Below are 55,352 nucleotides of genomic sequence, written 5' to 3'. Positions count from 1 at the left end.
AGTAAAGCTCCACGGGGTCTTTCCGTCCTGTCGCGGGTAATGTGCATCTTCACACATAGTATAATTTCACCGGGTCTCTCGTTGAGACAGTGCCCAAGTCGTTGCACCTTTCGTGCGGGTCGGAACTTACCCGACAAGGAATTTCGCTACCTTAGGACCGTTATAGTTACGGCCGCCGTTTACTGGGGCTTCGGTTCAACGCTTCGCATAAGCTAACGCATCCCCTTAACCTTCCAGCACCGGGCAGGTGTCAGCCCCTATACTTCGCCTTACGGCTTCGCAGAGACCTGTGTTTTTGGTAAACAGTCGCTTGGGCCTTTTCACTGCGGCTCCTCGGCAGAGGAGCACCCCTTCTCCCGAAGTTACGGGGTCATTTTGCCGAGTTCCTTAACGAGAGTTCTCCCGCTCACCTTAGGATCCTCTCCTCGCCTACCTGTGTCGGTTTGCGGTACGGGCACCTCTTTCCTCACTAGAGGATTTTCTTGGCAGTGTGAACTCAGGAGCTTCGGTACTCTATTTCCCTCCCCATCACAGCTTGACGTTGCCGGACGGATTTGCCTATCCGACCGTCTCACTGCTTGGACGCGCACATCCAGTGGCGCGCTCTCCTTATCCTCCTGCGTCCCCCCGTCGTTCAAACGGAAAGGAGGTGGTACAGGAATATCAACCTGTTGTCCATCGCCTACGCCTTTCGGCCTCGGCTTAGGTCCCGACTAACCCTGAGAGGACGAGCCTTCCTCAGGAAACCTTAGGCATTCGGTGAAAGAGATTCTCACTCTTTTTTCGCTACTCATACCGGCATTCTCACTTCTAAGCGCTCCACCAGTCCTTACGGTCTGACTTCACGGCCCTTAGAACGCTCTCCTACCACTGATCATAAGATCAATCCGCAGCTTCGGTGGTGTGTTTAGCCCCGGTACATTTTCGGCGCAGAGTCACTCGACCAGTGAGCTATTACGCACTCTTTGAATGATGGCTGCTTCTAAGCCAACATCCTGGTTGTCTAAGCAACTCCACATCCTTTTCCACTTAACACACACTTTGGGACCTTAGCTGGCGGTCTGGGCTGTTTCCCTCTCGACCATGAACCTTATCACCCACGGTCTGACTCCCAGAACAAAGTCTATGGCATTCGGAGTTTGACTGAATTCGGTAACCCGATAGGGGCCCCTCGTCCAATCAGTGCTCTACCTCCATGACTTTCTATTCTGAGGCTAGCCCTAAAGCTATTTCGGAGAGAACCAGCTATCTCCGTGTTCGATTGGCATTTCACCCCTACCCACACCTCATCCCCGTAATTTTCAACTTACGTGGGTTCGGGCCTCCAGTCAGTGTTACCTGACCTTCACCCTGGACATGGGTAGATCACACGGTTTCGGGTCTACGACCGCATACTCACTCGCCCTATTCAGACTCGCTTTCGCTGCGGCTCCGCTTCTGCTGCTTAACCTCGCATACGGTCGTAACTCGCCGGTTCATTCTACAAAAGGCACGCCGTCACCCATTAACGGGCTCCGACTACTTGTAGGCACACGGTTTCAGGTTCTCTTTCACTCCCCTTCCGGGGTGCTTTTCACCTTTCCCTCACGGTACTGGTTCACTATCGGTCACTAGGGAGTATTTAGCCTTGGGAGATGGTCCTCCCGGATTCCGACGGAATTCCTCGTGTTCCGCCGTACTCAGGATCCACTCCGGAGAGAGAAAGATTTCGACTACAGGGCTGTTACCTGCTCTGGCTGACCTTTCCAGATCGATTCGCCTATCTTCCTCTTTGATAACTCCAATGGAGTGTCCTACAACCCCAGAAAGCAAGCTTTCTGGTTTGGGCTGATTCCGTTTCGCTCGCCGCTACTTGGGAAATCGCATTTGCTTTCTCTTCCTCCGGGTACTTAGATGTTTCAGTTCCCCGGGTGTGCCTGCCTATACCTATGTATTCAGTATAGGATACTGTTCCATTACGAACAGTGGGTTTCCCCATTCGGAAATCTCCGGGTCAAAGCCTACTTACGGCTCGCCGGAGCATATCGGTGTTAGTCCCGTCCTTCATCGGCTCCTAGTACCAAGGCATCCACCGTGCGCCCTTATTCACTTAACTATCTTCGTGAAAAGACGTTTACAATTTCAATTAGATGTCTTGTCATCAATTGTCTCATCGTTAGATGAAAACAATGATTCCTTATCCAGTTTTCAAGGTTCACGCCCTTATTCAGGGTTGAATATAAAACACAAAATAGATTCTTGTGTTTGATGTAACATTTAAATGGTGGAGCCTAGCGGGATCGAACCGCTGACCTCCTGCGTGCAAAGCAGGCGCTCTCCCAGCTGAGCTAAGGCCCCTTTTTGAATGGTGGGCCTGAGTGGACTTGAACCACCGACCTCACGCTTATCAGGCGTGCGCTCTAACCAACTGAGCTACAGGCCCATCCAATTGAAGGAAGATCATATTTTCATAGTTTGATCTTTCAAAACTGAACAACCAACACAGTACGTTTCCGTTATATCCTTAGAAAGGAGGTGATCCAGCCGCACCTTCCGATACGGCTACCTTGTTACGACTTCACCCCAATCATTGGCCCCACCTTCGGCGGCTGGCTCCAAAAAGGTTACCTCACCGACTTCGGGTGTTGCCAACTCTCGTGGTGTGACGGGCGGTGTGTACAAGGCCCGGGAACGTATTCACCGCGGCATGCTGATCCGCGATTACTAGCGATTCCGGCTTCATGCAGGCGAGTTGCAGCCTGCAATCCGAACTGAGAATGGTTTTATGGGATTTGCTACACCTCGCGGCTTCGCTGCCCTTTGTACCATCCATTGTAGCACGTGTGTAGCCCAGGTCATAAGGGGCATGATGATTTGACGTCATCCCCGCCTTCCTCCGGTTTGTCACCGGCAGTCACCTTAGAGTGCCCAACTGAATGCTGGCAACTAAGATTAGGGGTTGCGCTCGTTGCGGGACTTAACCCAACATCTCACGACACGAGCTGACGACAACCATGCACCACCTGTCACTTGGTCCCCGAAGGGAAAGCCCTATCTCTAGGGATGTCCAAGGATGTCAAGACCTGGTAAGGTTCTTCGCGTTGCTTCGAATTAAACCACATGCTCCACCGCTTGTGCGGGCCCCCGTCAATTCCTTTGAGTTTCAGCCTTGCGGCCGTACTCCCCAGGCGGAGTGCTTAATGCGTTAACTTCAGCACTAAGGGGTGGAAGCCCCCTAACACCTAGCACTCATCGTTTACGGCGTGGACTACCAGGGTATCTAATCCTGTTTGCTACCCACGCTTTCGCACCTCAGCGTCAGAAACAGACCAGAGAGTCGCCTTCGCCACTGGTGTTCCTCCACATATCTACGCATTTCACCGCTACACGTGGAATTCCACTCTCCTCTTCTGTCCTCAAGTTCCCCAGTTTCCAATGACCCTCCACGGTTGAGCCGTGGGCTTTCACATCAGACTTAAGGAACCGCCTGCGCGCGCTTTACGCCCAATAATTCCGGACAACGCTTGCCCCCTACGTATTACCGCGGCTGCTGGCACGTAGTTAGCCGGGGCTTCCTCGTTAGGTACCGTCAAGGTACCGCTCTATTCGCACGGTACTTGTTCTTCCCTAACAACAGAACTTTACGATCCGAAGACCTTCATCGTTCACGCGGCGTTGCTCCGTCAGACTTTCGTCCATTGCGGAAGATTCCCTACTGCTGCCTCCCGTAGGAGTCTGGGCCGTGTCTCAGTCCCAGTGTGGCCGATCACCCTCTCAGGTCGGCTACGCATCGTCGCCTTGGTGAGCCGTTACCTCACCAACTAGCTAATGCGCCGCGGGCCCATCTGTAAGTGATAGCAAGAAGCCATCTTTCAACTTTCCTTCATGCGAAAGAAAGTATTACCCGGCATTAGCCCCGGTTTCCCGGGGTTATTCCGATCTTACAGGCAGGTTGCCCACGTGTTACTCACCCGTCCGCCGCTCGTTCCACGAGCTTCACCCCGAAGGGATCCACTCGCTTCCCGCGCTCGACTTGCATGTATTAGGCACGCCGCCAGCGTTCGTCCTGAGCCAGGATCAAACTCTCCATAAAAGTTAAGTTTGACTTGCTCATTTGCACACCGAATGTGCTTGTTTCAAATTTCTTCTATAAAGAAGAAATGTTTTGACGTACTGGTTGGTTCGTTCAGTTTTCAAAGATCAAATGTTTTGTTTGCCGCTTTGTCAGCGACTTTATCAGTTTATCACTTTCGGTTGTTTGTGTCAACAACTTTTTTGTGATGTTTTTTGCTGTCGTTTTGGCGACAAGTAATAATTTATCATGTCTGCCCCGCAGTGTCAACAACTTTTTTCAAATGAAATTCGTTCGTTTCCGCTACGTTGTGTTGCTTTCCGACAACGATTAATAATATATCACAGACTAAAAAAGAAAAGCAATGCTTTTTTAGAAATTCATTTAAAAAATTATTTCAATGAGCAACAGTGTATAGGAAAAGCCCTGATCTACATCCAGGGCTTAGTTTTTGACCATTAGCATTATTGATAAGCTGAAATGATTATAGCGTTAATTTTGTTTCTTTTTCCTTGGCATATACTGTAGACATTCTTCTCTAGTTGCAAACCTTCGGAAGATCTGAAAAAGAACTTCATACCTTTCTTCCATCGCTCTTTTCAGTCCTTGGTCGATTCTGTGGTCTCCTAGGTCAAACGTGATTTCTTCCATCTCTCTCTTTAACAAGTATTCAATTTCACGACGTTCCTGTTCATTAATCATTAAACCATGCACCTTAAAGGACCTCCCTTGAACAACTCTCTATATTTTTACCCTAAATCTTGTGTTTTTAGCATAGGTTGTCCTTTTTTTCATATGTATAGAACATATTGGAAGGAAGGTGAATCGTGCAATGAGTTTCTACACTTGGAAAGCTGAGCGGATGAAACGCTATGGAGTTGTGGTGGCTTTGGCATTTTTTTGTGCCCTTTTCTTGTGGATCGGACAGTGGAGTCAACTCCCCGTCTTTTCTAATGAAGGTGAGCCCCGTGCTTTGACACAAGGAAGCGATAAAAATTCGAACGTTGCACTGACATTTAATATAAGCTGGGGAACAGAGAAGGTCCACGACGTGTTGAAGCAGTTAGAAGCGAACAAGGCCCAGGCAACTTTTTTCGTTAGTGGGGAATGGGCAGAGCGTCACCCCGATATTATTAAGGCTATTCATGAAGGAAAACACGAAATCGGGATGATGGGATATAAATACGAAAGTTACCTTGAACAAAAGCCCGCACAAGTACAACAAGACTTGAACAAAGCGAAGGAAACTTTTGAAAAATTGGGCTTTGAAGAAATCAAATGGATCCGTCCTCCTCATGGTCATATGGATAAAGAGGTTTTGAAGATGATTGAAGACAAAGGAATGCAAGCTGTGCAATGGAGTATTAATCCAAGGGACTGGGAAAACCCTGGAACGAACTCCATCATAGATACCGTTCTGAATGAGGGGTCTGAAGGAGATATCATCTTGATGCATGCTTCTGACTCGGTAAAACAGACGGCAAAAGCTCTTGAGGTCATCTTGCCCGGTTTGAAACAAAAAGGACTGAAATTCGTAAGCATTACTGAACTAGTCAGCGGCGCAGAATCAGAAACCACTCAAATTGAATAATCGCCTAAAAAAACAACCACCGCTACTCCTATGCGGTGGTTGTTTTTTTAAGCAGCTTTTTCAGATGTTTTCGTTATACGGTGAAGTAAAATAAGTTGATAAGCATTACAGATGAACAAAGGAATAATCATAAGCCATACATAATCACTGCCCTGGGCTCTCAAGGCAGGGACCCACTCTACACTCGTAACGACAATCATAAAAAACAGTGCAGGAATAAAAGCATGCCACTTCGTTTCCTTTGCTTTTATATAAGCAACGATTATGGAGAGACCAAGAAGACCTAAGGCTGTCCATAAAAATGGCCAGATGGATGCGTCCTCTGCTGCTGCCTGGTATCTAAAGTACACGAGGTCAAAAAGCGTAAAAGCGATCAAGAAGAGTTGGACAGGGATCCATAAAGAACGGAAAATCCCCTTTCCAAACTGATTGACTGTCAGATAGGCGAAGAAACCCATTTGACTAATGATGCTGAATATAAATCCAAGACCCGCAAAAAATAACAATAAGCCAAAGAGCTCAAAGAGTTGCAACGGCTTCAGCACTTCAGCATAAGAATCATATTTAAAAATAAAACTGATGATCAACGTCGTCAAACCGCCGATCCATAAGGTCGTTAAAAACAACCTTACCCATTTACGACTATTCACGGAAGTTCCCCCTATTATACAAAAAACTTTTCCACCGTATTTTACCACGAAGCCGAGCTTTTTTCCTCCAGTCTTCGTATAATTTCTGTCGAATCGCAGATAGTAAACGTAAGGAGAACTTAAGAAAGGGGACATGCAAAATGTCCAAACTCCGATTCTTATGTCCCGTCCTACTCCTTGTACTCCTGGCTGCTTGCAGCGGGGCATCAAGTGCAAGTGAACAGACGGATTATGATACAACGAAAAAGATGATCGTTGATATTCTGAAATCGGACGACGGGAAGAAAGCGATGACTGAAGTCCTTTCTGATGAGAAAATGCAGCAACAGATGGCCCTCGAGTCAGAAGTTGTTTCGCAGGCTGTCCAACAGACACTCGTATCTGAAGAAGGAAAAGCTTTTTGGAGTAAAATGTTCTCCGACCCCAAGTTCGTCCAAGAGTTCAGTAAAGTCCTTGAAGATCAACAGAAAAAGTTGATGAAAGGATTAATGAAAGATGCTGAGTACCAAAAATTGATGATTGAGCTTTATAAAAACCCTGAAATGATGAAGGAAATGGTTACCGTCATGGAAGGGCAGCAATTCCGTTCGCATCTGCAGAAAACGATAGAAGAAACTTTGAACAGCCCTGTTTTCCAAGCGAAAATGAGTGAAACCTTATTGAAAGCAGCGGAGAAAATGCAGAGTGGTGGCGGAGGGAAATCCGAGTCCTCCGATCAAGGCGGGCAAAGCAGCAGTGAAGAACAATCCGGCAACGGGAGCAGCGGTGAAGGAGAAAAAGGTCAGCAAGGCTAACCACAAGCCAAAAAAACACGCACTTCTTTGAGAAGTGCGTGTTTTGATATTAATATTTATCGATTACTTTTGCAGCCATATTACGGTAAATGACACCGATTGGATGATCTGCCTGGTAGACAGATGGCGCGAAAACATCTTCTTCTTCGTAAGGCTGTTGAAGCGGCACATGGCCGAGAACTCCTGTTTGAAGGGTTTCTGCGAGCTTCACGCCGCCTCCTCTACCGAAGACGAACTCTTTGTTCCCTGTCTCTTTACTTTCAAAATAAGCCATGTTTTCAACGACACCAAGAATTTCATGTTCCGTTTTCAGAGCCATTTGACCTGCACGCGCAGCTACGAAAGCGGCCGTCGGGTGCGGAGTCGTAACGATGATTTCTTTAGAAGACGGAAGCATGGAATGTACATCCAATGCCACATCACCGGTTCCCGGCGGCAAATCAAGAAGCAGGTAATCGAGGTCGCCCCATTCCACTTCTTTGAAAAAGCTCGTCAACATTTTGCCGAGCATAGGTCCGCGCCAGATAATCGGAGAATTATCTTCCACAAAGAAACCCATCGATACAAGCTTGACCCCGAACCGTTCTACAGGAATAATCTTCTCTCCGCGAACGACTGGTCGTTCTTCAACACCCATCATATCCGGAACACTGAAACCATAAATATCCGCGTCAATGATCCCAACTTTCTTACCAAGGCGTGTTAAAGCTACGGCAAGGTTAACCGTGACTGTGGATTTCCCTACGCCACCCTTACCACTGGCAATGGAGATGAACTTCGTCCCTGTATTTCCACCTAGAAGAGAGGCTTCCTGCTCCTGCTCCGCTTCAGGTTGGAACCTTTGAATCACTTCATCTGGAAGCTGGTCGAAACGCAAGCCGACCGTTGCCGCTCCACCGCTTTTCAGCGCATTGACAATTTTCTGCTGCAATTCCATCTGTTCAGCCGTATTTGTCTTTCCGATCAATATTTTCACGCTGACATGATTTTTTTCTTCCTTGATTTTTATCTCTTCAACTCCACCGGTTTCTTCCAACGTTTTATGTAAAAACGGGTCTTCGATTGAATGGAGGATTTCTAGTACTTTTCCTTCTGTCAACAAGCCGGTTCACCATCCTTAGAAATATGTTTCACTATGGCTAGTATAACATATATGAAACGCTTTCTAAGTGATTTGCTTCAATCAGTCGTCAGAAGGAAGCTCTCTTTCTGTGACATACCGGAGCACACCCTGATAGATGGATGCTGACATTTTCCTTTGGTAATCATTATCCTTTAACAATTCTCGCTCCCCTGGGTTCGACAAAAACCCGGCTTCCACTAAAACACCTGGGGCTTTCGCGTGTTTAAGGATATAAATATTAGACAAACCAAAAGCTCCCCGATCCGTATTCCCTATGTTCTCCTTGATTTCAGATTGAATGAACTTCGCCAAGGTTTTGCTTTCCTCATTTTTTGGATAGTAAAAGGTCTGTGCGCCGCTCCATTTTTCAGATGGAATGGCATTCAAATGTAAACTGATGTATAAATCCGCTTCTTTTTCTTCAATGTACTGAACCCTGTTTCGCACATCTTCCGCTTGCCTGCGCCGCGCTTTTTCCGCTTCATCTGATGCAAGGTCATTGTCATCATCACGGGTGAGGTACACGAGTGCACCCGCTTGCTGCAAATAATCACGAAGGTATTCAGCCATTTGCAAAGTAATGACTTTCTCTTCCGTACCATCTTTGCCAGAAGCACCAGCATCAGGTCCTCCATGTCCTGGATCCAATACAATCACTTTCCCCGATAGAGGGGATGACCATACCGTCCAGGCATCCTTTGCCTCCTGAATCGGATAGGATACGGCGCACACCAGTACAATGATTCCTGCTAACCATAAAAATGTTTTTAACCTAGGTTTTCGCATGCCTCACACTCCCTTATACTCCTCCCTTTTTCACTATATGGGACAGGGTGGACAAATATGTGAAGGCATGAGAAAGCTTTTTTAATAGTTAGGAATCCTGGGAATCAAATTCACACAAGCAACCGAATACCATTACTTGATGGGTCCATCGTGTAGATGACTCCTTCTTTTTCATCGACAGACGCTCCCATTTGCAGAATTCTATTGATCGCTTCTTTCCTTGAGTGTTCATGAGGAAAATGAATATCAAACCATTCCAATCCTGCTTCCTGATCTTCTGGAATCGGAGCATCGGCACCCTTCCATGTATTAAGCCCAATATGATGATGGTAATTGGCCGATGAAATAAATAAGGCCTGATCACCGAAAGTGTTCACTATATCGAATCCTAGACCGTCACAATAAAATTGCTTCGCTTGTGCAAGATCTGATACATGAAGATGAATATGGCCCATGACCGTGCGATCCGGCAGCCCCATCCACCCGGCGTTGGTTTCAAATCGGAATAACTCTTCGAAATCCAACGGGTCGACGGTCATTTTCACCTCATTTCCTGACCATTCCCATAATGAGGAGGGCCGGTCGATATACACTTCTATACCATTTCCATCAGGATCCGAGAAGTAAATGGCTTCACTAACGAGATGATCCGCCGAAGCCACCTGGATGTTGTTCTTAAGCAAATGTTTGACCAAATCGGCAAGGTCCGCCTTTTCTGGTAAAAGGAGTGCAAAATGATACAGCCCTGTTGCTTTTCTGTTTGCTGGTATACCCTCACTAACCTCTTCAAGGACAAGAAGCGGCTTTTCTTCCCCTCCACTTAAGTAAACCGCATGACCGGACCGCTTCCATATTTGAAAACCAATAATGGTTGTGTAAAACTCCAACGATCGCTCTAGGTCCATGACTTTCAAAGTAACCTGAGTGACGTGGGTGTTTTCTTTTTCGTGAAAAAGCATGTGAACCCCTCCATACGTATATCTTTTCCCTTAGTATATCGAAATAAGGATTTTACAGATATTTATATGCTTTCAATTATGTCTGGCACCGGTTTTACTTTCATAGGTGCCAGGCACCCGTTTCGTTAAATCCAGTTCCTGGTACCATTTATCAGCCCACGGTGTCTGGCACGACATATAAGATATCACCATCAATAAAACATAAAAAAAGACTCCCAACCGAGTCGGTTGAGAGCCTTTTGTATAAGCATCGATTAACGCTTGGAGAATTGTGGAGCGCGACGAGCACCTTTAAGACCGTATTTCTTACGCTCTTTCATACGTGCGTCACGAGTCAATAGACCAGCGCGTTTCAATGGTGTACGGTATTCAGGATCCGCTTGTAACAAAGCACGAGCGATTCCGTGACGGATTGCACCAGCTTGTCCTGTGAATCCACCGCCATCTACGTTTACATATACATCATAGTTACCTTCAGTTTCTGTAACAGCTAGAGGCTGTTTCAGAATCATACGAAGAGTTTCATATGGGAAAAAGTCTTCAGCATCACGTTTGTTTACTACTACACGACCAGTTCCTGGAACAAGACGTACACGAGCTGTTGAGCTCTTACGACGACCAGTACCTGAGTATTGTACTTGTGCCACTAAGATTACCTCCTTTGATTATCCGCGAAGTTCGTAAACTTCTGGTTTTTGTGCTTCATGTTTGTGTTCCGCACCAGCGTAAACATGAAGTTTCTTGCCCATCTTACGTCCAAGACTTCCTTTTGGAAGCATACCTTTAACAGCAAGCTCTAGCATTTGCTCAGGGTATTTCGTACGCATTTCGTTAGCCGTACGGGATTTCAAACCACCTACGTGGTTAGAGTGACGATAATAGATCTTATCGTTGATTTTGTTTCCTGTAAGTTGGATCTCACCAGCATTGATGATGATGACGTGGTCACCTGTGTCAACGTGTGGTGTGTATGTTGGTTTATTTTTACCGCGAAGGATCGCAGCAACTTCGCTCGCTAAACGGCCGAGTGTTTGCCCTGCAGCATCCACAACATACCATTTACGTTCAACGTTGTTTTCATTTGCCATGAAAGTTGTGCGCATATCGGTTTCCCTCCTGAAATGTTTGATTTCTCATAGACTTCGTTACTACTTTATCATTTATCTCAAATACGATTAGTTTTCCGGGGCTAACCGTGGTACAGAAATAAAATGCCATAGAATATAATATAACACCTTGTAACTATATGTCAAGGGCATGCACACCTGGATTCGTTGTTTTTTTAAAAGGAGAGCATCTTTTTCTAGGTCAAATCCTTCTAGTAAAACACTTCCCATAAGAATAATCCTTGTGGTGGTGCCGTTTTCCCTGCTTCGTTACGGTTTTTCGCTTCGATGATCCGCTTTACATCTTCGGGCTTACGTTCGTTTCTGCCGACTTCCAACAAAGTTCCGACAAGAATCCGGACCATATTATAGAGGAAGCCTGAACCCCGGAAGATAAACACAATGTCATTTCCTTCTTTGGTTACTTCCGCTTTATAGATCGTCCGGACCTTGGTCCCTTTAATGTCTGTCTTTGGTGAACAAAATGAGGTGAAATCATGCTCGCCCTCAAGATGGCTGCACGCTTCTTTCATACGGACGATATCGAGTTCTGCCCGGACGTGGTGAGTATAATGACGGCGGAAGAGGTCAGGCTCATGAGCATGATGGACATAATAGCGGTACTCTTTTCCCTTCGCATCATACCTTGCATGAAATTCTTCAGAAACCTGATCCGCAGAAACGACTTGAATATCATCCGGAAGAAGCGACCCCAGTGCTCTTTTCCAATTCGCCATAGGAATGTGAAGGGGAGTCTCAAAATGAATCACCTGACCGACCGCATGAACACGTGCATCCGTCCGTCCAGAAGCGACCACTTTCACCTGTTCCCCTTTATGCATTTTCCTTAATGCTTTCTCAAGCTCTGCCTGGATCGTATTCCCATTCGGCTGAACTTGATAGCCGGCGTAATTCGTTCCATCATAACGGATGACCATTCGAATTCTTATCATAAAAAGTTCCTCCCCATCAGCTTCTCGTCATGAATAGGGCGATGACTAACAGAGCGAACAGGACATACAATGAAATATCAAGTTTTGATATCCTCAGTTCCCTGAGCTTTGTACGCCCTTCCCCTCCTTGATATCCACGCGCTTCCATTGCCATAGCGAGCTCCTCTGCGCGTTTGAATGCACTCACGAACAAAGGGACTAGAAGAGGTACAATCGCCTTCACACGGTCCTTTAACGTCCCTGTGCGGAAATCTACACCACGGGAAGCCTGGGCTTTGGAGATTTTCTCTGTCTCCTGCATCAATGTCGGAATGAAGCGGAGGGAGATCGACATCATCAGCGCCAGTTCATGAACAGGGAACTTCACTTTTTTCAAAGGACCCAACAGCTCCTCAATGGCATCTGTAATTTCGATCGGCGTCGTTGTCAACGTAAGCAGCGAAGTCACAAGGATCAGGAGGAAGAACCTTAACGAAATGGCTCCTCCCTGGACGAGACCTTCCCTGTAAACATCCCAGCCAAATATAGAAAAAGCGACGTCCCCTTCCCTCGTGACAAACAAGTGTAGGAGGAACGTAAACACAATGAGGAACCAGACCGGTTTCAAACCTTTCATAATGTAACGGAATGGCACACGGGAAAGCAAGGCACTTCCGACAGCAAAGAGAGCAAGCACCCCGTAGCTCATAACAGAGTTAGCAAAAAATACGATCACAACATAAAAGAAGATGATAGCGATTTTGGAACGAGGGTCAAGGCGGTGGATCACGGAATCTGTCGGGATATACTGACCGATAATTAAAGAACTACTCATGATCGCTGCCCCCTCTCACTTTGCGGGCTAATTCTTTTGCTAACTCAGCTATGGTCTGACCTTTATATTCAAGATTAATTCCATACTCTTTCTCCGCTTTACTTAAGAAGGCGATGACTTCCGGAACATCCAACTGGACTTGCTCAAGGTCTTCCTTCTGCCGGAAAATATCCAATGGTGTCCCTTCTTTGTAAAGTTCCCCATGGTTCATAATCAGAATATAGTCGGCATAGGCAAGGGCATCTTCCATACTATGAGTGACAAGAATGGTCGTTAATCCCTTTTCATGATGAAGGTCATAGAACATGTCCATCACTTCTTTTTGGCCGCTGGGATCAAGTCCTGCAGTTGGTTCATCCAAAACGAGAACCTTAGGATCCATCGCAAGCACCCCTGATATAGCCACACGGCGCATCTGACCACCACTCAAGTCGAATGGTGAACGGTCGAGCAAATCTTCAGGGAGCTTGGTCGCCTTAACCGCAGCTTTCGTGCGTCGTTCGATTTCTTCTTGAGGGACTCCGAAATTCTGCGGACCGAAGGCAATATCTTTCGCAACTGTTTCCTCGAACAATTGATGCTCAGGATATTGGAAAACAACGCCGACGTTTTCACGCAGCTCTCTCAAGTGTTTGTTTTTTACACCGGCTTCAATTGTATAATCACCCAGATGAATTTTCCCTTCGGTTGGTTGCAACAGTCCGTTCAAATGCTGAATCAGTGTCGACTTCCCTGAACCTGTGTGGCCGATGACAGCTACAAAAGACCCAGATTCGATCGAGAAGGTCATATCATTCAGTGCTTTGTGTTCGAATGGACTGTTCGGTTGATAGGTATAGCTTACATGTTCAAACGAGATGTGCATAAGTCCTCCAACAACTCCTGGTGATTGAGTGGCTCACGAGATAGGCTCAAACCTTCTTCTTTGAGGTGATCAGCCATTTTACTTACAAACGGAGTATCCAAGCCAATTTCAGTCAACTGTTCTTTTCTAGAGAATACGTCTCGCGGTGTCCCTTCCATCCAAACTTCCCCACCATTCATGACAATCACTCTTGAAGCCAATGTCACTTCTTGAAGGTCGTGGGTGATTGTCACTAATGACAAGTCTCTTTCCTGCTGGACGTCGCTGACGGTCTTCATGATTTCTTTTCTGCCTTTTGGATCAAGCATGGTGGTTGCTTCATCAAGAATGATGAATTCAGGTGATACAGCAAGGACGCTGGCGATGGCAATCCGCTGTTTTTGACCGCCTGATAACCGGTGGGGTTCATGCCTCTCATATGCTTCCATACGGACAGCTCCCAGGCTTTCTTTGATGCGCTCAACCATAAGTTCGCGAGGCATGCCGTGGTTTTCCATTCCGAACGCAACGTCATCCCTGACGGTGGTCCCTACAAACTGGTTATCCGGATTCTGAAAAACCATCCCTACCTGTTTTCTGACTTCCCACACCGTCTCAGGTGTCACTTTCATTCCATCGACGATAATTTCCCCTTCCTGAGGAAACAAAAGTCCATTCATTAATTTAGCAATCGTCGATTTGCCTGAACCATTATGACCGATGATCGCCACCCACTCATCCGGACCTATGGTGAAGCTCACGTCCTTCAACACCCAGGGCATGTCTTCCTGGTATTTAAAAGAAACATGACGAAACTCGACTTGTCTCTCTCCCATCTGTGTTCCTCCTCTGCTCAACTGACTATTTCCCAGGAAATATGACATCATTTCCTATCAACCGAAGGATGGGTCATCTAAAAACCGACCCCATCCGGACGGTATTTTCTTCGATTTGGATATAAAAAAAGGGCTGGATGTAACCTCGCGATGAGATTCAGTCCTGCCCTTTAACCCTCATGGTATTCATTAAACTAGTTCAATGATCGCCATTTTCGCTCCATCACCTTTACGCTCGCCTAGTTTAAGCACGCGAGTGTAACCACCTTGACGGTCTTCATAGCGTGGACCGATGTCAGAGAATAGCTTTTGCAAAGCTGTTTGCTCCCCATCTTCGTCGGCTTGCGCATTGTAAAGGAATGATTCAGCTTGACGACGGGCATGTAGATCGCCGCGTTTCCCTAGTGTAATCATTTTTTCTACAACAGAACGAAGCTCTTTCGCTTTAGCTTCTGTTGTTTCCAAACGTTCGTGAATGATCAAGTCTGTCGCTAAGTTACGAAGTAGCGCCATACGCTGATCAGTTGTACGTCCTAGTTTTCTAGCCATTGATAATCCCTCCCTTATCTGAATCTCTTAGATGTGTTCTATCTATTAATCGTCTTTTCTTAAACCTAAGCCCAGTTCGTCCAACTTGTGCTTCACTTCTTCAAGTGACTTGCGACCAAGGTTGCGTACCTTCATCATGTCTTCTTCAGACTTATTCGCAAGTTCCTGCACTGTGTTGATACCAGCGCGTTTCAAGCAGTTGTAAGAACGGACAGAAAGGTCAAGTTCTTCGATCGTCATTTCTAGAACTTTTTCTTTTTGGTCCTCTTCTTTTTCAACCATGATTTCAGCTTTTTGAGCTTCATCTGTAAGGCCTACAAAGATATTGAGGTGTTCCATATAGATTTTAGCCCCAAGAGAGATCGCTTCTTCTGGACGAATGCTGCCATCCGTCCATACATCCAACGTCAACTTATCAAAGTTAGATGTTTGACCGATTCTAGTGTTCTCTACTTGATACGTTACACGGGATACCGGCGTAAAAATAGAGTCAACTGGAATGACGCCAATTGGTTGATCCTCATGGTTGTTTCCTTCAGCCGGACGATATCCTCGGCCGCGTTCTGCTGTAATACGTGCACGGAAGCTGGAATTGCTATCTAATGTTGCGATGTGAAGATCTGGATTAAGAACTTCTACATCACTGTCGTGCGTAATGTCAGCCGCTGTAACTTTTCCTTCACCCTGTACATCAATCTCCAAAGTCTTCTCTTCGTCGGAATAAACCTTCAAAGCTAGTTTCTTTAGATTAAGAATGACTGTGGTTACGTCTTCGACGACACCTTCAATAGTTGAAAACTCATGAAGGACCCCGTCAATTTGAACTGATGTGACAGCAGAGCCGGGAAGTGAGGATAATAGGATACGACGCAAGGAGTTCCCTAGAGTTGTACCATACCCACGCTCAAGCGGTTCTACGACGAACTTACCAAAAGTAGACTCATCGCTGATCTCGACCGTTTCAATCTTTGGCTTTTCAATTTCGATCATTTACACTAAACCCTCCTTCAAAACGTCGAAACCCCGGTTAGACAATAGGTCTAACCGAAATTCCTCAGGTAGGCAGTCCCGATAAAAAGACAACTGCATATTTTCTCTGTCTACGGCGGTGATGATTAAAAGCTATCATAACCCATTATAGACAGGGTGACAAATTCTATTCAGAACTATTATACGCGACGACGTTTTGGTGGGCGGCAACCATTGTGTGGTACTGGAGTTACGTCACGGATTGCCGTGATTTCAAGACCTGCTGCTTGTAGAGAGCGGATTGCTGCTTCACGACCAGCACCAGGGCCTTTAACTGTTACTTCAAGAGTTTTCATACCGTTGTCCATAGCGTCTTTCGCCGCAGATTCAGAAGCCATTTGAGCAGCGAATGGAGTAGATTTACGGGAACCTTTGAAACCAAGGGATCCAGCACTGCTCCACGCGATAACGTTACCTTGAACATCAGTGATCGTTACGATTGTGTTGTTGAAAGTAGAGCGGATGTGTGCCACACCGGTCTCTATATTCTTTTTCACGCGACGCTTACGACTACGAGTGTTTCCTTTACGTGCCATATAGTTAGCTTACCTCCTTTGTGTTGCTTATTATTTACGTTTGTTAGCCACGGTACGACGTGGGCCTTTACGTGTACGAGAGTTGTTTTTCGTCTTCTGTCCGCGAAGTGGAAGTCCACGACGGTGACGGATTCCGCGATAAGAACCGATCTCAATCAAACGCTTGATGTTAAGAGAGTTCTCACGACGAAGGTCACCTTCCGTGTTGTGTTGTTCCACTGCTTTACGGATTTTACCTAGTTCGTCTTCTGTAAGATCGCGAACGCGAGTATTTTCAGAAACGCCAGCTTCAGCTAGTACGTCTTTGGCAAGGGATTTACCGATACCGTAAACGTAAGTTAGGGATACGACTACTCGCTTGTCACGAGGAATATCTACACCTGCAATACGTGCCATAAGTTACGTGCACCTCCTTCAGTTTTAGCCTTGTTTTTGTTTATGCTTAGGGTTTTCACAGATAACCATGACTTTACCTTTACGTTTGATGACTTTGCATTTTTCGCAAATTGGTTTTACAGAAGGCCTTACCTTCATCATCCATACCTCCTTTAAGATCGGAGTTTTATTTATAACGGTACGTAATACGTCCTTTTGTTAAGTCATAAGGGGAAAGTTCTACCGTTACCTTGTCTCCTGGTAAGATTCGAATAAAGTGCATGCGAATTTTACCGGAAACGTGAGCTAAAACGGAGTGACCGTTCTCGAGTTCAACCTTGAACTGTGCGTTCGGTAAGGTTTCAACGACGGTCCCTTCTACTTCAATTACATCGTCTTTCGCCATCGAGTTGATCTCCCTTCTTCAAATCAGTCACTGCTTCATTGACATATTTTGATACGGCAAATCGAAGCTTGCCATTTGTGACACGACCAGTTTCCAGAAGGCTGTCCTGGACTTCCGGAGAGATGAAATCCATAAGCTCAACATGTTGCAAATTCTTTTTCTTTGGTCGATCATACTTACGTTTCTCTCCGTCGGCAAGCAGCACAAAGCGGCCATCCAGTACATCGATCACTACCGCGTACTGTCCTGCCTCACGCCCCTGCACAATACGAACAATTTGACCTATTCGCGGACTCGACTCAGATTCGTTCAAAAACGATCACCTTCATTTAGGATTTTGTAAGGATTTCATATCCTTCATCCGTAATTGCAATGGTGTGCTCAAAGTGAGCGCACCTTTTACCATCTTGAGTGACTACCGTCCAATGGTCGCCAAGCGTCTTCACATAGCGAGACCCTGCGTTCACCATCGGTTCTACAGCCAATACCATACCAGGCTTGAGGCGTGGTCCTTTGTTTGGCGGGCCGTAATGAGGAATTTGAGGATCCTCATGAAGCTCCTGCCCTACTCCGTGTCCCACATACTCTCTTACGATTGAAAAGCCTTCAGGCTCAACGAAGCTCTGGATCGCATGGGATATATTTGAAAGGCGTACACCTGGCTTTGCTTCATCAAGTCCTTTAAACAATGATTGCTCAGTAACTCTCAGCAGTTCCATGGTTTCATCATCGACGGCTCCGACCGGATACGTCCAGGCCGAATCTCCGTGATAACCTTTATATTTGGCACCAATATCGATGCTGATGATATCACCTTCGTTCAACACCCTGTCTCCAGGAATGCCATGAACGAGTTCTTCGTTGACAGATGCACAGATACTTCCACGGAATCCATTATAACCTTTAAAAGATGGGATTGCATCCATACTGCGTATGAATTCATCTGCAATCTTATCCAATTCCCCGGTTGTTATACCTGGTTGGATGTTTTGTTCCAACTTTTGGTGCGTCAAGGCGACGATCCGCCCTGCTTCACGCATAATATCTAATTCCCGTGAAGTCTTACAAATAATCATTCAGCTAGTTCTCCCAGCTTTTGATCGATGTCTTGGAACACTTCGTTGATATCTTTGTCACCTTCGAATGATACCAAGTACCCTTTCTCTTGGTAGAAATCAAGCAGAGGTTGTGATTGCTCAACATTGACCTCCAGGCGCTTTCTTACGGTATCAGGCTGATCGTCTTCGCGCTGAATCAACTCAGAGCCATCGTGATCACACTTGCCGTTTTCTTTCGGCGGGTTGAAGACCACGTGATAGGTAGCACCGCATGTCGGGCAGATGCGTCGTCCAGTAAGACGCTCGATGAGTTGCTCCTTAGGAACATCGATATGAAGTACATAGTCCAAAGACTCCTCCATATCAGTCAAGAGGTTCTCAAGGGCTTCTGCTTGGGCGATTGTCCTCGGGAAACCATCTAATAGGAATCCTTTTTGACAATCCGGTTTACTAAGACGCTCGCGAACGATTCCGATGGTCACTTCATCGGGAACCAATTCACCTTTGTCCATATAGGATTTGGCTTCTTTGCCCAGTGCTGTTCCTTCTTTGATAGCTAATCGGAACATATCTCCAGTTGAGATATGAGGGATGTCATATTTTTCGACTATCTTCTCAGCCTGAGTACCTTTACCGGCACCAGGGAGACCCATCAGAATTAAATTCAACGTGTTCCCCTCGCTCTCATTTATTCATTAGCTTTGACACTAATTATTTAATGAATCCTTGATAGTGGCGCTTCACAAGCTGACTTTCCAGCTGCTTCATGATCTGCAGGGCAACCCCTACAACAATCAGCAGGCCGGTACCTCCGATTTGAATGCTTGGCGGCAACTGAGCGGCCGAGCCCAAGATGATCGGTAGGATAGAGACAGCTGCTAGGAAGATGGATCCTACGAACGTCAATCGGTACATCACACGAGTCAAGTACGTTTCCGTATTGGCTCCAGGACGAATTCCCGGGATATACCCGCCTTGCTTCTTCAAGTTTTCAGCCATTTGTTCCGGATTCACCTGAACAAAAGTATAGAAATAAGTGAAGGCAATAATCAACGCAACATAGATAATCATTCCAGGCCAGTTTTGATAATCAAATATATATTGAATGACGGAGGCGACTTCGCTGTTCTCAAAAAGTCCAGCGACGGTTCTTGGTGCGATAATGAAAGATATCGCAAAGATGACCGGGATGACTCCTGCAGCATTCACTTTCAGTGGTAAGTGAGTAGAATGCCCACCTACTGGCGAACGGTTAACCAACCGTTTTGCATATTGAATAGGAATCTTACGAAGGGCTTGTTGGATGAAGATAACTCCCACAACAACCGCAACAATAACAAGTACAATCAGAGCGATGATGACCAAATTAATGAACAATTCATCTCCAGCACCGGAAATGTATTGATCATACAACTGGTTGACACCGGTCGGGATTGCAGCAACAATTCCTGCAAAAATCAGGATGGAAATACCATTTCCAACGCCGTGTTCAGTGATTTGCTCACCAAGCCACATTAGAAACGCTGTACCGCCTGTCAAGACAAGAGCAATGATTAAGAATTTCGTAACTCCTGGATCAGCGATCAATTGACCACCAGCCAGTGCATTAAAACCTATAGACATGCCGATGGCTTGAATGAAAGCGAGCACGATCGTTCCATAGCGGGTAAACTGAGCTAATTTTCGACGGCCGACTTCACCTTGCTTTTTCCATTCCGCAAACTTAGGAACGACGTCCATCTGCAACAATTGCATGATGATGGAGGCTGTAATGTAGGGCATGATCCCCATAGCGAAGATGGAGAAGTTTTGTAATGCCCCGCCTCCGAATGTGTTCAGGAACCCAAACGCATTCTGTTCATCCATGAAATTGATGGCTTCTCTATTCGTAAAAGGAACCGGGATGAATGTTCCCAGGCGAAAAACAATGAGCATCAACAAAGTGAAAATAATCTTCCGTCGAATATCACCCACGCGCATAAAATTGGAGATTGTCCGGAACATTAAATCACCTCAGTTTGACCGCCCGCTGCTTCAATTGCTTCTTTCGCGGAAGCAGAGAACTTGTGAGCTTTCACTGTAAGTTTCTTTTCGATTGAACCTTTAGCTAGTACTTTGATTCCGGCTTTTTGGTTGCTTACCACACCAGACTCCAGCAATAGCTCAGGAGTAACCTCTGTGCCTTCTTCAAAGCGATTCAGTGCATCAAGGTTGATAATCGCAAATTCCTTACGGTGAACGTTAGTGAAACCACGCTTAGGCAGGCGTTGGAAAAGTGGCATTTGACCACCCTCGAAACCTGGGCGAGTTTTGCTTCCTGAACGCTGGCCTTGACCTTTATGACCACGACCGGAAGTTTTACCGTTACCAGATGCCATACCGCGACCTACGCGGTTACGTTCTTTACGAGTACCTTTAGCAGGTTTTAGTTCATGCAGTTTCATGCGTTGCACCTCCTTATATCTTTTGTAGAATTAAACTTCTTTAACCGAAACTAGGTGAGACACCTTATTAGCCATACCTCGGATCGCTGGGTTATCTTCAAGTACGACAGTTTGACGGATCTTGTTCAGACCTAGCGCCTTGACAGTAGAGCGCTGATCTTGCGGTCTACCAATAACACTGCGCGTGAGGGTAATTTCTAACTGTTTAGCCATTTTATTTCCCTCCTTATCCTACAGTTCTTCTACTGATTTACCACGAAGTTTAGCGACGTCTTCTGCACGCTTAAGCTCGCTAAGTCCAGTGATTGTAGCACGTACCATGTTGATTGGCGTGTTAGAACCAAGTGACTTAGATAGGATGTCTTGAACACCTGCAAGCTCAAGTACCGCACGGACAGGTCCACCAGCGATAACTCCGGTACCTTCTGCTGCTGGTTTCATAAGAATGTTACCTGCACCAAAGCGTCCGTTGATTTCGTGTGGAATTGTCGTGTTCTTCACTGGTACTGTGATTAGATTTTTCTTAGCATCATCAATGGCTTTTTTGATCGCTTCAGGTACCTCTTGGGCTTTTCCTGTACCGAATCCGACATGACCATTTTTATCTCCAACTACAACCAATGCAGCAAAACGGAAACGACGTCCACCTTTAACTACCTTAGCTACACGGTTGATGGTAACTACGCGTTCTTCAAGATCAAGTTTGTTAGGGTCGATGTTTGTTGTAATCATTTATGTCCCTCCTTTAACTATTAAAATTCTAGGCCGGCTTCGCGAGCGGCTTCAGCTAGTGCTTTCACACGTCCATGATACAAGTAACCTCCACGGTCGAATACAACAACTTTATAACCGTTGTCGATCGCACGCTTAGCCACTAATTCACCGACTTTTTGAGCAGCCTCGACATTGCCTGTAGCATCAAGGTTGAAGTCATTGTCGACAGTAGACGCACTTGCTACTGTTACTTGGCTTTCATCGTTGATTAGCTGAGCATAAATGTGTTTGTTAGAGCGGTATACGTTCAAGCGTGGGCGTTCAGCGGTGCCAAAGACATTCTTACGAACGCGTGCATGACGCTTTTTACGTACGACATTTTTATCTGCCTTCGTGATCATCAGGGTCACTCCTTTCTATACGTTAGCTATGAGTCTTACTTAGCTGTTTTACCTTCTTTTCTGCGTACATATTCGCCTTCGTAGCGAATTCCTTTACCTTTATAAGGCTCTGGAGGACGGATCGCACGGATCTTCGCAGCTACAGCACCAACAAGTTCTTTGTCGATCCCTTTAACTGTTACTTTCGTGTTGGATGGAACTTCGATTTCGATACCTTCATGGTTATCGACTTCAACAGGGTGAGAGTAACCAGCGTTGATTACAACATTTTGACCCTGTTTCTGCGCACGGTAACCTACACCGATGATTTCAAGACTTTTCTCATAGCCTTTAGAAACACCTTCAACCATGTTACCGATCAGGCTGCGTGTAGTACCGTGAAGAGCACGGTGTTCTTTGTGGTCGCTCGGACGAGCTACAGTAAGAACGTTGTCCTCAACTTTAACTGTGATGTCCTTGTGGAATGTACGAGTCAATTCCCCTTTAGGACCTTTAACTGTAATCGTGTTGTTATCCTGGATGATTTCTACACCTTCAGGAATTTCAAGTGATTTTAAACCTACGCGAGACATATGTTTGCACCTCCTGTCTGATCTGTTTTTTTACCAGATGTAAGCTAGAACTTCGCCACCGATGGCTTGTTCACGAGCTTCTTTATCTGTCAATACACCTTTTGAAGTAGATACAACGGCTACACCTAGACCGTTAAGAACTTTCGGAAGTTCTTCAGCGTTAGCGTAAACACGTAGACCTGGCTTACTGATACGCTTCACACCAGTAATTACACGCTCATTGTTTTGACCGTACTTAAGGAAGATGCGAAGAACTCCTTGCTTGTTGTCTTCAACAAATTCATAGTCACGTACAAAACCTTCACGCTTAAGGATATCAGCGATTTCTTTTTTAACGTTGGAAGCTGGAAGCTCAAGCTTCTCGTGACGCACCATGTTAGCGTTACGAATACGTGTAAGCATATCTGCAATTGGATCTGTCATTGTCATAACTCATTAACCTCCTTCCCTGTTTCGGGTTTACCAGCTGGCTTTTTTGACACCAGGGATTTGACCTTTATATGCAAGTTCACGGAAACAAATACGGCAAAGCTTAAACTTACGAAGTACGGAGTGCGGACGTCCGCAGCGTTCACAACGCGTGTATTCGCGCACTTGGTACTTCTGTTTACGCTGTTGCTTCGCGACCATTGATTTTTTAGCCACTATTTTCCCTCCTTATAGTTAGCTCATTATTTTTGAAACGGCATGCCGAATTGAGCCAGAAGTTCACGTGCTTCTTCGTCAGAGTCAGCTGTAGTGACAATAACGATATCCATACCACGCACTTTGTTTACTTTATCGTAATCGATCTCTGGGAAAATCAATTGCTCTTTAACACCAAGCGTGTAGTTTCCACGACCGTCGAAAGCTTTCTTAGAAATACCACGGAAGTCACGCACACGTGGTAGAGATACGGCGATCAGTTTTTGGAGGAACTGGTACATGCGCTCTCCACGAAGTGTAACCTTCGCACCGATTGGCATACCTTCACGTAGGCGGAATCCTGCAATTGATTTCTTCGCTTTTGTGATAACTGGTTTCTGTCCAGTGATCAATGTTAGTTCTTCTACAGCTGTGTCAAGTGCTTTCGCGTTTTGAACAGCGTCACCTACACCCATGTTGACAACGATTTTCTCAACTTTTGGTGTTTGCATGATGGAATCATATTCAAATTTGTTCATCAAAGATGAGACAACTTCTTCTTGATATTGTTTCTTTAGTTCGTTCATCGTGTGGCCCTCCTTTCTTCTATGGCTTATTTATCTAGTGCTTCACCAGATTTTTTCGCGATACGAACTTTCTTGCCGTCCTCGACTTTGTAACCAACACGTGTCGGCTCACCAGTCTTAGGGTCGATTGGCATTACGTTGGATACGTGGATCGCAGCTTCTTGTGTTAGGATTCCACCTTGTGGATTCTCCTGAGAAGGCTTCGCGTGCTTTTTCACTTCGTTCACACCTTCAACAAGAACACGATCTTTCTTCGGATAAGCTTCAAGGACTGTTCCTTGTTTGCCTTTATCCTTACCAGTAATTACCATTACTTTGTCACCTTTTTTTACGTGCATTCTTCGCGCACCTCCTTAACAAGGCATTTCATTCAGGCTTTTATAATACTTCTGGAGCTAGAGATACAATCTTCATGAATTTAGCATCACGAAGTTCACGAGCTACCGGTCCAAAGATACGAGTACCGCGTGGCCCTTTGTCATCACGCACGATTACTGCTGCGTTTTCATCAAAACGGATGTAAGAACCATCTTTACGGCGAACTCCACTCTTAGAACGTACGATAACAGCTTTTACTACTTCACCTTTTTTAACAACGCCTCCTGGTGTTGCCTGCTTCACAGTAGCAGTGATGATATCACCAATGTTAGCTGTTTTGCGGCCGGATCCACCCAATACTTTAATCGTTTGGATTTCACGAGCACCAGAGTTATCTGCGACTTTCAGACGAGATTCCTGTTGAATCATACAATGTAACCTCCCTTCGGATTAACTCCGAGCGAACTTTATTTAGATAATGACAGACTCTTCAACAACTTCTAGAAGACGGAAACGCTTAGAAGCAGACAATGGACGAGTTTCCATGATGCTTACGATGTCGCCGTTTTTCGCTTGGTTGTTTTCGTCATGTGCTTTGAACTTTTTGGAATACTTTACGCGCTTGCCGTAAAGTTTGTGGAACTTATAAGTTTCTACTAGTACAGTGATGGTTTTATCCATTTTGTCAGAAACGACACGGCCAGTATAAACTTTACGATTATTACGTTCAGTCATGTGAGGGTGACCTCCTCTCATCTATTAGTTATTTACGCCTAGCTCACGTTCACGAGCAACGGTCTTCATACGTGCGATGGACTTGCGAACTTCACGGATACGTGCAGTGTTCTCAAGTTGACCTGTTGCCAATTGGAAGCGTAGGTTGAAAAGTTCTTCTTTAAGAGACTTAACTTTTTGTTCAATTTCGGCAGTGGTTAATTCACGGATCTCATTAGCCTTCATTGATTTCACCACCAATTTCTTCACGTTTTACGAATTTCGTACGGATCGGCAGTTTGTGTGAAGCAAGACGCAACGCTTCGCGTGCAACCTCTTCAGATACACCTGCGATCTCGAACATGATTTTCCCTGGCTTCACGACAGCTACGAAACCTTCTGGAGCACCTTTACCGGAACCCATACGTACTTCTAGGGGTTTAGCAGTATAAGGCTTATCAGGGAAGATTTTAATCCAAACTTTACCGCCACGCTTCATGTAACGAGTCATCGCGATACGCGCTGCCTCGATCTGGCGGGCTGTGATCCATGCTGGATCGATTGCTTGCAAACCATATTCACCGAATGCTACTTCAGTACCGCCTTTTGCACGGCCTTTTAAGCTAGTACGGTGTTGACGACGATATTTAACACGTTTAGGCATTAACATAATGCTTTTCCCCCTTCCTTACTTGTCAGTTTTAGTTGGAAGGACTTCTCCACGATAGATCCACACTTTAACACCAAGCTTACCGTAAGTGGTGTCAGCTTCTGCAGTTCCGTAATCGATATCTGCACGAAGTGTGTGTAGTGGTACTGTTCCTTCACTGTAATATTCAGCACGAGCGATATCCGCGCCACCTAGACGGCCAGATACTTGGGTACGAATACCTTTAGCTCCTGCACGCATAGCGCGTTGGATCGTTTGTTTTTGAGCACGACGGAAAGATACACGGTTTTCCAATTGACGTGCGATATTGTCAGCTACAAGAGTAGCGTCAAGATCTGGCTTTTTCACTTCAACGATGTTGATGTGAACGCGTTTACCAGTTAGTTGGTTTAGAGCTTTACGAAGTGCTTCTACTTCAGAACCGCCTTTACCGATAACCATTCCTGGCTTAGCTGTGTGCACAGTAATGTTTACACGGTTTGCTGCGCGTTCGATTTCTACCGTAGAAAGAGCAGCATCTTTAAGACGATTTTCAACATATTCACGAATCTTAATGTCTTCATGTAACAAGTCTGCATAGTCTTTGCCAGCGTACCACTTGGATTCCCAGTCGCGGATTACGCCGATACGAAGACCTACCGGATTAATTTTTTGACCCACTGATTATCCCTCCTTTTTTTCTGATACGACCACTGTGATGTGGCTTGTGCGTTTGTTGATTTGGCTTGCGCGGCCCATAGCGCGAGGGCGGAAACGTTTAAGAGTTACGCCTTCGTTTACAAACGCTTCGGAAACGTATAGGTTTTCCGGGTCCATTTCATAGTTGTGTTCTGCGTTAGCGATCGCGGAGTTAAGAAGTTTCTCAACTACTGGAGATGCGCCACGTTGTGTTAGACGTAGTGTAGCTAGAGCTTCACCAACATTTTTTCCTCGAATTAAATCAATTACCAAACGAGCTTTACGAGGAGCGATACGAACGGTTTTAGCAACTGCTTTAGCTTGCATTAGAGTGCCTCCTCTCTATATTAACGTTTTGTTTTCTTATCGTCGCCAGAGTGTCCCTTGAACGTACGGGATGGCGCGAATTCACCTAGTTTGTGACCTACCATATCTTCAGTCACATAAACTGGTACGTGCTTACGACCGTCATAAACGGCGATTGTGTGTCCGACGAAGTTAGGGAAGATCGTAGAACGGCGAGACCAAGTCTTTACGACCTGCTGTTTATTATCTTCGTTCAACTTCTCGACTTTTTTCATTAAGTGATCATCTACAAAAGGTCCTTTTTTCAGGCTGCGGCCCATGAATAAACCTCCCTTCGTGATTGAGAGACGGGTGTTATTGCCCGCCCGACAATCCCGTTATTTTTTACCGCGTCTACGTACGATATATTTATCAGACGGCTTGTTGCGTTTTCTCGTTTTGTATCCAAGAGTTGGTTTACCCCATGGAGATACTGGAGATGGCATACCGATTGGCGCGCGTCCTTCACCACCACCGTGTGGGTGATCACTAGGGTTCATTACAGAACCACGTACTGTAGGGCGCTTACCTTTCCAACGAGAACGTCCGGCTTTACCTACGCTGATTAGTTCGTGTTCAAGGTTACCAACTTGACCGATTGTTGCACGGCAAGTGCTTAGTACCAAACGAACTTCACCAGAAGTCAGGCGTACAAGCGTGTATTTTTCTTCACGACCAAGGATTTGTGCAGAAGCACCTGCAGAACGGACAAGCTGTCCCCCGCGTCCTGGCTTAAGTTCTACGTTGTGTACGATTGTACCAACTGGAATGTCTTTCAACTGAAGAGCATTACCTGGTTTGATATCTGCACCTTCACCAGAAAGAATTTCCGTTCCAACCTTCACACCTTTTGGAGCTAGGATGTAACGTTTTTCACCATCAACATAATTGATTAGTGCAATGTTAGCGGAGCGGTTTGGATCATATTCGACTGTAGCAACGCGTCCAGGTATTCCATCTTTGTCACGCTTAAAGTCGATAATACGATACTGACGCTTGTGGCCTCCGCCCTGATGACGAACTGTCAGCTTACCCTGGTTGTTACGTCCACCTTTTTTATGAAGTGGAGTGACAAGGGAGCGTTCAGGTTTGTCAGTTGTGATTTCAGCGAAATCAGATACTGACATGTGTCGACGACCGTTAGTAATTGGTCTGAACTTTTTAATCGCCATCTTTATTTCCCTCCTTCATATTTCAATTCGTGTATTTTATGCTTCGAAGATTTCTAGTTCTTCGCTGTCCTGAGTCAAAGTGATGACTGCTTTCTTACGATCAGAGCGGTAGCCGCCGTAACGACCCATACGCTTGAATTTACCTTTTAGGTTCATTGTGTTGACAGATGCAACTTGAACACCAAAGACTTCTTCAACTGCTTTTTTAATTTCAGTTTTGTTAGCTTTCGGGCTAACTTCAAACGTATATTTCTTTTCTCCCATAAGATCAGCAGAATGTTCAGTAATGACAGGGCGCTTGATAATATCGCGTGGTTCTTTCATTATGAGAGCACCTCCCCTGCTTTTTCAGCTGCTTCCTTAGTAAGGATCAGCTTGTCATGCGTTAGCAAGTCTAACACACTTACTTGCTCTACAGGAAGACTCTTCACTGTAGGGATATTGTTAGATGATAGAGTTACGTTTTCGTCTGCTTCAGCAGTAACGATCAATGCTTTCTCGTTAACATCTAGTGCCTTTAGAATGTTTGCAACTTCTTTTGTTTTTGGAGCATCTAGAGATAGGCTCTCAAGAACAATGATGTTTTCTTCTTTCACTTTAGAAGAGAAAGCAGATTGAAGTGCCAAACGACGTACTTTTCTTGGCATCGTGTAGCTGTAGCTGCGTGGTGTAGGACCGAATACAGTTCCGCCACCTACCCATTGTGGTGAACGGATAGATCCTTGACGCGCACGGCCTGTACCTTTTTGGCGCCATGGTTTGCGTCCGCCGCCACTAACTTCAGAACGTCCTTTTACTTTGTGTGTGCCTTGGCGAAGATTCGCGCGTTGCATCAACACAGTTTCGTGTAATACGTGAGTATTAGGTTCGATTCCAAAAACGGATTCATTCAGTTCGATTTCACCAACATTAGAACCGCTTTGGTTTAATAGTGCTACTTTAGGCATGACATATCCTCCCTTCGTTTATTATTTGCTAGCCTTAATTGCACTTGTAATCTTAACGTAAGATTTTTTCGCGCCTGGTACATTACCTTTGATAAGTAGTAGATTACGCTCAGCGTCCACTTTTACTACTTCCAGGTTTTGTAGAGTTACTGTTTCGCCACCCATTTGTCCTGCAAGACCTTTGCCTTTGAAAACTTTGGATGGGTCAGCACCTTGCCCCATAGAACCGGAACGACGGTGGAAACGGGAACCGTGAGTTTTAGGTCCAGTAGATTGGTTATGGCGCTTGATTGCACCCTGGAAACCTTTACCTTTAGAAGTTCCTGTAACGTCAATAGCGTCACCAGCTTCGAAAATATCAACTTTAACCTCTTGACCTAGTTCAAAGTCATCAAGGTTTGTATTACGGAATTCACGAACGTAGCGCTTAGGTGTTGTGCTTGCTTTATCAGCGTGCCCTTGAGCAGCTTTCTTCAAGCGGTTTGACTTTTCATCAGCAAAACCGAGTTGGATCGCTTCATAACCGTCATTTTCTGTTGTTTTCTTTTGAAGAACAACGTTTGGCTCAGCCTGAACAACTGTTACTGGGATCAACTCGCCATTTTCGGAGAAAATTTGAGTCATGCCGACTTTTCGTCCTAAGATTCCTTTCGTCATCCGTTACACCTCCTATTATCTTTACGATTTATTTATAGTTTGATTTCGATATCCACACCAGATGGTAGATCCAAACGCATAAGTGAATCAACTGTCTGTGGTGTTGGATTAACAATGTCGATTAGACGTTTGTGTGTGCGCATTTCGAACTGCTCACGAGAGTCTTTATACTTGTGAGTCGCACGAAGTACAGTATAAACAGAACGCTCTGTTGGAAGCGGGATCGGACCAGATACATTAGCTCCGGAACGCTTCGCAGTGTCTACGATCTTTTCTGCGGACTGATCAAGTACTCTGTGATCATACGCCTTTAAACGAATACGAATTTTCTCTTTTGCCATTATTTTCCCTCCTTCTTCGCCCATTTTTGAAATAGACATTCTCCGCGAAAAAAACTTGACCACCAGCCATGGCAAAGGGGCCGGGTGTGTCAACAACCTTTCGCTTCATCGCCTTTTATGACCAACATTATTCATTATATAGAAGAAATGCGGTCAATGCAAGGATAAATCCATAATTATTTTCATTACGGACACTTAAAATATTATACTAGCGTCCAGGACGTTTTTCAAGGGGAAACCAAGCATCCATGGGGTTTCCGCCGAATTTCTTTGACCGCCTCTTTGAAATCCATTGTCCATTAAAACAAATATACATTAGAATATCAACCACTTCTGTGTAAAGAATAGTTGTCTGAACATTCGAATGCCTTAGTAAAATATAGACACCACGTAATTCATAGTTGATATTGTTTAAAATACATCTTCCTTAACCTTCACACTGGCCATCCCCTCTTCAATGCTCACATCTCCAGTGTAAATAAGTAACACTTTCCCTTGGATAAAAAAACGTACGTGTGTAATATCATTCAATCAATAGATTAATTCAGTTTCTTTTTCCGTGTAATAGTAAGGGAATTAAAAATAAAGCGTATCCACCAGCCCGAATAAGATTCCGTATGTTCTAAAGCCAATATCGTATAGGAGCATACCTTTTAGTTTAGCTGAGGAAGTAGACGTAGAGCCTTATTTTTTCAATAAAAAAGAGCAACAGCCAGAAGCTGTTGCTCTCTATATTAGGATAGAACTGAAATTACTTAGTGATTTCAGAAACTACGCCAGAACCTACAGTACGTCCACCTTCACGGATGGAGAAACGAGTTCCGTCCTCGATCGCGATTGGGGAAATAAGTTCTACAGTCATTTCAACGTTGTCCCCAGGCATAACCATTTCTACGCCTTCAGGAAGTTGAATAACACCAGTTACGTCCGTAGTACGGAAGTAGAACTGTGGGCGGTAGTTAGAGAAGAATGGAGTGTGACGTCCACCTTCATCTTTAGCTAGTACATAAACTTCAGCTTTGAAGTTTGTGTGTGGTGTGATGGAACCAGGCTTAGCTAGTACTTGACCACGGTTGATGTCTTCACGCTTAACACCACGAAGAAGTGCACCGATGTTGTCTCCAGCTTCAGCGTAATCTAGAAGCTTACGGAACATTTCAACACCAGTTACAGCAGTTTTGCTGGACTCTTCAGCCATACCGATGATTTCAACTTCGTCACCGACTTTAACTGTTCCACGCTCAACACGACCAGTTGCAACTGTACCACGACCAGTGATAGAGAATACGTCCTCAACTGGCATCATGAATGGCTTGTCAGTGTCACGGTCTGGAGTTGGAACATACTCGTCAACTGCGTCCATAAGATCGTAGATTGCTTGCTCATACTTCTCTTCACCTTCAAGAGCTTTAAGAGCAGAACCGCTGATTACTGGTACGTCATCACCATCGAAGTCGTACTCAGAAAGTAGATCGCGAACTTCCATTTCTACTAGTTCAAGAAGCTCTTCGTCGTCTACCATGTCAACTTTGTTCAAGAATACAACGATAGCTGGTACACCTACGTTTTTAGAAAGTAGGATGTGCTCACGAGTTTGTGGCATTGGACCGTCAGCTGCAGATACAACTAGGATCGCGCCGTCCATTTGAGCAGCACCAGTGATCATGTTCTTAACGTAGTCCGCGTGACCTGGGCAGTCAACGTGTGCATAGTGACGAGTTTCTGTTTCGTACTCAACGTGTGCAGTGGAGATTGTGATTCCACGCTCACGCTCTTCAGGAGCACCGTCGATCATGTCATATGCCATTGCTTCACCAGAACCAGAACGCTTGTGAAGTACAGTCGTGATTGCTGCAGTTAGAGTTGTTTTACCGTGGTCAACGTGTCCAATAGTACCAATGTTAACGTGGGACTTGGACCGGTCAAATTTTTCTTTACCCATTGTATATTTCCTCCTTTAGATAAGTAACAAGTTTGGTTTCAAAGATTTATGATGCAGCTTAGGAGTAAGACTAGAGTCACTCCTAAGCTTACAATACAAGTTATACTTTAACTCGTCTAAAAAATCAATTATTCACCAGCATTTTTCTTGATGATTTCCTCAGAGATGCTCTTCGGAACTTCTTCATAGTGGTCGAAGTGCATTGTGTACGTACCACGGCCTTGAGTGTTGGAACGCAACGCTGTTGCATAACCGAACATCTCAGAAAGTGGAACAAATGCTTTTACCACTTGTGCATTACCACGAGTTTCCATACCTTCTACACGTCCACGACGGGAAGTTACATCACCCATGATATCGCCCATGTATTCCTCAGGAATAACGACTTCTACTTTCATCATTGGTTCAAGTAGAACGGGCTTACACTTGTTTTTCGCCTCTTTAAGTGCCATGGAAGCGGCAACTTTAAAGGCCATTTCATTGGAGTCGACATCGTGGTAAGAACCATCGTAAAGAGTCGCTTTGATGTCTACCATAGGGTAACCAGCCAATACACCGTTTTCCATAGATTCTTTGATTCCTTGTTCTACGGATGGAATGTATTCACGTGGTACAACACCACCGACGATCTTGTTGACGAATTCGAAACCAGCGCCTTCTTCGTTAGGCTCGAACTCAACCCATACGTGACCGAATTGTCCACGACCACCGGATTGACGTACGAACTTACCTTCCACTTGCGCACTTCCGCGGAATGTTTCGCGGTAGGCAACTTGTGGAGCACCAATGTTCGCTTCAACTTTGAACTCACGCTTCAGACGGTCAACGATGATGTCTAGGTGAAGCTCACCCATACCTGCGATGATCGTTTGACCTGTTTCAACGTTTGTTTCCGTTTGGAACGTTGGATCTTCTTCAGCTAGTTTACCAAGAGCGATGGACATCTTATCTTGGTCAGCTTTAGATTTAGGCTCGATAGCAACAGAGATTACCGGATCAGGGAATTCCATGGACTCAAGAATAACAAGACTCTTTTCGTCACATAGTGTATCACCCGTACCTGTATCTTTAAGGCCTACCGCACCAGCGATATCCCCTGCATACACAGTGGAGATCTCTTCACGAGAGTTTGCGTGCATTTGTAGGATACGACCTACACGTTCTCGCTTATCTTTCGTGGAGTTTTTCACGTATGAACCAGCACTCAATGTACCGGAGTACACGCGGAAGAAAGTCAATTTACCTACATAAGGGTCTGTCGCAACTTTAAATGCCAATGCAGAGAATGGCTCGTTGTCGTCAGGTTTACGTACGACTTCTTCATCTGTTTGTGGTACGTGACCTTCAATTGGAGGTACATCTAATGGAGATGGAAGATAGTCAAGAACACCGTCAATTAGAAGTTGAACACCTTTGTTTTTGAAGGCAGAACCACAGAAGACAGGATAGAATTCAACACTTAGAGTCGCTGTACGGATTGCCGCCTTCAGCTGGTCGTTCGTGATTTCTTCTCCCTCTAGATACTGCATCATCAAGTCTTCATCAAGTTCTGCAACAGCTTCTACAAGCTTGCCACGATACTCTTCAGCTTGCTCCTGGTACTCATCAGGAATCGGGCGAGCTTCCGCACGTGTTCCCAAGTCGTCCATGTAGTAGTATGCTTCCATCGTTACTAGGTCGATGATTCCTTCGAACTCATCTTCTGCTCCGATAGGAAGTTGAACAGCTGCTGCATTTGCTCCTAGGCGGTCTTGCAACGTGCCTAGGGAGTAGATGAAGTCAGCTCCGATTTTATCCATTTTGTTAATGAATACGATACGTGGAACACCGTATGTTGTAGCTTGGCGCCAAACTGTTTCTGTTTGGGGCTCAACACCAGATTGTGCGTCAAGGACAGCTACGGAACCATCAAGTACACGCAGGGAACGTTCAACTTCAACAGTGAAGTCTACGTGACCTGGAGTATCAATGATGTTGATACGGTGACCTTTCCACTGAGCAGTTGTAGCGGCGGATGTGATTGTGATTCCGCGCTCTTGTTCCTGCTCCATCCAGTCCATTTGGGAAGCTCCTTCGTGAGTTTCACCAATTTTGTGGATACGTCCTGTGTAGAAAAGAATACGCTCTGTCGCCGTTGTTTTACCAGCGTCGATGTGAGCCATGATCCCGATATTCCGGGTCTTTTCCAAGGAGAACTCTCTAGCCATGCATCTTTCTCCTTCCTGTTTGAACCTTTATTTTTTTGATGATTACCAGCGATAGTGAGCGAATGCTTTGTTCGCTTCCGCCATCTTGTGCATTTCTTCGCGACGCTTCACGGATGCACCTGTGTTGTTAGCTGCATCTAGAATTTCGTTAGCTAGGCGCTCTTCCATCGTTTTCTCCCCGCGTAGACGAGCATAGTTTACGATGAAACGCAAGCCTAGTGCCTGGCGACGTTCTGGACGAACCTCAACAGGTACCTGATAGTTGGAACCACCTACACGACGAGCGCGCACCTCCAATACAGGCATTACGTTCTTCATTGCTTGATCAAATGCTTCCATAGCGTCATTGCCGCTACGTTCTTGAACAAGTTCAAATGCTTTATAAAGGATTTTCTGTGCTTTACCGCGCTGACCGTTAACCATGATTTGGTTGATCAAGCGTGTAACAAGCTTAGAGTTATACATTGGATCTGGTAACACATCACGTTTAGCTACTGGACCTTTACGTGGCATATGTTCCCCTCCCTTCTTGAGTGTTTTTATTTAAGCGATATTTGCATATCGATTATTTTTTAGCTTTTGGCTTTTTCGTACCGTATTTGGAACGACCTTGCATACGACCATCAACACTTGCTGTGTCAAGAGCGCCACGTACAACAGTGTAACGTACACCTGGCAAGTCTTTAACTTTACCTCCACGGATAAGAACAACACTGTGCTCTTGAAGGTTGTGGCCTTCACCAGGGATATAAGCGTTAACCTCTAGCTGGTTAGTTAGACGAACACGTGCATACTTACGTAGGGCAGAGTTCGGTTTCTTAGGTGTCATTGTTCCAACACGTGTGCAAACCCCACGTTTTTGTGGAGAAGAAAGGTCAGTCATACGCTTTTTATAGCTGTTGTAACCTTTGTTCAAAGCTGGAGAGTTAGACTGCTTTGTTTTGCTCACGCGTCCTTTGCGTACCAATTGGTTAATTGTTGGCATGTTTGTATCCTCCCTTCGTACTTTTTTAATACCACACATCCAGGTGGTTCATAAAAAGGCAAAAAACAAAGCTTTCGCGTAGAACGCCAAAACTTTATTGCTTTATCGCCACTGTAGCCGCACCAACATCAATACCACATGCATTCCCGAGCTCCTCCATCGAAGGTACCCGTGTGTGAGGAATGTTCAGTTGTTGGGCTAATTTAGCTACTTTTAGTGTCATCGACTGATCAGCATCGTCAGCCGTTATGACTTCAACCACTTCACCATTTTTCATGGCTTTCAGTGTTTGTTTGGTTCCAATGATTATATCGGATTTAGCCTGTGCTACTTTTTCATAAGACATCTTCATATCCTCCAAAGTAACAAGGATAAATGGAAGCACCTTGATTATATTATCACTCACCCAAATGCATGTCAACTGCATCTGGGTGAGTTTTTTGGTGCTCCCTTTAATTTTACACCTTGTTAACATCTACTTCTTTATTTTAAGAATGTGTGACTTCTTCCGTCACTTCTGGAACCTCTTGCCGTTGTTGCTCGGATTGCGCTTGGATCTTGCGGTAACGAGTCATCCCCGTGCCTGCAGGAACAAGCTTACCGATAATAACATTCTCTTTCAATCCTAGCAACTCATCGCGCTTACCTTTAATGGCTGCGTCTGTAAGGACACGTGTTGTTTCCTGGAAGGATGCAGCAGATAGGAAGCTGTCTGTTTCAAGAGACGCTTTGGTAATACCAAGGATGACTGGTCGGCCGACTGCCGGTTGACCACCTTCCATAAGCGCTTTTTGGTTCGCTTCTTTGAATTGGTGGATTTCAAGTAGAGAACCTGGAAGTACATCAGTGTCACCAGAATCAAGGACACGTACTTTACGAAGCATCTGGCGTACCATAACTTCGACGTGCTTATCGGAGATTTCCACCCCTTGCATTCGGTAAACTTTTTGAACTTCTTTGAGAAGGTATTCTTGAACGCCATCAAGGCCTTGAACGGTCAGTAATTCTTTAGGATCGATGGAACCTTCAGTTAGAGGTTCACCTGCTTTGACCTCATCTCCAACTGACACTTTCATACGTGCACCATATGGAGCAGTGTAAGAACGTGATTCTACAGCACCTTGAACGACGATTTCCTGCTTCTCTTTGACTTCATTGATTTCATGGACCGTACCGTCGATTTCTGTGATAACGGCTTGACCTTTCGGATTACGTGCTTCCACGATCTCCTGGATACGCGGAAGACCCTGCGTGATATCGTCTCCGGCTACACCACCTGTGTGGAAGGTACGCATTGTAAGCTGGGTACCCGGCTCACCGATGGATTGAGCAGCGATGATTCCAACTGCTTCACCGACTTCAACTTCATCACCTGTAGCAAGGTTACGGCCATAACACTTCTTACAAACTCCGTGTTTCGTATTACATGTGAATGCCGTACGGATCACGATCTCTTCAATGCCAGCATCAACGATTTGACGTGCGACATCTTCATAAATGACTTCATTTCTTTCTACAAAAATAACGCCGGTTTCAGGATGTTTCACTGTCTGGAATGCTGTACGTCCGATAAGACGGTCGATCAATGGTTCGACCACTTCTGTTCCCTCTGTCAATGCAGCTACAGGGAGACCACGGTCCGTTCCACAGTCATCTTCACGAACAATAACATCTTGCGCTACGTCTACAAGACGACGAGTCAAGTAACCGGAGTCGGCTGTCTTAAGGGCCGTATCGGCAAGTCCCTTACGGGCACCGTGTGTAGAGATGAAGTACTCGAGTACCGTCAGACCTTCACGGAAGCTTGACTTGATCGGAAGTTCGATGATTCGCCCAGCCGGGTTGGCCATCAGACCACGCATACCAGCAAGCTGCGTAAAGTTAGAGGCGTTACCACGGGCTCCGGAATCACTCATCATGAAGATTGGGTTACGCGGGTTCAAGGACTTCATCAGACGGTTCTGAATATCATCTTTAGCCGCAGACCATATTTCGATGACGCGATCGTAACGTTCTTCTTCTGTGATTAGACCACGACGGAACTGTTTCAAGACTTTATCCACTTTCTCCTGTGCTTCATCAAGAATTTCCTGCTTCTCTGGAAGTACGACAACATCGGATACACCGACAGTAATACCGGCCTTCGTGGAGTAAGCAAATCCAAGGTCCTTCATGCGGTCAAGCATCTTAGACGTTTCACTGATGGAGAAACGCTTAAACACTTCTGCGATGATATCACCGAGGATTCCTTTCTTGAATGGAGATACTTCTTCGCGTTTAGAGATCTCTTCACGGATATCTGTACCCTTCTCAATGAAGTAATGATCAGGAGTCTTGATTTCCAAGTTCTCTTTCGTCGGTTCATTGATATATGGGAATGAATTCGGCAGCATTTCGTTGAAAATCAACTTCCCTACTGAAGTCAATAGAAGCTGCTGATTCTGTTTTTCAGTAAATGTTTCGTTATTTAAGGAGCTAGCCTGAACAGCTACACGAGTGTGCAGGTGGGCATAGCCGTTTTGGTAAGCCATTAAAGCTTCGTTCAAGTCTTTAAAGAACATGCCTTCCCCGATAGCACCTTTTCTCTCAAGAGTCAGGTAGTAGTTACCTAATACCATGTCCTGGGAAGGTGTAACGACCGGCTTACCATCCTTAGGGTTAAGGATGTTTTGAGCAGCAAGCATCAAGATACGCGCTTCCGCCTGAGCTTCTGAGGAGAGTGGCACGTGTACGGCCATTTGGTCTCCATCGAAGTCGGCATTGTATGCGGTACATACAAGCGGGTGCAGACGAATGGCACGACCTTCAACAAGTGTCGGTTCAAAGGCCTGGATACCCAGACGGTGCAATGTTGGTGCACGGTTGAGTAGAACAGGGTGTTCTTTGATAACATCTTCAAGGACATCCCATACTTCGTGGTGCACGCGTTCAATCTTACGCTTCGCTGATTTGATGTTATGAGCAAGACCTCGGGATACGAGTTCTTTCATAACGAATGGTTTGAACAATTCAAGGGCCATTTCTTTAGGAAGACCACACTGGTACATCTTCAAGGATGGTCCGACGACGATAACGGAACGGCCGGAATAGTCGACACGCTTACCTAGCAAGTTCTGACGGAAACGTCCTTGCTTACCTTTCAACATGTGAGAAAGAGATTTAAGCGGTCGGTTCCCTGGTCCTGTTACAGGACGGCCGCGACGACCATTGTCGATTAAGGCATCGACAGCTTCTTGCAGCATACGCTTCTCGTTTTGAACGATGATTGTCGGTGCGCCAAGATCCAACAAACGCTTCAAGCGGTTGTTACGGTTGATCACACGACGATACAAGTCATTCAAATCAGAAGTTGCAAAACGTCCACCGTCAAGCTGGACCATTGGACGAAGTTCCGGCGGGATAACCGGAAGAACGTCAAGAATCATCCATGATGGATCGTTTCCTGAGTTACGGAAGGATTCTAATACTTCAAGACGCTTGATTGCACGTGTACGACGTTGTCCTTGAGCTGTCTTCAGCTCTTCTTTCAACGTATCTACTTCACCATCAAGGTCGATATCGTATAGAAGCTTACGGATCGCTTCCGCACCCATAGCTGCCTGGAATCCTTGTCCGAACTTCTCTCGGTAAGAGCGGTACTCTTTTTCAGAAAGCAATTGCTTTCTCTCAAGAGCCGTCTCTCCTGGGTCCGTTACAATATAAGCTGCGAAATAGATGACTTCCTCCAACGCTCTTGGAGACATATCCAACACAAGGCCCATACGGCTTGGGATTCCCTTGAAGTACCAAATGTGAGAGACAGGGGCAGCTAGCTCAAGGTGCCCCATACGCTCACGGCGAACTTTCGCCTTTGTTACTTCAACGCCACAACGGTCACAAACGACACCTTTATAACGGACGCGCTTATATTTTCCGCAGTGACATTCCCAGTCTTTCTGCGGGCCGAAAATTCGCTCACAGAAAAGACCGTCTTTTTCTGGTTTCAACGTACGATAGTTGATGGTTTCTGGCTTCTTAACCTCACCGTAGGACCAAGAACGAATCTTATCCGGTGAAGCCAGCCCTATTTTCATATACTCAAAGTTATTTACATCTAGCAAGGGGCCTACCTCCCTTTCAGTATCCAGGTTTTACCCTAAACTTAGAACACGAGCAGCAGCAGTGTTTCTATCTTAGTCGTCTAAGTTCAAATTCTCGGATTCTTTGGTTTGCTCTTCTTCGATATCGCGCATTTCAATCTCTTGTTCATCACCAGAAAGGATCTTCACATCCATACCTAAACTCTGAAGCTCTTTAATCAGAACCTTGAATGATTCAGGGACACCAGGTTCAGGAACGTTGTCACCTTTAACGATGGCTTCGTACGTTTTCACACGTCCGACGACATCATCTGATTTAACAGTCAAGATCTCTTGAAGAGTATAAGCAGCACCATATGCTTCAAGTGCCCATACCTCCATCTCACCGAAACGCTGTCCACCGAATTGCGCTTTACCGCCAAGCGGTTGTTGCGTAACCAATGAATATGGTCCAGTTGAACGGGCGTGCAGTTTATCGTCAACCATGTGCGCCAGTTTAATCATATACATGACACCGACGGATACTCGGTTATCAAATGGGTCACCTGTACGTCCATCGTATAGGATTGTTTTCGCATCACGTGCCATACCGGCTTCTTGCAATGTTTCCCAAACGTCTTCCTCACGTGCACCATCAAATACTGGGGTAGCAATTCTTTCACCCATCAAACGAGCAGCCATACCCATGTGCAGCTCTAGTACCTGACCGATGTTCATACGCGATGGAACACCTAGTGGGTTCAACATGATGTCTACCGGTGTACCATCCGGAAGGAAAGGCATATCTTCTTCTGGAAGAATCTTAGAAATAACACCTTTGTTTCCGTGACGACCGGCCATCTTATCCCCTTCAGAAATCTTACGCTTCTGAACGATATAGACACGGATCAATTGGTTTACACCTGGTGGAAGTTCGTCACCGTCTTCACGGTTGAAAATCTTCACATCAAGGACAATTCCGCCTGCACCGTGTGGCACACGCAAGGAGGTGTCACGGACTTCGCGGGCTTTTTCACCGAAGATCGCATGAAGGAGACGTTCTTCTGCAGATAGTTCCGTTACACCTTTTGGCGTAACTTTACCAACAAGCAGATCTCCATCGCTTACTTCAGCACCTACGCGAATAATTCCTCGATCGTCCAAGTCACGAAGAGCATCTTCACCAACGTTTGGAATGTCACGAGTGATTTCTTCTGGTCCAAGCTTCGTATCGCGGGCTTCAGATTCATATTCTTCAATATGAATGGACGTGTACACGTCATCTTTAACGAGACGTTCACTCATGATGATCGCGTCCTCATAGTTGTAACCGTCCCATGTCATGAAGGCGACAAGAGGGTTTTGCCCCAGTGCCAGCTCACCCATATCCATGGAAGGTCCGTCAGCCAGGATTTCCCCTTGCTTAACGCGATCCCCTTTAGAAACGATCGGGCGCTGGTTGTAACAGCTTCCCTGGTTGGATCGAATGAACTTCTGCAAACGATAACGATCAAGGTCTCCTTCGACCTCTTTGCCATCCACTTCAGAAATGCGGCGGACACGAACTTCTTTCGCTTCTACGCGCTCAACAATTCCTTCGTGTCTACAAATGACAGCAGCCCCTGAGTCTTTACCAGACACATACTCCATACCTGTACCGACAAGCGGCGCATCAGGCTTGAGCAATGGTACAGCTTGACGCTGCATGTTCGCACCCATCAAGGAACGGTTGGAGTCATCGTTCTCAAGGAAAGGAATACATGCGGTCGCAGCAGAGACAACCTGCTTCGGTGATACGTCCATGTAGTCGATACGGTCACGACTGACAACAGTGTTTTCACCACGGAAACGAGCAATAACTTCTTCATCTGTAAAAGCTCCATCATCTTCAAGCTTAGCGTTCGCCTGTGCGACAACGTAATTGTCTTCCTCATCGGCTGTCAGATAATCAATTTGAGCTGTTACTTTATTCGTATCTGGATCAACGCGGCGGTAAGGTGTCTCGATGAAACCAAACTCATTCACTTTCGCATAGGAGGAAAGGGAGTTGATCAAACCGATGTTTGGTCCTTCCGGCGTTTCGATTGGACACATACGACCATAGTGGGAGTAGTGTACGTCACGAACTTCAAATCCTGCACGCTCACGAGTCAGACCACCAGGCCCCAATGCTGAAAGACGACGTTTGTGCGTCAGTTCTGCAAGCGGGTTCGTTTGGTCCATGAACTGAGACAGTTGGGAGCTTCCGAAGAACTCTTTGATTGAAGCAATCACAGGACGAATATTAATCAATTGTTGTGGTGTGATGGAGGACGTATCTTGAATAGACATACGCTCACGAACCACACGCTCCATACGGGAAAGACCGATTCGGAATTGGTTCTGCAGCAATTCACCAACAGAACGCAGACGGCGGTTTCCAAGGTGGTCGATGTCATCTGTTCCACCAACATCGTGCAACAAGTTGAAGAAATAGCTGATGGAAGAAAGGATATCCGCAGGGGTAATGTTCTTCACGTCACGGTCAATGTTTGCATTACCGATGACATTGATGGAACGTTCACCTTCTGGGTCCGTCGGGTCAACAATTTTGACAGACTGAACCTGGATAGGATCTTCAAGGACTCCGTCTACCGGGTCCAGCGATTCTTCACTCAATGTGCCTTCTTCGTCATCAAAGTGAGGGATCAGCTTATTCAATAGGCGACGATCGATCTTGTCCCCTTTTTCAGCGATCACTTCGCCTGTTTCTTCATCCACCAGCGTTTCTGCCAGCGTCTGGTTAAACAAGCGGTCTTTGATGTGAAGCTTTTTATTCATTTTATAACGACCTACACGGGCTAGGTCATAGCGTTTCGGGTCGAAGAAACGGGAAACAAGCAAGCTTTTCGCATTTTCTACCGTCGGCGGCTCGCCAGGGCGTAGACGCTCGTAGATTTCAAGCAACGCTTTCTCTGTGTTTTCCGTATTGTCTTTTTCCAACGTGTTCTTCAAGTATTCGTTGTCACCAATAAGATCGATGATCTCCTGGTCAGTGCCGAATCCTAAAGCACGTAAAAGCACGGTGATCGGCAACTTACGAGTACGATCGATACGGACGTGTACTACGTCTTTTGCATCGGTCTCAAACTCAAGCCACGCTCCGCGGTTTGGGATGACGGTAGCTGTGTAACCTCTCTTACCATTCTTATCAATCTTCTTGTTAAAGTACACGCTAGGAGAACGAACAAGCTGAGAAACGATAACACGCTCTGCACCATTGATTACAAAGGTACCTGTGTCTGTCATAAGCGGGAAGTCACCCATAAATACTTCTTGTTCTTTCACTTCTCCCGTCTCATTATTTAAGAGACGTACTTTCACACGAAGTGGTGCGTTATATGTTACATCGCGATCCTTTGACTCATCGACTGGATACTTTGGTTCGCCAAGGCTGTAGTCCACAAACTCCAGTGACAAATTACCTGTGAAATCTTCGATTGGGGAAATATCCTGGAACATTTCCTTCAAACCTTCTTCTAAGAACCAATCGTAAGAAGCGGTTTGAATTTCAATCAAGTTCGGTAATTCTAATACCTCACTGATGCGTGCATAACTTCTGCGCTGGCGGTGTCGTCCATACTGAACTAGTTGACCTGTCAACTGATTCACCCCTCAAATCAAGCATTTTAATAACGAAAAAAGGGTCCGGCAAGACATGCCGAACAGGCTTGCGGTTGATCTTGCCACAAGCACTATTTAAACATCCGTTTCGCAACGAATGGTGATTCTTCATTTCTCTCTAACGTTAGACAAAAAAGAAAAAGGCTTTTCATACATAAAAACCTCATTTACTTTCAGTGTTCGATTTTACCATTCTGACCATCTATCAACTTTTTATACATATTTCTAAAAAAAGACTTGACAGACTTCAGATATATTGGCATTTTTCAATACTAGCACAACTAATAGGGCTAGTCAAACTTTTTAGCTTTAAGGATGTAATACCCCTTCTGCTTTTCCATGACCTCTGCGTTACCGAACAATTCTTCGAGTTTCTTCTTTGCAGACGGCGCCCCCTGCTTCTTTTGAATCACGACCCACAACTCCCCTTCAACAAGTAGAGCTTCCTTCGCTTCTTCAAACATCGTGTGGACGACTTGTTTACCGGCTCGGATAGGCGGGTTTGTAAGAATAGCAGCAAACTTCTGATCTTCTATTCCCTGTAAACGGTCACTTTCTCGAATCGTAATGTTCACAACTTCATTATCCGCTGCGTTCTTCTCCGCAAGTCCCAAAGCTCTCTCATTAACGTCGACCATGAATACGTGACGACCTTCATGGACTTTAGCTAGAGACAAACCGATCGGGCCATAGCCACAACCAAGGTCAAGAATGTCCCCGTGAACACCTGGTTCTTGAAAGGTTTCAATCAATAAACGCGATCCGAAATCCACTTCTTTTTTAGAAAAGACGGCATTATCCGTCGTGAATGTGAACACATGACCGAGCAACTCAAAGTTCCACGTTTTTTCTTCACTGCTCGTCGTTGTTTTCTTTGAATAATAATGCTCCGACATAATCCGAACACCTTCTTTTTCATCTATTGAAATGGCAAGGTTTATTCCCTGTTTCTAGCAAGTCTAGCAAAGCATGTGCACTCTTGCTAAATATCCCTGTTAAGAAAAAGAAAGCCCGCCGATAAATCAGCGAGCTTTACTTTAAACATTCTCTTACTTAACTTCGACAGATGCGCCTGCTTCTTCAAGCTTAGACTTGATCTCTTCAGCTTCTTCTTTAGAAATAGCTTCTTTGATTGTTGCCGGAGCACCATCAACCATTTCTTTCGCGTCTTTAAGACCAGCACCAGTGATTTCACGTACTGCTTTAACTACTTTGATCTTAGAAGATCCAGCAGATTCTAGTACTACATCAAATTCAGTTTGCTCTTCAGCAGCTTCGCCACCTGCAGCAGGCGCGCCAGCAGCAACTGGAGCTGCAGCAGATACACCAAATTCTTCTTCAATTGCTTTAACTAGATCGTTAAGCTCAAGAACAGACATTTCCTTAATCGCTTCGATAATTTGTTCGTTAGACATGAGAAATTTCCTCCTTAGTGTTTGTTGTTATAGTTTAAACGAACGCTAACTTACGCGCTTTCTTCTTCTTTTTGATCCGCGATCGCTTTCGTAGCGTAAGCGAAGTTGCGGATAGGTGCTTGTAGTACGCTTAGGAACATAGATACAAGACCTTCGTAGTTTGGAAGGTTTGCAAGTTCTTTGATTTGCTCAAGAGTTGCAACTTGTCCTTCAACTACCCCACCTTTGATTTCAAGACTATCGTGATCTTTAGCGAAGTTGTTCAATACTTTAGCCGCAGCTACAGCATCGTCTTCATGGAAAGCGACAGCTGTCGGTCCTTGAAGGACTTCGTTAAGTTCAGATAGCTCTACTTCGTCAGCAGCACGACGGACCATTGTGTTTTTATACACTTTGAAATCTACGCCTGCTTCACGAAGCTGGGTACGAAGTTCAGTAACTTCTGCTACATCAAGTCCGCGGTAGTCTACAACGACTGCAGATTTACTGTTGCGGAACTTGTCAGCCAAGTCAGATACAATCTGTTTCTTCTGTTCGATAACACTGCTCATTGTTCCACCTCCTATTGACTTTTCATCATACCGTTCGAAGGTTTTACTCGTAAAAAAACACCTCCACATAGACATGGAGGTGTTTTATAGAGCAGGGCAGATCGCGCTGCTCTATTTATATCACACACCTCGGCAGGATATTAAGCGGAAACCCACACCTGCTGTCTACGGTATAACGTATTTATTTATACAACGCTACCTAGTATATATCGTAGATAACGGAAAGTCAACACTTTTTTATTACTTCGTGTAACCAGAAACGTCTACTTTGATTCCAGGTCCCATCGTAGATGAAACAGCAGCGTTACGCATATAAGTTCCCTTAGATGCTTGTGGCTTCGCTTTAACAAGTGTTTCAGTGATTGCTGCGAAGTTTTCAGCCAACTTGTTCTCATCGAAAGAAGCTTTTCCGATTGGAACATGGATGTTTGCCGCTTTATCAACGCGGTATTCTACTTTACCTGCTTTGATTTCGTTAACAGCTTTTTCTACTTCGAATGTCACTGTACCTGTTTTAGGGTTCGGCATAAGACCTTTTGGTCCTAGTACACGACCTAGCTTACCAACTTCAGCCATCATGTCAGGAGTTGCTACTACGACATCAAACTCGAACCAACCTTGGTTGATCTTGTTGATTAGGTCTTGCTCACCTACGTAGTCAGCACCTGCTGCTTCTGCTTCTTTCGCTTTATCACCTTTAGCGAAAACAAGCACACGCTGAGATTTACCTGTACCGTGCGGAAGCACCATTGCGCCACGGATCTGTTGGTCCGCTTTCTTAGGATCTACACCTAGACGGAATGCTGCTTCGACAGTTTCGTCAAAGTTCGCTTTTGAAGTTTCTTTTACAAGCTTGATTGCTTCTTGCACATCATAAGCTTTTGTACGGTCAACAAGCTTCGCTAGCTCTTGTTGCTTTTTCGTTTTCTTAGCCATTATTAATTTCCTCCTCGTTGTGGTTTTAACGGATTTTCCTCCCACGAATAAAGGTTGCGAAAGAGTCACAAGCTCCATTTCCGCAACCTTTTCCTATCTCCATGTGACGCTGTGGGATTAATCTTCGATCGTAATTCCCATGCTGCGCGCTGTACCTTCAACCATGCGCATTGCAGCTTCAACGTCAGCAGCGTTCAAATCAGGCATTTTCGTTTCTGCGATTTCGCGTACTTGGTCGCGTTTAACAGAAGCTACTTTGTTACGGTTCGGTTCACCGGAACCTGATTCAACTCCTGCCGCTTTCTTAAGAAGAACAGCAGCTGGTGGAGTTTTCGTAACGAATGTAAAGGAACGGTCCTCATAAACCGTAATTTCTACTGGAATGATCGTACCTGCTTGTTCCTGTGTACGAGCGTTAAATTCCTTACAGAATCCCATGATGTTAATACCTGCTTGACCTAGTGCTGGTCCAACTGGCGGTGCTGGGTTCGCTTTACCTGCAGGAATCTGAAGCTTTACAACATTAATAACTTTTTTAGCCACGAGACACACCTCCTTAAAGTCCGTGATGTGGTAATAGGGTTCAACCCCTCCCACTCATTGCGATATCTACGCAATCGCCCTCTTTTGGGGCGCATATAGAACATAAAAATTCTAGCATCTTTATTTCCAATATGCAAGGGGAGAAATGAATTTTATAATTTTTCGATTTGGGTAAAGTCTAACTCTACCGGAGTTTCACGCCCGAACATATTGACGTGGACTTTCACTTTTTGTTTGTCCGTATCAATATATTCAATGGATCCTGTGAAGTTTGCGAAAGGTCCGTCTGTTACTTTAACACTTTCCTTCACCTCGAAGTCAACCTCTGCTTTCGGCTGTTCGTTCATGCCCATACGCTTAAGGACCGTCTCTACTTCTTCAGGCAGGAGAGGGATCGGCTTGGATCCGGAACCGGTGGATCCTACGAAACCAGTCACACCCGGCGTGTTCCTTACAACGTACCAGGAATCATCCGTCATGACCATTTCAGCCAATACATAACCAGGGAATACTTTTTTCTTCGCCACTTTCCTCTTGCCATTTTTGATTTCTGTTTCTTCGTCCTCGGGAACAAGTACGCGGAAGATCTTGTCTTCCATTCCCATTGATTCCACACGCTTCTCCAGGTTTGTTTTTACCTTGTTCTCATAACCTGAATAGGTGTGCACTACATACCATCTTTTTTCCATATTCGCAGGACAAGTGCTTGCCCTTCCCTCCCTTATACTAGAGTTGATGAATATTACTCCAACATGAAAAAACCCGCGGAACGGGTTTTTTGTAAGTCTATCTCCTATTATAGCATAAAATCCACTCTACTATTCTTGAGCGATGAGTTCAAGCACCTGGGAAATCCCAAGATCTACAATAGCGAAGAATACAGCTACGAAAGTGACAGTCAAAATTACCGTAATCGTGTACTTCCACAGTTCCTGACCTTTGGGCCAACTAACCTTCTTCATCTCTCGTGCTACATTCTTGAAGAACTTAAACATGCTGTAATACCCCCAAACTTGCGCCAACTGGCTTCCTTCTCTATTTCGTCTCGCGGTGTAAAGTATGCGTTCCGCACTTTTTACAAAACTTGCGGACTTCAAGACGTTCGGATTGGTTGGATCGATTTATATATGAACTATAATTCCGACTTAAACATTCTGTACAAGCTAAAATGACTTTTTTTCTCATTATCCGTCACCTCAATCTAGAGAGGTTTACACATACTCACTAAATGTAGCACTCTTACCGATTACTGTCAATGCAGCTTTCATAGAGTGATTTCATTGATTTCCAAGTATTTTTCGAGCTTTCTCTTCACACGTTGTAAAGCGTTATCAATAGATTTCACGTGTCGATCGAGCTCGACCGAAATCTCCTGGTAGGAACGTCCGTCCAAGTAGAGGGTCAGCACTTTTTTCTCTAAATCACTTAATAACTCCGACATTTTTTCTTCCATGTCTGAAAACTTCTCTTTATTAACAATCAATTCTTGTGGGTCGATAGCTTTTGAACCAGCGATGACATCCAGTAATGTCCGATCTGATTCCTCATCATAAATAGGCTTGTCCAAAGAAACGTAGGAATTCAACGGGATATGCTTCTGTCTTGTGGCGGTTTTAATTGCGGTGATAATTTGACGGGTGACACATAATTCTGCAAAGGCTTTGAAGGATGACAGCTTACCCTCTCTGTAATCGCGGATGGCTTTGTAAAGACCGATCATCCCCTCCTGGACGATATCCTCCCGGTCTGCGCCAATAAGAAAGTAAGTCCGAGCTTTCGCGCGCACAAAATTCTTGTACTTATTGATCAAGTAATCTAGCGCCTGGACTTGTCCTTGATTAATCCGTTCAACGACTTCTTCGTCATCAAGCTTGCTAAGATCCAAATCGTTGGTGCTTTTCTCCGTTTGTAAGATGCTCACACAGGATCCCTCCGACCGTGCTACCTCAATATAGCAATATTATACAGTACGATTCTGAAAAGCGTCAACAAGTTGTCAGAATTATTTATCTCCTCGCCGCCATTTCTCAAAGAGTTCCCTCACCTCTTTATTGATTGGTATTTTAGATTGATAGGGATATTGATTCTGGCTTTCGACATCTTTCTCTATTTGGTTTTCAATATTCTTTACTTCGATATACAGCTCTCTTGCTGATTTCCTGAAAGCTCCCTGCCCGAAGATGGTGCGTTGTTCAGCATAATCGGAAGTAGCTACATAGACTTGAGTACGAACATCATTCAATTCTCCAGCAAGTTTTTCGATCCGTTCATCAGCCGTTTCATTCTCTTTTGTAAAGATGACTTCCACTTTGTAATTTTTTTGTTTTTTTTCAACTCCTCGAACATGATAAGCATCAAAAACAATCATGATCCGGTCCCCGGTATAGGATTGATACTCCGCCATCATCTCTATAAGGAGATCCCGGGCCTGCCCGAGATCTTTCTCCTTTAGATTTTTCAATTCCGGCCAAGCGCCAATCATATTATATCCATCAACGATTAAGACGTTCATGCCTTATTCCCCTAACGGATGACGCTTCCTATAGACTTCGTACATCAAAAGGGAAGCAGCTACAGACGCGTTCAAAGAAGTCACTTCTCCAGCCATCGGCAGGCTGACCGTCCAATCACACTTATCTTTCGTTAATCGGCTCATGCCGCGACCTTCACTTCCAATGACGAGGGCAATTGGCATTTTCCCGTCAAGCTTACGGTAATCCTCCGTACCCACAGCGTCTGTTCCGACCACCCAGACAAACCTTTCTTTCAACTCATCAATCGTCCGGGCAAGGTTCGTTACACGAGCAACTGGTATATACTCAATCGCACCTGTCGACGTTTTCGCAACGGTTGCCGTTAAAGACACAGAACGCCTTTTCGGTATGATGACACCATGAGCTCCTGCCGCATCTGCCGTCCGCAGAATGGAGCCGAGGTTGTGAGGATCTTCAATTTCATCACAAATAATGAAAAATGGAGGCTCGTCCTTTTCTTCTGCTTTCGCAAATAAATCTTCCAAATCACTGTATTCATACGCAGCCACCGAAGCAATGACCCCCTGGTGATTTCCATCCACGAGCTGATCTATTTTCTTCTTTGGCACTTTTTGGACAATAAGTCCTTGTTCTTTGGCCAACTGCTCAAGCTTTTTATACGCCTGGTGCTGCAGGTGATCCGATACCATCACTTTATTGATCGGTCTGCCGGACCGGATGGCTTCCTGTACCGGGTTCTTTCCGATGATCCATTCTCCACTCATTACGCTTCACTCCTTTCTTCAACGATTTGAATTGCATGTTTTATCAATATTTCCAGCCGCTCCGTTTGTCCGGATAAATACAAAAACCCTAACACTGCTTCGAATGCGGTCGAATAACGATAGGTTTGTACATTGGTGTTTTTAGGGACGGATCCCGATTTAGCGTTCCGCCCTCTCCTAAGCACCCCTTCCTCTTCTTCCGTGAGCGTTCTTTCTTCCTGCCATACACTAACAACATTCGCCTGCGACACAGCCGATACGAACTGGATCGCTGCCTGGTGAAGGTGTTGAGGCTTTACCTCTCCTTTTTCCAGCAGATGCTGTCTGACATAAAGCTCATAAACAGAGTCGCCCATATAGGCGAGAGCAAGACTCTTCATTTGTTTCGCATTTGCGATCGCCATTGTCTTACCCTCGCTTCCATCTCGTGCCCTGGGATGTATCTTCAAGGATAATGTTGCGATCTTTCAACTCATCACGAATTTGGTCGGCACGTGCGAAGTCTCGGTTCTTTCTAGCTTGCTTACGCTCCTCAATCAGAGCATCCACTTCCTCATCAAGCAATTCTTCATGTGCCTGCAGCTGAATGCCGAGGACACCTGTTAATTCTTCGAACAAACCTTGAAAGGCCGTTAATACCTTTTCATGAGTCTGGTCTTCCTGTAAATATAAGTTCGCCGCTTTAGTTAAATCAAACAGGACAGAAATCGCATTCGCCGTGTTAAAGTCATCATCCATTTGTTTAATGAATTGCTCCTTGAACTCAGCCACTTTATCAAGCCACCCGCCTTGATCATCCTCTAAGCTCATCGTGGATTCTTTCCGATGCTGGATGTTCTCATACGCATTCTTGATGCGGTCAAAGCTGCTTTTCGCCCCTTTCAATAACTCATCACTGAAGTTGATTGGATGACGGTATTGTACACTCAGCATGAAAAAGCGGATCACTTGGGGGTCATGCTTTTTCACTAGATCATGGGCAAGGATGAAGTTACCGAGGGACTTCGACATTTTTTCATTGTCAATATTAATGTACCCGTTATGCATCCAATAGCGTGCAAAAGATTCCCCATTATGTGCTTCTGATTGCGCGATCTCATTCTCATGGTGTGGGAAGGTCAAATCCTGCCCACCTGCATGGATATCGATCGTTTCGCCAAGGTATTTCTTCGCCATCGCGGAGCACTCGATATGCCAACCCGGGCGGCCGCTTCCCCACGGACTATCCCAAGTGATTTCGCCTTCTTTCGCATCTTTCCAAAGTGTGAAATCAAGCGGATCTTCTTTTTTATCCCCGACTTCAATTCTCGACCCGGACCTTAACTCATCAATGGACTGGTGAGAAAGCTTTCCGTATTGGTCGAAGGATCGCGTACGGAAATACACGTCCCCTCCCGCTTCATAAGCGAAGCCTTTGTCGATCAATCCCTGGATAAAGCTGATAATCTCATCCATGTTTTCGGTCACGCGTGGATGATCCACTGCTTCTTTTACGCCGAGGGCACCTACATCTTCTTTGTAAGCCGTAATGAAGCGATTGGCGATATCTGTGACTCCTTCGCCCATTTCATTCGCTGCTTTAATCAATTTGTCATCGACATCGGTAAAGTTGAGCACATAGTGCACATCGTAGCCTCTGTATTCAAAGTATCTTCTCACTGTATCGAATACGATCGCCGGCCTTGCGTTCCCAATGTGAATGTAGTTATAAACCGTTGGACCGCAAACGTACATTTTCACTTTTCCTTCTTCCAGCGGCTGAAACGGCTCTTTTTTTCTTGTCAGTGTGTTGTATATGTTAATCGCCATGTTGGTTCACTCCTTTGGTTTCCTCCAATTGTTTGCGCAGTTCCGCCATTTCCTTCTCGATCTCATTCAACCGGTCGTACACAGGATCTGGGAGTTTGTGATGGTCCAGGTCCTTCTTTTGGACTTTCTTGCCATCTTGGATGACGACATGACCAGGGATGCCGACGACCGTCGAATTGTTCGGAACATCGTGGAGCACAACAGAACCGGCCCCTACTTTTGAGTTTTCCCCAATCGTGATCGACCCCAGCACTTTCGCTCCTGTGGCGACTAATGAATTATCAAGGAGAGTCGGGTGTCTTTTCCCTTTTTCTTTCCCTGTCCCTCCAAGCGTCACCCCTTGAAAGATCGTCACATTATCTCCAATCTCACACGTTTCCCCAATGACGACCCCCATGCCATGATCGATGAAAAACCGCCGCCCGATTTTCGCTCCGGGATGGATTTCAATGCCTGTCAGGAAGCGGCTCCATTGGGATATGAGCCGGGCCAGGAAGAAAAACTTCCTTTTGTGACAAGCATGGGCCACCCGGTGTGCCCATATCGCATGCAGTCCTGAATAGGTCAGAATCACTTCAATATAAGAACGAGCAGCAGGATCTTGATCGAACACCACATCGACATCTTCTTTAAACATTTTGAACAGCCCCATACTTGCTCCCCTCCTTGTACTGAAACAGAAGCGTTCCCAATAAAAATAAAAAACGCGCCTTTGTGCCAATGGCACAGAGACGCGTTGAACGTGGTTCCACTCTGTTTGGGATCGGCTTTTTTGCCTTTCCCCGCTTCACCCTTGATAACGGAAGGTACCCGCTTCGGCATACTTCGTTCAGCCGAAGACTCCGAGGTGCATTTCAAAGGCTTCTCTACGAATCACTCCCAGCCGTGGTGATTCTCTCTGTAGAAGAGAGGGGCCCTTTACTTCTCCTCATCAACGTTTCGTATAGGTATCTCTACTATATGATATTCTTTCCCACTTGTGAACGAATTAAGCTTGTAACTTGCTTAATACATCATCCAGACGGACCGTTACCGTTTCCAGCCCAAGCAAATGAATCGCGTTCGGAAGTTCAGGGCCATGGGTTTGACCTGTTGTGGCGACACGGACAGGCATGAACAGCTTTTTCCCTTTATGGCCGGTTTCTTTTTGAACAGCTTTGATTTGCTTTTTAATGTTTTCAGGTGTGAATTCTTCAAGCTCATGAAGGTTCTTCTTGAACGTTTCCAACACTTCCGGTACTTGTTCACCTTCAAGAACTTCCATCGCAGCTTCATCATACTGAATTTCCTGTTTGAAGAACAATTCGGTAAGCTCGACGATTTCTGCTCCGTAGCTCAGTTGTTCCTGATAAAGGCTGATCAGTTCACGAGCCCACTTGCGATCTTCCTCGCTCATATCTTCAGACAAGCGTCCAGCCTCAACTAAATGAGGAAGGGCAAGTTCGACTACGCGGTCCAAATCAGAGGCTTTGATATACTGGTTGTTCATCCACTTCAGCTTCGCGGGATCGAAGACCGCTGGTGAAGTAGAAAGTCTATCCGCATCAAAGATTTCAACAAGCTGATCCTGTGTGAAAATTTCTTCTTCCCCAACTGGCGACCAGCCTAGTAAAGTGATGAAGTTGAAGAGAGCTTCTGGAAGGTATCCAAGGTTCTTATATTGTTCAATAAACTGAAGAATGTGCTGATCACGCTTACTCAGTTTCTTACGCTCTTCATTGAGGATCAACGTCATATGACCGAACTTCGGAGGTTCCCAATCGAATGCTTCATACACCATCATTTGTTTCGGTGTATTGGAAATATGCTCTTCCCCACGAAGGACGTGTGTAATTTTCATTAAGTAATCATCAATCGCAACAGCGAAATTATACGTTGGTGTTCCGTTCTGCTTAACGATGACCCAATCACCAAAATCACTGGATTCAAAAGTAATGTCGCCGCGGACGATATCATTGAACGTGTACGTATGGTTTTCAGGGACACGGATACGAATACTAGGCTTACGGCCCTCCGCTTCAAATGCTGCGATTTGTTCCTCTGTAAGGTCGCGGTGCGCCCCAGAGTATTTCGGCGCTTCGCCTCGTGCCATTTGCGCTTCACGTTCTGCTTCAAGCTCTTCTGAAGTCATATAACATTTATAAGCAAGACCGCGTTCCATCAATTCGTCCACATATTTCTTATAAATATCGAGACGTTCCATCTGACGGTAAGGACCATATTCGCCGCCTTTCTCTGAACTCTCGTCCCATTCAATTCCCAACCACTTCAAGTAGTCGAGCTGGCTTTTTTCTCCGCCCTCGACGTTTCGTTTTTCATCCGTATCCTCAATACGAATGACTACCTTTCCACCTGCATTTTTCGCATAAAGGTAGTTGAATAAAGCAGTCCTTGCATTACCAATGTGAAGATGCCCTGTCGGACTTGGTGCATAGCGCACCCGTACTTCGTTAGACATAATTGTTCTCCTTTCCTATTCCGGTCTATATCCTTGACTTATTTTATCATTTTTTGTCTAGGAATGCTGATTATTTTGCAAAAGGACAACCGCTTGAGCAGCAATTCCTTCTTTCCGGCCCGTAAAGCCGAGTTTTTCCGTCGTCGTTGCTTTCACGTTGATCCGTCCAGGTTCAACCCTAAGGAGGGAAGCGATGTTTTCACGGATTTGTTCAATGTAGGGGGCCATTTTTGGTGCCTGGGCAATGACCGTACAATCCATATTCCCAAGTTCATATCCATGCTCTGTCACGATATCCCACACATGCTGAAGCAATTTGCCGGAGTCGGCGTCTTTAAAAGCAGGATCCGTGTCTGGAAAATGTTTACCGATATCCCCTTCGCCAATCGCTCCAAGACATGCATCTGCAATGGTGTGAAGCAGAACATCTGCATCTGAATGGCCGAGCAGCCCCTTTTCATAAGGGATTTCAATTCCTCCGATGATACACGGGCGTCCTTCCGTCAATTGGTGTACATCAAATCCTTGGCCGACACGAAACATAGGGCCATCCCCCACCTTTCCATTTCTTTGATTACTCAAGTAAGCTTGGGCTTTATGTAAGTCTTCCGGAGTCGTAAGCTTGATATTGTCATAGCTTCCCTTCACGATTGCCACTTCTTTGTCCAACCGCTCCACGAGGGAAGCGTCATCTGTGCCGTAGTATCTGCTTTTCCTCGCTCGTTCATGCGCTTCATAAATTAAATCATAAGAGAAGGCTTGAGGTGTCTGAGCCGCCCATAACGTACTTCTATCCAGTGTATCCAAACCATGATCTGACTTCTGCTTGATTGTATCCGTCACAGGTACGGCAAGAAGTGCGGCCTTTTTTTCGTATGCCGTCACAGACAGTTCGTGTAAGAGTTCTTGGGGTACAAACGGGCGCGCGCCGTCATGAATAAAAACAGGAAGTTCTCTGTTTCGAACAGCTTCCAGCCCTGCAAATACACTATCCTGCCGTTCTGCTCCCCCATCAACAAGATGAACCGATTGTCGGAGCGGATATTCTTTTAGAAGTTCTTCCATCTGAGACCGTTCGCGTTCATTGGTTACTAAGATCAACTCTTCACACCACTCATCTTGATCAAAGACGGAAAGGGTGTGACAGATCAGTGGCTGGTCACCGATTTTCAAAAACTGCTTATTACGACCAGCGAGCATCCGTTTACCCTGTCCTGCCGCAAGTATAATGGCTGTATATTTTTTCATGCGTATCCATCCTACGTTTGTTTAGACGTTCATAAAACAACAAAAGCGATAACACGCATGTTATCACTTTTGTCATTCTCTATTTGTTTATACCGTTTTTACAAGGCTTTTTCAAGTGATTTCGGCTTTGCAAAGATCATACGGCCGGCTGATGTCTGCAACACGCTTGTGACTACGACTTCAATCGTCTTTCCGATAAAGTCTTTTCCTTCTTCGACTACGATCATTGTGCCGTCATCCAAGTAGGCGACCCCTTGATTCTGCTCTTTCCCGTCTTTGATGACTTGAATCGTCATCTCTTCTCCTGGAAGCACGACCGGTTTAACAGCATTCGCAAGATCATTAATGTTCAAGACTTGGACATTTTGAAACTCACAAACTTTATTCAAGTTGAAATCGTTCGTTACAACAATTCCGTTCATTACCTTCGCAAGCTTCACAAGCTTACTGTCCACTTCCTGAATGTCTTCGAAATCCCCTTCGTAAATTTCAACATTCACCGGGAGGTCTTTTTGAAGACGGTTCAAGACATCCAACCCACGACGACCACGATTTCTTTTCAGACCATCGGATGAATCAGCGATGTGCTGCAATTCTTCCAATACGAATTGTGGAATCACAATCGTTCCTTCAA

Annotated in this window: 68 protein-coding genes, 2 tRNA genes, 2 rRNA genes and 2 other annotated features (2 of these 74 running past the window's edge); of the genes, 2 read left to right on the top strand and 70 right to left on the bottom strand. The window is 45.4% G+C overall.

Annotation, left to right across the window (positions count from 1 at the left end; all coding sequences use genetic code 11):
* From ACJA3J_RS00950 to ACJA3J_RS00930, 5 genes are all read right to left on the bottom strand, one after another.
* A 23S ribosomal RNA gene (locus ACJA3J_RS00950) occupies window positions 1-2,095 on the bottom strand; it reaches 821 nt to the left of the window's first position.
* A gap of 166 nt (window positions 2,096-2,261) precedes the next feature.
* A tRNA-Ala gene (locus tag ACJA3J_RS00945) sits at window positions 2,262-2,337 on the bottom strand.
* An 8-nt stretch (window positions 2,338-2,345) separates the two neighbouring features.
* Window positions 2,346-2,422, bottom strand: a tRNA-Ile gene (locus tag ACJA3J_RS00940).
* A gap of 85 nt (window positions 2,423-2,507) precedes the next feature.
* Window positions 2,508-4,072 (bottom strand): 16S ribosomal RNA (locus ACJA3J_RS00935).
* Together the 16S and 23S rRNA genes with 2 tRNA genes alongside form the textbook arrangement of a ribosomal RNA operon.
* Before the next feature lie 471 nt (window positions 4,073-4,543).
* Window positions 4,544-4,765: a hypothetical protein gene (locus ACJA3J_RS00930; RefSeq protein WP_089654407.1), complete on the bottom strand. Its 222-nt coding sequence runs from the start codon at window positions 4,763-4,765 to the stop codon at window positions 4,544-4,546.
* Between the two features lie 118 nt (window positions 4,766-4,883).
* Here ACJA3J_RS00930 and pdaB point away from each other — a divergent pair, with 118 nt between their 5' ends.
* On the top strand, window positions 4,884-5,642 hold the full coding sequence (pdaB, locus tag ACJA3J_RS00925) for a polysaccharide deacetylase family sporulation protein PdaB (protein WP_089654408.1): 759 nt from the start codon (window positions 4,884-4,886) through the stop codon (window positions 5,640-5,642).
* A gap of 47 nt (window positions 5,643-5,689) precedes the next feature.
* Here pdaB and ACJA3J_RS00920 read toward each other — a convergent pair whose 3' ends face one another.
* Entirely contained in the window at window positions 5,690-6,292 is a 603-nt protein-coding gene (locus tag ACJA3J_RS00920; protein ID WP_089654409.1) for a KinB-signaling pathway activation protein, read from the bottom strand.
* Window positions 6,293-6,432: 140 nt separating this feature from the next.
* Here ACJA3J_RS00920 and gerD point away from each other — a divergent pair, with 140 nt between their 5' ends.
* Window positions 6,433-7,086, top strand: a complete 654-nt coding sequence (gene gerD, locus ACJA3J_RS00915; RefSeq protein WP_406945271.1) for a spore germination lipoprotein GerD — start codon at window positions 6,433-6,435, stop codon at window positions 7,084-7,086.
* A 49-nt stretch (window positions 7,087-7,135) separates the two neighbouring features.
* Here gerD and ACJA3J_RS00910 read toward each other — a convergent pair whose 3' ends face one another.
* The 64 genes from ACJA3J_RS00910 to ACJA3J_RS00595 form a co-directional block, all read right to left on the bottom strand.
* Window positions 7,136-8,188: an Mrp/NBP35 family ATP-binding protein gene (locus ACJA3J_RS00910; protein ID WP_089654411.1), complete on the bottom strand. Its 1,053-nt coding sequence runs from the start codon at window positions 8,186-8,188 to the stop codon at window positions 7,136-7,138.
* 81 nt (window positions 8,189-8,269) lie between these two features.
* Window positions 8,270-8,995, bottom strand: a complete 726-nt coding sequence (gene cwlD, locus ACJA3J_RS00905; protein WP_115894996.1) for an N-acetylmuramoyl-L-alanine amidase CwlD — start codon at window positions 8,993-8,995, stop codon at window positions 8,270-8,272.
* Between the two features lie 110 nt (window positions 8,996-9,105).
* Entirely contained in the window at window positions 9,106-9,954 is an 849-nt protein-coding gene (locus tag ACJA3J_RS00900; protein ID WP_406945270.1) for a VOC family protein, read from the bottom strand.
* A gap of 254 nt (window positions 9,955-10,208) precedes the next feature.
* Entirely contained in the window at window positions 10,209-10,601 is a 393-nt protein-coding gene (rpsI, locus tag ACJA3J_RS00895; protein ID WP_075038155.1) for a 30S ribosomal protein S9, read from the bottom strand.
* Between the two features lie 18 nt (window positions 10,602-10,619).
* Window positions 10,620-11,057, bottom strand: a complete 438-nt coding sequence (rplM, locus tag ACJA3J_RS00890) for a 50S ribosomal protein L13 (RefSeq protein WP_075038156.1) — start codon at window positions 11,055-11,057, stop codon at window positions 10,620-10,622.
* Between the two features lie 215 nt (window positions 11,058-11,272).
* A complete protein-coding gene (gene truA, locus ACJA3J_RS00885; RefSeq protein WP_406945269.1) occupies window positions 11,273-12,013 on the bottom strand; it encodes a tRNA pseudouridine(38-40) synthase TruA in 741 nt (246 codons plus the stop codon).
* Between the two features lie 16 nt (window positions 12,014-12,029).
* Window positions 12,030-12,827, bottom strand: coding sequence for an energy-coupling factor transporter transmembrane protein EcfT (locus ACJA3J_RS00880; RefSeq protein ID WP_089654415.1), 798 nt, complete (start codon window positions 12,825-12,827; stop codon window positions 12,030-12,032).
* A complete protein-coding gene (locus ACJA3J_RS00875) occupies window positions 12,820-13,692 on the bottom strand; it encodes an energy-coupling factor ABC transporter ATP-binding protein (RefSeq protein ID WP_089654416.1) in 873 nt (290 codons plus the stop codon). Before ACJA3J_RS00875 ends, ACJA3J_RS00880 begins: the two co-directional genes overlap by 8 nt.
* Window positions 13,668-14,507: an energy-coupling factor ABC transporter ATP-binding protein gene (locus ACJA3J_RS00870; protein WP_406945268.1), complete on the bottom strand. Its 840-nt coding sequence runs from the start codon at window positions 14,505-14,507 to the stop codon at window positions 13,668-13,670. The genes ACJA3J_RS00875 and ACJA3J_RS00870 overlap by 25 nt, the downstream gene beginning before the upstream one ends.
* Window positions 14,508-14,696: 189 nt before the next feature.
* Complete coding sequence (gene rplQ, locus ACJA3J_RS00865) at window positions 14,697-15,056, bottom strand: 50S ribosomal protein L17 (RefSeq protein ID WP_115824710.1); 360 nt, start codon at window positions 15,054-15,056, stop codon at window positions 14,697-14,699.
* 45 nt (window positions 15,057-15,101) lie between these two features.
* Window positions 15,102-16,046 carry a DNA-directed RNA polymerase subunit alpha gene (locus ACJA3J_RS00860; protein ID WP_089654419.1) on the bottom strand — a complete coding sequence of 315 codons (945 nt, stop codon included), beginning with the start codon at window positions 16,044-16,046 and terminating at the stop codon, window positions 15,102-15,104.
* Between the two features lie 179 nt (window positions 16,047-16,225).
* Complete coding sequence (rpsK, locus tag ACJA3J_RS00855; RefSeq protein ID WP_406945267.1) at window positions 16,226-16,621, bottom strand: 30S ribosomal protein S11; 396 nt, start codon at window positions 16,619-16,621, stop codon at window positions 16,226-16,228.
* A 30-nt stretch (window positions 16,622-16,651) separates the two neighbouring features.
* Window positions 16,652-17,017: a 30S ribosomal protein S13 gene (rpsM, locus tag ACJA3J_RS00850; protein WP_089654421.1), complete on the bottom strand. Its 366-nt coding sequence runs from the start codon at window positions 17,015-17,017 to the stop codon at window positions 16,652-16,654.
* 24 nt (window positions 17,018-17,041) lie between these two features.
* Window positions 17,042-17,155: a 50S ribosomal protein L36 gene (rpmJ, locus tag ACJA3J_RS00845; protein WP_002509257.1), complete on the bottom strand. Its 114-nt coding sequence runs from the start codon at window positions 17,153-17,155 to the stop codon at window positions 17,042-17,044.
* A gap of 28 nt (window positions 17,156-17,183) precedes the next feature.
* Window positions 17,184-17,402 carry a translation initiation factor IF-1 gene (gene infA / locus ACJA3J_RS00840; RefSeq protein WP_008636026.1) on the bottom strand — a complete coding sequence of 73 codons (219 nt, stop codon included), beginning with the start codon at window positions 17,400-17,402 and terminating at the stop codon, window positions 17,184-17,186.
* Entirely contained in the window at window positions 17,380-17,715 is a 336-nt protein-coding gene (locus ACJA3J_RS00835; protein ID WP_035511657.1) for a KOW domain-containing RNA-binding protein, read from the bottom strand. The genes infA and ACJA3J_RS00835 overlap by 23 nt, the downstream gene beginning before the upstream one ends.
* Window positions 17,716-17,731: 16 nt before the next feature.
* Window positions 17,732-18,478: a type I methionyl aminopeptidase gene (gene map / locus ACJA3J_RS00830; protein WP_115824709.1), complete on the bottom strand. Its 747-nt coding sequence runs from the start codon at window positions 18,476-18,478 to the stop codon at window positions 17,732-17,734.
* Window positions 18,475-19,128 carry an adenylate kinase gene (locus tag ACJA3J_RS00825; RefSeq protein ID WP_089654423.1) on the bottom strand — a complete coding sequence of 218 codons (654 nt, stop codon included), beginning with the start codon at window positions 19,126-19,128 and terminating at the stop codon, window positions 18,475-18,477. The genes map and ACJA3J_RS00825 overlap by 4 nt, the downstream gene beginning before the upstream one ends.
* Before the next feature lie 43 nt (window positions 19,129-19,171).
* On the bottom strand, window positions 19,172-20,464 hold the full coding sequence (secY, locus tag ACJA3J_RS00820; protein ID WP_089654424.1) for a preprotein translocase subunit SecY: 1,293 nt from the start codon (window positions 20,462-20,464) through the stop codon (window positions 19,172-19,174).
* Entirely contained in the window at window positions 20,464-20,904 is a 441-nt protein-coding gene (rplO, locus tag ACJA3J_RS00815; RefSeq protein ID WP_089654425.1) for a 50S ribosomal protein L15, read from the bottom strand. Before rplO ends, secY begins: the two co-directional genes overlap by 1 nt.
* 30 nt (window positions 20,905-20,934) lie before the next feature.
* Window positions 20,935-21,117 carry a 50S ribosomal protein L30 gene (gene rpmD / locus ACJA3J_RS00810; protein ID WP_089654426.1) on the bottom strand — a complete coding sequence of 61 codons (183 nt, stop codon included), beginning with the start codon at window positions 21,115-21,117 and terminating at the stop codon, window positions 20,935-20,937.
* Window positions 21,118-21,135: 18 nt separating this feature from the next.
* Window positions 21,136-21,636 (bottom strand): 30S ribosomal protein S5, encoded by a 501-nt coding sequence (gene rpsE / locus ACJA3J_RS00805; protein WP_089654427.1) that lies wholly within the window; start codon window positions 21,634-21,636, stop codon window positions 21,136-21,138.
* A gap of 20 nt (window positions 21,637-21,656) precedes the next feature.
* Entirely contained in the window at window positions 21,657-22,019 is a 363-nt protein-coding gene (gene rplR, locus ACJA3J_RS00800; RefSeq protein WP_074736217.1) for a 50S ribosomal protein L18, read from the bottom strand.
* 35 nt (window positions 22,020-22,054) lie between these two features.
* Window positions 22,055-22,591, bottom strand: coding sequence for a 50S ribosomal protein L6 (gene rplF / locus ACJA3J_RS00795; protein WP_089654428.1), 537 nt, complete (start codon window positions 22,589-22,591; stop codon window positions 22,055-22,057).
* Window positions 22,592-22,621: 30 nt separating this feature from the next.
* A complete protein-coding gene (rpsH, locus tag ACJA3J_RS00790; protein ID WP_089654429.1) occupies window positions 22,622-23,020 on the bottom strand; it encodes a 30S ribosomal protein S8 in 399 nt (132 codons plus the stop codon).
* Window positions 23,021-23,050: 30 nt separating this feature from the next.
* Complete coding sequence (locus ACJA3J_RS00785) at window positions 23,051-23,236, bottom strand: type Z 30S ribosomal protein S14 (protein WP_035511674.1); 186 nt, start codon at window positions 23,234-23,236, stop codon at window positions 23,051-23,053.
* A 26-nt stretch (window positions 23,237-23,262) separates the two neighbouring features.
* Window positions 23,263-23,802 carry a 50S ribosomal protein L5 gene (rplE, locus tag ACJA3J_RS00780; RefSeq protein WP_115824707.1) on the bottom strand — a complete coding sequence of 180 codons (540 nt, stop codon included), beginning with the start codon at window positions 23,800-23,802 and terminating at the stop codon, window positions 23,263-23,265.
* A gap of 26 nt (window positions 23,803-23,828) precedes the next feature.
* Window positions 23,829-24,140 carry a 50S ribosomal protein L24 gene (gene rplX / locus ACJA3J_RS00775; RefSeq protein WP_075038175.1) on the bottom strand — a complete coding sequence of 104 codons (312 nt, stop codon included), beginning with the start codon at window positions 24,138-24,140 and terminating at the stop codon, window positions 23,829-23,831.
* 40 nt (window positions 24,141-24,180) lie between these two features.
* The gene (rplN, locus tag ACJA3J_RS00770) at window positions 24,181-24,549 is read right to left on the bottom strand and encodes a 50S ribosomal protein L14 (protein ID WP_035511677.1); all 369 of its coding nucleotides are present in this window, start codon (window positions 24,547-24,549) and stop codon (window positions 24,181-24,183) included.
* A gap of 42 nt (window positions 24,550-24,591) precedes the next feature.
* Window positions 24,592-24,855, bottom strand: a complete 264-nt coding sequence (gene rpsQ / locus ACJA3J_RS00765; protein WP_035511679.1) for a 30S ribosomal protein S17 — start codon at window positions 24,853-24,855, stop codon at window positions 24,592-24,594.
* Window positions 24,856-24,879: 24 nt separating this feature from the next.
* Window positions 24,880-25,080: a 50S ribosomal protein L29 gene (gene rpmC, locus ACJA3J_RS00760; RefSeq protein WP_008636054.1), complete on the bottom strand. Its 201-nt coding sequence runs from the start codon at window positions 25,078-25,080 to the stop codon at window positions 24,880-24,882.
* On the bottom strand, window positions 25,070-25,504 hold the full coding sequence (gene rplP, locus ACJA3J_RS00755; protein ID WP_027953416.1) for a 50S ribosomal protein L16: 435 nt from the start codon (window positions 25,502-25,504) through the stop codon (window positions 25,070-25,072). Before rplP ends, rpmC begins: the two co-directional genes overlap by 11 nt.
* Before the next feature lie 18 nt (window positions 25,505-25,522).
* Complete coding sequence (rpsC, locus tag ACJA3J_RS00750) at window positions 25,523-26,164, bottom strand: 30S ribosomal protein S3 (protein WP_035511682.1); 642 nt, start codon at window positions 26,162-26,164, stop codon at window positions 25,523-25,525.
* 3 nt (window positions 26,165-26,167) lie between these two features.
* Window positions 26,168-26,509, bottom strand: a complete 342-nt coding sequence (rplV, locus tag ACJA3J_RS00745; RefSeq protein ID WP_035511684.1) for a 50S ribosomal protein L22 — start codon at window positions 26,507-26,509, stop codon at window positions 26,168-26,170.
* 20 nt (window positions 26,510-26,529) lie between these two features.
* Window positions 26,530-26,808, bottom strand: a complete 279-nt coding sequence (rpsS, locus tag ACJA3J_RS00740; protein ID WP_035511685.1) for a 30S ribosomal protein S19 — start codon at window positions 26,806-26,808, stop codon at window positions 26,530-26,532.
* A 57-nt stretch (window positions 26,809-26,865) separates the two neighbouring features.
* Window positions 26,866-27,699, bottom strand: coding sequence for a 50S ribosomal protein L2 (gene rplB / locus ACJA3J_RS00735; protein WP_089654431.1), 834 nt, complete (start codon window positions 27,697-27,699; stop codon window positions 26,866-26,868).
* 36 nt (window positions 27,700-27,735) lie between these two features.
* Entirely contained in the window at window positions 27,736-28,023 is a 288-nt protein-coding gene (rplW, locus tag ACJA3J_RS00730) for a 50S ribosomal protein L23 (RefSeq protein WP_089654432.1), read from the bottom strand.
* Window positions 28,023-28,646 carry a 50S ribosomal protein L4 gene (gene rplD, locus ACJA3J_RS00725; RefSeq protein ID WP_089654433.1) on the bottom strand — a complete coding sequence of 208 codons (624 nt, stop codon included), beginning with the start codon at window positions 28,644-28,646 and terminating at the stop codon, window positions 28,023-28,025. Before rplD ends, rplW begins: the two co-directional genes overlap by 1 nt.
* Before the next feature lie 21 nt (window positions 28,647-28,667).
* Complete coding sequence (rplC, locus tag ACJA3J_RS00720; protein ID WP_089654434.1) at window positions 28,668-29,303, bottom strand: 50S ribosomal protein L3; 636 nt, start codon at window positions 29,301-29,303, stop codon at window positions 28,668-28,670.
* 32 nt (window positions 29,304-29,335) lie between these two features.
* A complete protein-coding gene (gene rpsJ / locus ACJA3J_RS00715) occupies window positions 29,336-29,644 on the bottom strand; it encodes a 30S ribosomal protein S10 (RefSeq protein ID WP_089654435.1) in 309 nt (102 codons plus the stop codon).
* 751 nt (window positions 29,645-30,395) lie between these two features.
* The gene (tuf, locus tag ACJA3J_RS00710; RefSeq protein WP_089654436.1) at window positions 30,396-31,586 is read right to left on the bottom strand and encodes an elongation factor Tu; all 1,191 of its coding nucleotides are present in this window, start codon (window positions 31,584-31,586) and stop codon (window positions 30,396-30,398) included.
* 128 nt (window positions 31,587-31,714) lie between these two features.
* Entirely contained in the window at window positions 31,715-33,793 is a 2,079-nt protein-coding gene (gene fusA, locus ACJA3J_RS00705) for an elongation factor G (protein ID WP_406945266.1), read from the bottom strand.
* 42 nt (window positions 33,794-33,835) lie between these two features.
* Entirely contained in the window at window positions 33,836-34,306 is a 471-nt protein-coding gene (gene rpsG / locus ACJA3J_RS00700) for a 30S ribosomal protein S7 (protein ID WP_160916734.1), read from the bottom strand.
* Window positions 34,307-34,358: 52 nt separating this feature from the next.
* Window positions 34,359-34,778, bottom strand: a complete 420-nt coding sequence (rpsL, locus tag ACJA3J_RS00695) for a 30S ribosomal protein S12 (protein ID WP_089654439.1) — start codon at window positions 34,776-34,778, stop codon at window positions 34,359-34,361.
* Between the two features lie 94 nt (window positions 34,779-34,872).
* A complete protein-coding gene (locus tag ACJA3J_RS00690; protein WP_089654440.1) occupies window positions 34,873-35,124 on the bottom strand; it encodes a 50S ribosomal protein L7ae-like protein in 252 nt (83 codons plus the stop codon).
* 142 nt (window positions 35,125-35,266) lie between these two features.
* Entirely contained in the window at window positions 35,267-38,878 is a 3,612-nt protein-coding gene (gene rpoC / locus ACJA3J_RS00685) for a DNA-directed RNA polymerase subunit beta' (RefSeq protein WP_089654441.1), read from the bottom strand.
* Window positions 38,879-38,950: 72 nt separating this feature from the next.
* Entirely contained in the window at window positions 38,951-42,478 is a 3,528-nt protein-coding gene (gene rpoB / locus ACJA3J_RS00680; protein ID WP_089654442.1) for a DNA-directed RNA polymerase subunit beta, read from the bottom strand.
* Window positions 42,479-42,789: 311 nt separating this feature from the next.
* Window positions 42,790-43,395: a class I SAM-dependent methyltransferase gene (locus tag ACJA3J_RS00675; protein ID WP_406945265.1), complete on the bottom strand. Its 606-nt coding sequence runs from the start codon at window positions 43,393-43,395 to the stop codon at window positions 42,790-42,792.
* A gap of 153 nt (window positions 43,396-43,548) precedes the next feature.
* On the bottom strand, window positions 43,549-43,914 hold the full coding sequence (gene rplL, locus ACJA3J_RS00670; RefSeq protein ID WP_089654443.1) for a 50S ribosomal protein L7/L12: 366 nt from the start codon (window positions 43,912-43,914) through the stop codon (window positions 43,549-43,551).
* Window positions 43,915-43,964: 50 nt separating this feature from the next.
* Complete coding sequence (gene rplJ, locus ACJA3J_RS00665) at window positions 43,965-44,465, bottom strand: 50S ribosomal protein L10 (protein ID WP_089654444.1); 501 nt, start codon at window positions 44,463-44,465, stop codon at window positions 43,965-43,967.
* Between the two features lie 43 nt (window positions 44,466-44,508).
* Window positions 44,509-44,654, bottom strand: a sequence feature (ribosomal protein L10 leader region).
* 51 nt (window positions 44,655-44,705) lie between these two features.
* Window positions 44,706-45,401 (bottom strand): 50S ribosomal protein L1, encoded by a 696-nt coding sequence (rplA, locus tag ACJA3J_RS00660; protein WP_089654445.1) that lies wholly within the window; start codon window positions 45,399-45,401, stop codon window positions 44,706-44,708.
* A gap of 117 nt (window positions 45,402-45,518) precedes the next feature.
* Window positions 45,519-45,944: a 50S ribosomal protein L11 gene (rplK, locus tag ACJA3J_RS00655; RefSeq protein WP_035511717.1), complete on the bottom strand. Its 426-nt coding sequence runs from the start codon at window positions 45,942-45,944 to the stop codon at window positions 45,519-45,521.
* A gap of 152 nt (window positions 45,945-46,096) precedes the next feature.
* Window positions 46,097-46,633: a transcription termination/antitermination protein NusG gene (gene nusG, locus ACJA3J_RS00650; RefSeq protein ID WP_089654446.1), complete on the bottom strand. Its 537-nt coding sequence runs from the start codon at window positions 46,631-46,633 to the stop codon at window positions 46,097-46,099.
* 129 nt (window positions 46,634-46,762) lie between these two features.
* Window positions 46,763-46,939, bottom strand: coding sequence for a preprotein translocase subunit SecE (gene secE, locus ACJA3J_RS00645; protein ID WP_089654447.1), 177 nt, complete (start codon window positions 46,937-46,939; stop codon window positions 46,763-46,765).
* A 40-nt stretch (window positions 46,940-46,979) separates the two neighbouring features.
* Window positions 46,980-47,129 carry a 50S ribosomal protein L33 gene (gene rpmG, locus ACJA3J_RS00640; RefSeq protein WP_074736204.1) on the bottom strand — a complete coding sequence of 50 codons (150 nt, stop codon included), beginning with the start codon at window positions 47,127-47,129 and terminating at the stop codon, window positions 46,980-46,982.
* Between the two features lie 79 nt (window positions 47,130-47,208).
* Window positions 47,209-47,865, bottom strand: a complete 657-nt coding sequence (gene sigH / locus ACJA3J_RS00635) for an RNA polymerase sporulation sigma factor SigH (protein WP_089654448.1) — start codon at window positions 47,863-47,865, stop codon at window positions 47,209-47,211.
* A gap of 81 nt (window positions 47,866-47,946) precedes the next feature.
* Window positions 47,947-48,456: an NYN domain-containing protein gene (locus ACJA3J_RS00630; protein ID WP_115824702.1), complete on the bottom strand. Its 510-nt coding sequence runs from the start codon at window positions 48,454-48,456 to the stop codon at window positions 47,947-47,949.
* Between the two features lie 3 nt (window positions 48,457-48,459).
* The gene (rlmB, locus tag ACJA3J_RS00625; RefSeq protein WP_406945264.1) at window positions 48,460-49,203 is read right to left on the bottom strand and encodes a 23S rRNA (guanosine(2251)-2'-O)-methyltransferase RlmB; all 744 of its coding nucleotides are present in this window, start codon (window positions 49,201-49,203) and stop codon (window positions 48,460-48,462) included.
* The gene (locus tag ACJA3J_RS00620; RefSeq protein ID WP_089654451.1) at window positions 49,203-49,607 is read right to left on the bottom strand and encodes a Mini-ribonuclease 3; all 405 of its coding nucleotides are present in this window, start codon (window positions 49,605-49,607) and stop codon (window positions 49,203-49,205) included. Before ACJA3J_RS00620 ends, rlmB begins: the two co-directional genes overlap by 1 nt.
* Window positions 49,608-49,611: 4 nt before the next feature.
* Window positions 49,612-51,012: a cysteine--tRNA ligase gene (gene cysS, locus ACJA3J_RS00615; RefSeq protein WP_406945263.1), complete on the bottom strand. Its 1,401-nt coding sequence runs from the start codon at window positions 51,010-51,012 to the stop codon at window positions 49,612-49,614.
* Window positions 51,002-51,658, bottom strand: a complete 657-nt coding sequence (cysE, locus tag ACJA3J_RS00610; protein ID WP_089654464.1) for a serine O-acetyltransferase — start codon at window positions 51,656-51,658, stop codon at window positions 51,002-51,004. Before cysE ends, cysS begins: the two co-directional genes overlap by 11 nt.
* Before the next feature lie 78 nt (window positions 51,659-51,736).
* Window positions 51,737-51,956 (bottom strand) — a binding site (T-box leader).
* 44 nt (window positions 51,957-52,000) lie between these two features.
* Window positions 52,001-53,470: a glutamate--tRNA ligase gene (gene gltX, locus ACJA3J_RS00605; RefSeq protein WP_406945262.1), complete on the bottom strand. Its 1,470-nt coding sequence runs from the start codon at window positions 53,468-53,470 to the stop codon at window positions 52,001-52,003.
* Window positions 53,471-53,527: 57 nt separating this feature from the next.
* A complete protein-coding gene (locus ACJA3J_RS00600) occupies window positions 53,528-54,718 on the bottom strand; it encodes a bifunctional 2-C-methyl-D-erythritol 4-phosphate cytidylyltransferase/2-C-methyl-D-erythritol 2,4-cyclodiphosphate synthase (protein ID WP_406945261.1) in 1,191 nt (396 codons plus the stop codon).
* Between the two features lie 98 nt (window positions 54,719-54,816).
* A protein-coding gene (locus ACJA3J_RS00595) for a PIN/TRAM domain-containing protein (RefSeq protein WP_115895010.1) crosses the window boundary here: on the bottom strand, window positions 54,817-55,352 show its final stretch. The gene runs 559 nt beyond the window's last position; 536 of the gene's 1,095 nt are visible here — the last part of the coding sequence; its start codon lies beyond the right edge, outside the window; it ends in the stop codon at window positions 54,817-54,819.

It is taken from the genome of Halobacillus sp. SY10 (genome assembly GCF_045401165.1).
Lineage (GTDB): Bacteria > Bacillota > Bacilli > Bacillales > Halobacillaceae > Halobacillus > Halobacillus aidingensis.
The sequence above is the reverse complement of the archived record's forward strand: the minus strand, read 5'-3'. Positions and strand labels throughout refer to the sequence as shown.

What these genes read in the sequence shown, in the direction of transcription:
- fusA (WP_406945266.1), bottom strand. Translation starts at nt 33,793, where the DNA reads ATGGCTAGAGAGTTCTCCTTGGAAAAGACCCGGAATATCGGGATCATG.
- ACJA3J_RS00870 (WP_406945268.1), bottom strand. Translation starts at nt 14,507, where the DNA reads ATGGGAGAGAGACAAGTCGAGTTTCGTCATGTTTCTTTTAAATACCAG.
- rplF (WP_089654428.1), bottom strand. Translation starts at nt 22,591, where the DNA reads ATGTCTCGCGTAGGTTTAAAATCACTTGAAATTCCTGAAGGTGTAGAA.
- ACJA3J_RS00690 (WP_089654440.1), bottom strand. Translation starts at nt 35,124, where the DNA reads ATGTCTTATGAAAAAGTAGCACAGGCTAAATCCGATATAATCATTGGA.
- rpsK (WP_406945267.1), bottom strand. Translation starts at nt 16,621, where the DNA reads ATGGCACGTAAAGGAAACACTCGTAGTCGTAAGCGTCGCGTGAAAAAG.
- ACJA3J_RS00860 (WP_089654419.1), bottom strand. Translation starts at nt 16,046, where the DNA reads ATGATCGAAATTGAAAAGCCAAAGATTGAAACGGTCGAGATCAGCGAT.
- rplV (WP_035511684.1), bottom strand. Translation starts at nt 26,509, where the DNA reads ATGCAAGCTAAAGCAGTTGCTAAAACCGTTCGTATCGCTCCTCGTAAA.
- ACJA3J_RS00620 (WP_089654451.1), bottom strand. Translation starts at nt 49,607, where the DNA reads ATGGCGATCGCAAATGCGAAACAAATGAAGAGTCTTGCTCTCGCCTAT.
- secE (WP_089654447.1), bottom strand. Translation starts at nt 46,939, where the DNA reads ATGTTTAAGTTCTTCAAGAATGTAGCACGAGAGATGAAGAAGGTTAGT.
- rpsG (WP_160916734.1), bottom strand. Translation starts at nt 34,306, where the DNA reads ATGCCACGTAAAGGTCCAGTAGCTAAACGTGATGTGTTACCAGATCCA.
- tuf (WP_089654436.1), bottom strand. Translation starts at nt 31,586, where the DNA reads ATGGGTAAAGAAAAATTTGACCGGTCCAAGTCCCACGTTAACATTGGT.
- ACJA3J_RS00675 (WP_406945265.1), bottom strand. Translation starts at nt 43,395, where the DNA reads ATGTCGGAGCATTATTATTCAAAGAAAACAACGACGAGCAGTGAAGAA.
- rpsL (WP_089654439.1), bottom strand. Translation starts at nt 34,778, where the DNA reads ATGCCAACAATTAACCAATTGGTACGCAAAGGACGCGTGAGCAAAACA.
- rpmG (WP_074736204.1), bottom strand. Translation starts at nt 47,129, where the DNA reads ATGAGAAAAAAAGTCATTTTAGCTTGTACAGAATGTTTAAGTCGGAAT.
- rpsE (WP_089654427.1), bottom strand. Translation starts at nt 21,636, where the DNA reads ATGATTACAACAAACATCGACCCTAACAAACTTGATCTTGAAGAACGC.
- rplA (WP_089654445.1), bottom strand. Translation starts at nt 45,401, where the DNA reads ATGGCTAAGAAAACGAAAAAGCAACAAGAGCTAGCGAAGCTTGTTGAC.
- pdaB (WP_089654408.1), top strand. Translation starts at nt 4,884, where the DNA reads ATGAGTTTCTACACTTGGAAAGCTGAGCGGATGAAACGCTATGGAGTT.
- rplO (WP_089654425.1), bottom strand. Translation starts at nt 20,904, where the DNA reads ATGAAACTGCATGAACTAAAACCTGCTAAAGGTACTCGTAAAGAACGT.
- rplL (WP_089654443.1), bottom strand. Translation starts at nt 43,914, where the DNA reads ATGTCTAACGAACAAATTATCGAAGCGATTAAGGAAATGTCTGTTCTT.
- rpmJ (WP_002509257.1), bottom strand. Translation starts at nt 17,155, where the DNA reads ATGAAGGTAAGGCCTTCTGTAAAACCAATTTGCGAAAAATGCAAAGTC.
- rplE (WP_115824707.1), bottom strand. Translation starts at nt 23,802, where the DNA reads ATGAACGAACTAAAGAAACAATATCAAGAAGAAGTTGTCTCATCTTTG.
- rplP (WP_027953416.1), bottom strand. Translation starts at nt 25,504, where the DNA reads ATGTTAATGCCTAAACGTGTTAAATATCGTCGTCAACACCGTACTAGC.
- rplJ (WP_089654444.1), bottom strand. Translation starts at nt 44,465, where the DNA reads ATGAGCAGTGTTATCGAACAGAAGAAACAGATTGTATCTGACTTGGCT.
- rplR (WP_074736217.1), bottom strand. Translation starts at nt 22,019, where the DNA reads ATGATCACGAAGGCAGATAAAAATGTCGTACGTAAAAAGCGTCATGCA.
- rpsM (WP_089654421.1), bottom strand. Translation starts at nt 17,017, where the DNA reads ATGGCACGTATTGCAGGTGTAGATATTCCTCGTGACAAGCGAGTAGTC.
- map (WP_115824709.1), bottom strand. Translation starts at nt 18,478, where the DNA reads ATGATTATTTGTAAGACTTCACGGGAATTAGATATTATGCGTGAAGCA.
- nusG (WP_089654446.1), bottom strand. Translation starts at nt 46,633, where the DNA reads ATGGAAAAAAGATGGTATGTAGTGCACACCTATTCAGGTTATGAGAAC.
- rplB (WP_089654431.1), bottom strand. Translation starts at nt 27,699, where the DNA reads ATGGCGATTAAAAAGTTCAGACCAATTACTAACGGTCGTCGACACATG.
- ACJA3J_RS00900 (WP_406945270.1), bottom strand. Translation starts at nt 9,954, where the DNA reads ATGCTTTTTCACGAAAAAGAAAACACCCACGTCACTCAGGTTACTTTG.
- rpsJ (WP_089654435.1), bottom strand. Translation starts at nt 29,644, where the DNA reads ATGGCAAAAGAGAAAATTCGTATTCGTTTAAAGGCGTATGATCACAGA.
- infA (WP_008636026.1), bottom strand. Translation starts at nt 17,402, where the DNA reads ATGGCGAAAGACGATGTAATTGAAGTAGAAGGGACCGTCGTTGAAACC.
- rpmC (WP_008636054.1), bottom strand. Translation starts at nt 25,080, where the DNA reads ATGAAGGCTAATGAGATCCGTGAATTAACCACTGCCGAAATTGAACAA.
- cysS (WP_406945263.1), bottom strand. Translation starts at nt 51,012, where the DNA reads ATGGCGATTAACATATACAACACACTGACAAGAAAAAAAGAGCCGTTT.
- rplD (WP_089654433.1), bottom strand. Translation starts at nt 28,646, where the DNA reads ATGCCTAAAGTAGCACTATTAAACCAAAGCGGTTCTAATGTTGGTGAA.
- ACJA3J_RS00880 (WP_089654415.1), bottom strand. Translation starts at nt 12,827, where the DNA reads ATGAGTAGTTCTTTAATTATCGGTCAGTATATCCCGACAGATTCCGTG.
- cwlD (WP_115894996.1), bottom strand. Translation starts at nt 8,995, where the DNA reads ATGCGAAAACCTAGGTTAAAAACATTTTTATGGTTAGCAGGAATCATT.
- rpsS (WP_035511685.1), bottom strand. Translation starts at nt 26,808, where the DNA reads ATGGGCCGCAGCCTGAAAAAAGGACCTTTTGTAGATGATCACTTAATG.
- rpsH (WP_089654429.1), bottom strand. Translation starts at nt 23,020, where the DNA reads ATGACAATGACAGATCCAATTGCAGATATGCTTACACGTATTCGTAAC.
- rplC (WP_089654434.1), bottom strand. Translation starts at nt 29,303, where the DNA reads ATGACGAAAGGAATCTTAGGACGAAAAGTCGGCATGACTCAAATTTTC.
- rplQ (WP_115824710.1), bottom strand. Translation starts at nt 15,056, where the DNA reads ATGGCTAGAAAACTAGGACGTACAACTGATCAGCGTATGGCGCTACTT.
- secY (WP_089654424.1), bottom strand. Translation starts at nt 20,464, where the DNA reads ATGTTCCGGACAATCTCCAATTTTATGCGCGTGGGTGATATTCGACGG.
- ACJA3J_RS00875 (WP_089654416.1), bottom strand. Translation starts at nt 13,692, where the DNA reads ATGCACATCTCGTTTGAACATGTAAGCTATACCTATCAACCGAACAGT.
- rlmB (WP_406945264.1), bottom strand. Translation starts at nt 49,203, where the DNA reads ATGAGTGGAGAATGGATCATCGGAAAGAACCCGGTACAGGAAGCCATC.
- ACJA3J_RS00630 (WP_115824702.1), bottom strand. Translation starts at nt 48,456, where the DNA reads ATGAACGTCTTAATCGTTGATGGATATAATATGATTGGCGCTTGGCCG.
- rpsQ (WP_035511679.1), bottom strand. Translation starts at nt 24,855, where the DNA reads ATGACTGAACGTAATAATCGTAAAGTTTATACTGGCCGTGTCGTTTCT.
- rplW (WP_089654432.1), bottom strand. Translation starts at nt 28,023, where the DNA reads ATGAAAGAACCACGCGATATTATCAAGCGCCCTGTCATTACTGAACAT.
- ACJA3J_RS00600 (WP_406945261.1), bottom strand. Translation starts at nt 54,718, where the DNA reads ATGAAAAAATATACAGCCATTATACTTGCGGCAGGACAGGGTAAACGG.
- gerD (WP_406945271.1), top strand. Translation starts at nt 6,433, where the DNA reads ATGTCCAAACTCCGATTCTTATGTCCCGTCCTACTCCTTGTACTCCTG.
- rplM (WP_075038156.1), bottom strand. Translation starts at nt 11,057, where the DNA reads ATGCGCACAACTTTCATGGCAAATGAAAACAACGTTGAACGTAAATGG.
- rpmD (WP_089654426.1), bottom strand. Translation starts at nt 21,117, where the DNA reads ATGGCTAAACAGTTAGAAATTACCCTCACGCGCAGTGTTATTGGTAGA.
- truA (WP_406945269.1), bottom strand. Translation starts at nt 12,013, where the DNA reads ATGATAAGAATTCGAATGGTCATCCGTTATGATGGAACGAATTACGCC.
- rplX (WP_075038175.1), bottom strand. Translation starts at nt 24,140, where the DNA reads ATGCACGTAAAAAAAGGTGACAAAGTAATGGTAATTACTGGTAAGGAT.
- gltX (WP_406945262.1), bottom strand. Translation starts at nt 53,470, where the DNA reads ATGTCTAACGAAGTACGGGTGCGCTATGCACCAAGTCCGACAGGGCAT.
- rplN (WP_035511677.1), bottom strand. Translation starts at nt 24,549, where the DNA reads ATGATTCAACAGGAATCTCGTCTGAAAGTCGCAGATAACTCTGGTGCT.